49 protein-coding genes, 1 pseudogene and 1 riboswitch (1 of these 51 only partly in view) are annotated in these 57671 nt (G+C 63.8%); of the genes and pseudogenes, 35 read left to right on the top strand and 15 right to left on the bottom strand.

What is annotated here, in order from left to right:
- The first annotated feature begins 368 nt into the window (after positions 1-368).
- The 5 genes from ACVJ19_RS31275 (at position 369) to ACVJ19_RS31255 (ending at position 7611) form a co-directional block, all read left to right on the top strand.
- Positions 369-590, top strand: coding sequence for a hypothetical protein (locus ACVJ19_RS31275; RefSeq protein WP_453952987.1), 222 nt, complete (start codon positions 369-371; stop codon positions 588-590).
- Between the two features lie 64 nt (positions 591-654).
- A riboswitch (cobalamin riboswitch) is annotated at positions 655-852 on the top strand.
- A gap of 113 nt (positions 853-965) precedes the next feature.
- Positions 966-3185: a TonB-dependent receptor gene (locus ACVJ19_RS31270; protein ID WP_453952986.1), complete on the top strand. Its 2220-nt coding sequence runs from the start codon at positions 966-968 to the stop codon at positions 3183-3185.
- A gap of 62 nt (positions 3186-3247) precedes the next feature.
- Positions 3248-3826, top strand: coding sequence for a hypothetical protein (locus tag ACVJ19_RS31265; RefSeq protein WP_453952985.1), 579 nt, complete (start codon positions 3248-3250; stop codon positions 3824-3826).
- A gap of 1252 nt (positions 3827-5078) precedes the next feature.
- Positions 5079-6803, top strand: coding sequence for a dihydroxy-acid dehydratase (gene ilvD / locus ACVJ19_RS31260; RefSeq protein WP_453952984.1), 1725 nt, complete (start codon positions 5079-5081; stop codon positions 6801-6803).
- Complete coding sequence (locus ACVJ19_RS31255) at positions 6790-7611, top strand: tetratricopeptide repeat protein (RefSeq protein WP_453952983.1); 822 nt, start codon at positions 6790-6792, stop codon at positions 7609-7611. Before ilvD ends, ACVJ19_RS31255 begins: the two co-directional genes overlap by 14 nt.
- Positions 7612-7700: 89 nt before the next feature.
- On the opposite strand, the gene xth is transcribed toward ACVJ19_RS31255, so the two are convergent.
- On the bottom strand, positions 7701-8498 hold the full coding sequence (gene xth / locus ACVJ19_RS31250; protein WP_453952982.1) for an exodeoxyribonuclease III: 798 nt from the start codon (positions 8496-8498) through the stop codon (positions 7701-7703).
- A gap of 135 nt (positions 8499-8633) precedes the next feature.
- On the opposite strand from xth, the gene ACVJ19_RS31245 reads away from it, so the two are divergent.
- Positions 8634-10964, top strand: coding sequence for an ATP-binding protein (locus ACVJ19_RS31245; protein WP_453952981.1), 2331 nt, complete (start codon positions 8634-8636; stop codon positions 10962-10964).
- A 4-nt stretch (positions 10965-10968) separates the two neighbouring features.
- Here the strand turns inward: ACVJ19_RS31245 and erpA are convergent, their stop codons facing one another.
- Positions 10969-11298 carry an iron-sulfur cluster insertion protein ErpA gene (gene erpA, locus ACVJ19_RS31240; protein ID WP_212084647.1) on the bottom strand — a complete coding sequence of 110 codons (330 nt, stop codon included), beginning with the start codon at positions 11296-11298 and terminating at the stop codon, positions 10969-10971.
- Positions 11299-11421: 123 nt separating this feature from the next.
- On the opposite strand from erpA, the gene ACVJ19_RS31235 reads away from it, so the two are divergent.
- The 12 genes from ACVJ19_RS31235 to surE all read left to right on the top strand — a co-directional run bounded on the left by ACVJ19_RS31235 (position 11422) and on the right by surE (position 23547).
- Entirely contained in the window at positions 11422-12630 is a 1209-nt protein-coding gene (locus ACVJ19_RS31235; RefSeq protein ID WP_453952980.1) for a deoxyguanosinetriphosphate triphosphohydrolase, read from the top strand.
- A gap of 9 nt (positions 12631-12639) precedes the next feature.
- A complete protein-coding gene (gene argS, locus ACVJ19_RS31230) occupies positions 12640-14430 on the top strand; it encodes an arginine--tRNA ligase (protein ID WP_453952978.1) in 1791 nt (596 codons plus the stop codon).
- Between the two features lie 140 nt (positions 14431-14570).
- Positions 14571-16124, top strand: coding sequence for an SPOR domain-containing protein (locus tag ACVJ19_RS31225; protein WP_456739532.1), 1554 nt, complete (start codon positions 14571-14573; stop codon positions 16122-16124).
- 52 nt (positions 16125-16176) lie between these two features.
- On the top strand, positions 16177-17205 hold the full coding sequence (gene nagZ, locus ACVJ19_RS31220) for a beta-N-acetylhexosaminidase (RefSeq protein WP_453952977.1): 1029 nt from the start codon (positions 16177-16179) through the stop codon (positions 17203-17205).
- A complete protein-coding gene (locus tag ACVJ19_RS31215) occupies positions 17202-18041 on the top strand; it encodes a segregation and condensation protein A (protein WP_025036467.1) in 840 nt (279 codons plus the stop codon). The genes nagZ and ACVJ19_RS31215 overlap by 4 nt, the downstream gene beginning before the upstream one ends.
- Positions 18042-18062: 21 nt before the next feature.
- Positions 18063-18827: an SMC-Scp complex subunit ScpB gene (gene scpB, locus ACVJ19_RS31210; RefSeq protein ID WP_453952975.1), complete on the top strand. Its 765-nt coding sequence runs from the start codon at positions 18063-18065 to the stop codon at positions 18825-18827.
- Between the two features lie 166 nt (positions 18828-18993).
- A complete protein-coding gene (locus ACVJ19_RS31205) occupies positions 18994-19230 on the top strand; it encodes a twin-arginine translocase TatA/TatE family subunit (RefSeq protein WP_453952974.1) in 237 nt (78 codons plus the stop codon).
- 88 nt (positions 19231-19318) lie between these two features.
- A complete protein-coding gene (gene tatB, locus ACVJ19_RS31200; RefSeq protein WP_453952973.1) occupies positions 19319-19855 on the top strand; it encodes a Sec-independent protein translocase protein TatB in 537 nt (178 codons plus the stop codon).
- Positions 19852-20664, top strand: coding sequence for a twin-arginine translocase subunit TatC (gene tatC, locus ACVJ19_RS31195; protein ID WP_453952971.1), 813 nt, complete (start codon positions 19852-19854; stop codon positions 20662-20664). Before tatB ends, tatC begins: the two co-directional genes overlap by 4 nt.
- Positions 20665-20880: 216 nt before the next feature.
- On the top strand, positions 20881-22212 hold the full coding sequence (gene serS / locus ACVJ19_RS31190; protein WP_453952969.1) for a serine--tRNA ligase: 1332 nt from the start codon (positions 20881-20883) through the stop codon (positions 22210-22212).
- Between the two features lie 94 nt (positions 22213-22306).
- Entirely contained in the window at positions 22307-22669 is a 363-nt protein-coding gene (locus tag ACVJ19_RS31185) for a hypothetical protein (protein WP_453952968.1), read from the top strand.
- A 110-nt stretch (positions 22670-22779) separates the two neighbouring features.
- Entirely contained in the window at positions 22780-23547 is a 768-nt protein-coding gene (gene surE / locus ACVJ19_RS31180) for a 5'/3'-nucleotidase SurE (protein WP_453952967.1), read from the top strand.
- Between the two features lie 19 nt (positions 23548-23566).
- Here the strand turns inward: surE and ACVJ19_RS31175 are convergent, their stop codons facing one another.
- Complete coding sequence (locus ACVJ19_RS31175) at positions 23567-23938, bottom strand: response regulator (RefSeq protein WP_258766807.1); 372 nt, start codon at positions 23936-23938, stop codon at positions 23567-23569.
- A 239-nt stretch (positions 23939-24177) separates the two neighbouring features.
- Between ACVJ19_RS31175 and ACVJ19_RS31170 the strand changes: the two genes are divergently transcribed.
- Positions 24178-24828 (top strand): protein-L-isoaspartate(D-aspartate) O-methyltransferase, encoded by a 651-nt coding sequence (locus ACVJ19_RS31170; protein ID WP_453952966.1) that lies wholly within the window; start codon positions 24178-24180, stop codon positions 24826-24828.
- 109 nt (positions 24829-24937) lie between these two features.
- Positions 24938-26332 carry a peptidoglycan DD-metalloendopeptidase family protein gene (locus tag ACVJ19_RS31165; protein WP_453952965.1) on the top strand — a complete coding sequence of 465 codons (1395 nt, stop codon included), beginning with the start codon at positions 24938-24940 and terminating at the stop codon, positions 26330-26332.
- 344 nt (positions 26333-26676) lie between these two features.
- Here the strand turns inward: ACVJ19_RS31165 and ACVJ19_RS31160 are convergent, their stop codons facing one another.
- On the bottom strand, positions 26677-29109 hold the full coding sequence (locus ACVJ19_RS31160; RefSeq protein WP_453955254.1) for an arylsulfatase: 2433 nt from the start codon (positions 29107-29109) through the stop codon (positions 26677-26679).
- A 194-nt stretch (positions 29110-29303) separates the two neighbouring features.
- Here ACVJ19_RS31160 and ACVJ19_RS31155 point away from each other — a divergent pair.
- A pseudogene (locus ACVJ19_RS31155) lies at positions 29304-29378 on the top strand (IS5/IS1182 family transposase); the annotation flags it as partial.
- Between the two features lie 30 nt (positions 29379-29408).
- On the opposite strand, the gene ACVJ19_RS31150 reads toward ACVJ19_RS31155, so the two are convergent.
- Complete coding sequence (locus tag ACVJ19_RS31150) at positions 29409-30677, bottom strand: IS256 family transposase (RefSeq protein WP_014497957.1); 1269 nt, start codon at positions 30675-30677, stop codon at positions 29409-29411.
- Between the two features lie 379 nt (positions 30678-31056).
- Between ACVJ19_RS31150 and ACVJ19_RS31145 the strand changes: the two genes are divergently transcribed.
- The 5 genes from ACVJ19_RS31145 to ACVJ19_RS31125 all read left to right on the top strand — a co-directional run bounded on the left by ACVJ19_RS31145 (position 31057) and on the right by ACVJ19_RS31125 (position 38013).
- Positions 31057-32052, top strand: a complete 996-nt coding sequence (locus ACVJ19_RS31145; protein ID WP_453952964.1) for a formylglycine-generating enzyme family protein — start codon at positions 31057-31059, stop codon at positions 32050-32052.
- A gap of 15 nt (positions 32053-32067) precedes the next feature.
- The gene (locus tag ACVJ19_RS31140; protein WP_453952963.1) at positions 32068-33846 is read left to right on the top strand and encodes an arylsulfatase; all 1779 of its coding nucleotides are present in this window, start codon (positions 32068-32070) and stop codon (positions 33844-33846) included.
- A 178-nt stretch (positions 33847-34024) separates the two neighbouring features.
- Positions 34025-35062, top strand: a complete 1038-nt coding sequence (locus ACVJ19_RS31135) for an HAD family hydrolase (RefSeq protein ID WP_453952962.1) — start codon at positions 34025-34027, stop codon at positions 35060-35062.
- 287 nt (positions 35063-35349) lie between these two features.
- Positions 35350-36417, top strand: a complete 1068-nt coding sequence (locus ACVJ19_RS31130; protein WP_453952961.1) for a SphA family protein — start codon at positions 35350-35352, stop codon at positions 36415-36417.
- Positions 36418-36522: 105 nt separating this feature from the next.
- Complete coding sequence (locus tag ACVJ19_RS31125) at positions 36523-38013, top strand: arylsulfatase (protein ID WP_453952960.1); 1491 nt, start codon at positions 36523-36525, stop codon at positions 38011-38013.
- Between the two features lie 49 nt (positions 38014-38062).
- Here ACVJ19_RS31125 and ACVJ19_RS31120 read toward each other — a convergent pair whose 3' ends face one another.
- Positions 38063-39043 (bottom strand): ATP-binding protein, encoded by a 981-nt coding sequence (locus ACVJ19_RS31120; RefSeq protein ID WP_453952959.1) that lies wholly within the window; start codon positions 39041-39043, stop codon positions 38063-38065.
- Positions 39044-39224: 181 nt separating this feature from the next.
- Here ACVJ19_RS31120 and yajC point away from each other — a divergent pair, with 181 nt between their 5' ends.
- The 6 genes from yajC (at position 39225) to ACVJ19_RS31090 (ending at position 44876) form a co-directional block, all read left to right on the top strand.
- Positions 39225-39602, top strand: a complete 378-nt coding sequence (gene yajC, locus ACVJ19_RS31115) for a preprotein translocase subunit YajC (protein ID WP_028171851.1) — start codon at positions 39225-39227, stop codon at positions 39600-39602.
- Positions 39603-39649: 47 nt separating this feature from the next.
- On the top strand, positions 39650-41254 hold the full coding sequence (gene secD, locus ACVJ19_RS31110) for a protein translocase subunit SecD (RefSeq protein WP_453952957.1): 1605 nt from the start codon (positions 39650-39652) through the stop codon (positions 41252-41254).
- A gap of 10 nt (positions 41255-41264) precedes the next feature.
- Positions 41265-42284 carry a protein translocase subunit SecF gene (secF, locus tag ACVJ19_RS31105; protein WP_453952956.1) on the top strand — a complete coding sequence of 340 codons (1020 nt, stop codon included), beginning with the start codon at positions 41265-41267 and terminating at the stop codon, positions 42282-42284.
- Positions 42285-42345: 61 nt separating this feature from the next.
- Entirely contained in the window at positions 42346-42729 is a 384-nt protein-coding gene (locus tag ACVJ19_RS31100) for an Mth938-like domain-containing protein (protein ID WP_018642181.1), read from the top strand.
- The gene (locus ACVJ19_RS31095; RefSeq protein WP_453952954.1) at positions 42726-43586 is read left to right on the top strand and encodes a phytoene/squalene synthase family protein; all 861 of its coding nucleotides are present in this window, start codon (positions 42726-42728) and stop codon (positions 43584-43586) included. The genes ACVJ19_RS31100 and ACVJ19_RS31095 overlap by 4 nt, the downstream gene beginning before the upstream one ends.
- A gap of 45 nt (positions 43587-43631) precedes the next feature.
- Complete coding sequence (locus ACVJ19_RS31090) at positions 43632-44876, top strand: threonine ammonia-lyase (protein WP_453952953.1); 1245 nt, start codon at positions 43632-43634, stop codon at positions 44874-44876.
- A 7-nt stretch (positions 44877-44883) separates the two neighbouring features.
- Here ACVJ19_RS31090 and ACVJ19_RS31085 read toward each other — a convergent pair whose 3' ends face one another.
- Positions 44884-46062 (bottom strand): aminotransferase class V-fold PLP-dependent enzyme, encoded by a 1179-nt coding sequence (locus ACVJ19_RS31085; RefSeq protein ID WP_453952952.1) that lies wholly within the window; start codon positions 46060-46062, stop codon positions 44884-44886.
- 153 nt (positions 46063-46215) lie between these two features.
- Between ACVJ19_RS31085 and ACVJ19_RS31080 the strand changes: the two genes are divergently transcribed.
- A complete protein-coding gene (locus tag ACVJ19_RS31080; protein WP_453952951.1) occupies positions 46216-46701 on the top strand; it encodes a VOC family protein in 486 nt (161 codons plus the stop codon).
- Between the two features lie 40 nt (positions 46702-46741).
- Here the strand turns inward: ACVJ19_RS31080 and ACVJ19_RS31075 are convergent, their stop codons facing one another.
- The 6 genes from ACVJ19_RS31075 to ACVJ19_RS31050 all read right to left on the bottom strand — a co-directional run bounded on the left by ACVJ19_RS31075 (position 46742) and on the right by ACVJ19_RS31050 (position 54392).
- The gene (locus ACVJ19_RS31075) at positions 46742-47131 is read right to left on the bottom strand and encodes a response regulator (RefSeq protein ID WP_453952950.1); all 390 of its coding nucleotides are present in this window, start codon (positions 47129-47131) and stop codon (positions 46742-46744) included.
- A complete protein-coding gene (locus tag ACVJ19_RS31070; RefSeq protein WP_453952949.1) occupies positions 47128-50727 on the bottom strand; it encodes a GAF domain-containing protein in 3600 nt (1199 codons plus the stop codon). Before ACVJ19_RS31070 ends, ACVJ19_RS31075 begins: the two co-directional genes overlap by 4 nt.
- Positions 50728-50922: 195 nt before the next feature.
- A complete protein-coding gene (locus ACVJ19_RS31065; RefSeq protein ID WP_453955253.1) occupies positions 50923-51489 on the bottom strand; it encodes a CAP domain-containing protein in 567 nt (188 codons plus the stop codon).
- Positions 51490-51582: 93 nt separating this feature from the next.
- Positions 51583-52677, bottom strand: a complete 1095-nt coding sequence (locus tag ACVJ19_RS31060) for an AMP-binding enzyme (protein ID WP_453952948.1) — start codon at positions 52675-52677, stop codon at positions 51583-51585.
- Positions 52678-52684: 7 nt separating this feature from the next.
- Entirely contained in the window at positions 52685-54112 is a 1428-nt protein-coding gene (gene trmFO / locus ACVJ19_RS31055) for a methylenetetrahydrofolate--tRNA-(uracil(54)-C(5))-methyltransferase (FADH(2)-oxidizing) TrmFO (RefSeq protein WP_453952947.1), read from the bottom strand.
- Positions 54113-54239: 127 nt separating this feature from the next.
- Positions 54240-54392, bottom strand: a complete 153-nt coding sequence (locus tag ACVJ19_RS31050; protein ID WP_007590701.1) for a DUF1127 domain-containing protein — start codon at positions 54390-54392, stop codon at positions 54240-54242.
- A gap of 640 nt (positions 54393-55032) precedes the next feature.
- On the opposite strand from ACVJ19_RS31050, the gene ACVJ19_RS31045 reads away from it, so the two are divergent.
- The gene (locus tag ACVJ19_RS31045) at positions 55033-55359 is read left to right on the top strand and encodes a hypothetical protein (protein WP_453952946.1); all 327 of its coding nucleotides are present in this window, start codon (positions 55033-55035) and stop codon (positions 55357-55359) included.
- Between the two features lie 74 nt (positions 55360-55433).
- Here ACVJ19_RS31045 and ACVJ19_RS31040 read toward each other — a convergent pair whose 3' ends face one another.
- Entirely contained in the window at positions 55434-56258 is an 825-nt protein-coding gene (locus ACVJ19_RS31040) for a lytic murein transglycosylase (protein WP_453952945.1), read from the bottom strand.
- A 127-nt stretch (positions 56259-56385) separates the two neighbouring features.
- The gene (locus tag ACVJ19_RS31035) at positions 56386-57294 is read right to left on the bottom strand and encodes a DUF2189 domain-containing protein (protein WP_453952944.1); all 909 of its coding nucleotides are present in this window, start codon (positions 57292-57294) and stop codon (positions 56386-56388) included.
- 335 nt (positions 57295-57629) lie between these two features.
- On the opposite strand from ACVJ19_RS31035, the gene ACVJ19_RS31030 reads away from it, so the two are divergent.
- Positions 57630-57671 carry the 5' portion of a DUF3597 domain-containing protein gene (locus ACVJ19_RS31030; protein WP_211401963.1) on the top strand. It continues 360 nt past the right edge of the window, so the window shows 42 of its 402 coding nt (coding positions 1-42); it begins with the start codon at positions 57630-57632; the stop codon falls past the right edge of the window.

Here is a 57671-nt window from a genome sequence, read left to right as displayed (position 1 = left end):
GGACGCGGAGTCCGATGGAATGGGTATGCTCGATCCCGGGCGGTTTCTGGTGTCTTGCTCGCAATGCGAGGCCTGGCCGATGGCCGCCAATGTGAAACGTTCGAGCTGGTCGGCGTCCCCGCATGAGGTTCGCTTCGTGTGCCCGCGCTGTCGCCGCGAGGAGACCGCGATCGTTTCTGCCTCCGGCGAGTTGACGCCAATCCGGCGCGTCGACGTTCCGCCGCGCGACGTGGCTGCGGCCTGGGCTCAGGCGCAGCGTCCGAGAGGCCGGACCTAGACGGCCGACACATCGCTCGCTTGCGTTTTGGAACCCGGCCGGTCACCGAAGCGTTTCCGCCTCCGACATCAACGCGATCGAGGCTGTGCGAATGATCAGCGAGCATTTCGACACCCGCACCCGCATCAACATGAAGCTGGCACTGGACCGGGTCTGCCGCAATCGCCCCGACGGCGAGGACCACGACTTCCGCAGATCGGTCGCTGAAAACATCATCCGCTGTGCGCTGGCAGGCCGCACCGGCATCGGCCAGCTCGTCGACGCCGGCGAGCGGGCGATGATCAGGACGCAGGCGGAGCGGGAGCCGGTGTGATCGTGTTCGCCTGACGTTCGGGCTCATCGTTCGACCGGTCGATTGACTCAACCTGCGAACGCCCCGTAGATTGATCGGTGACGGTTCTCCTCATGGAGATCAAAAGGGAACGTGGTGCGGGATTTTCCCAAAACCACGGCTGCCCCCGCAACTGTAAGCGGTGAATCTTTCGTCATATGCCACTGGGAATCTCGGTCCTGGGAAGGCGACGTAGAGGTAACGACCCGCGAGCCAGGAGACCTGCCGTCAGCCGTGGTCACACGCGAAGATGTCGGTCGGGGAGTACAGACATTAGCTTCACACGAGCAATCCATCGCTCCGCGTGAAACCTCGTTCGCTGTGACGTGCCACTGACGTCATACCGAGGTTACAACTGTGTCCCGCATTGTCTCTGCCGCCAGGCGCCTCAGCGCCGGCCTTGTCGCATCCATTTACCTCCATTCGCTCGATCTCTCCGTCGCCCGGGCGCAGCAGGCTGCCAACGAGCAGCTGCCGCCGGTCGAGGTGACCAACTCCGACGATCAGAACCGCACCCGCGCCAGGGCGACGGGCGATGGCGACGTGGTGAGGAGGCGTGCGCCGTCGAGCGGCGCCGGCTCATCCGGCTCCGGCAATGCGGCTGCCGCCAGCAACGGGGGTATCGTCGGGGCCGCTACGACCGTCATCACGGCCACGGACATCGCGCATTCGCCGTCGCAGACCCTTGCCGAGATCATCGCAACGCAAGTAGCGGGCGCCCAGATCACGACGCTCTATGGCGGCCCGATCGGCGCCAGGACCAGCGTCGACCTGCGCGGCTTCGGCGCTTTTGCGACCGCCAACACGCTGGTGCTGGTCAACGGCCGGCGGCTGAACGACATCGACATGGCGCAGGTGGACCTCTCCACCATCCCGCTCAATTCCGTCGAGCGCATCGAAATCACGCGCGGCAATTCGGGCGCGGTGCTTTACGGCGACAACGCAGTCGGTGGCGTGATCAACATCGTCACCAAGAACGGCATCGGCGGACCGCCCGTGACCGCGCGCATCGAGGCCGGCTTTGGCTTGTTCAATACGAAGCTTGGCAACATCTCGACCTCGCTCAATTCCGGTCCATGGTCGACCTCGTTTTACGGCAACACCGTCAAGACCGACGGCTACCGCGACAACAATCGCTATTCCCAGGAGAACGGCGTCGGCAATCTGAACTATACGACACCTGGCCTCTCCGCGTTCCTGACCGTGACAGGCGACAATCAGGAGCTGCGACTGCCGGGTGGCCGCACCGTCGATCCCTCGATCGGCGTCGACGAGCTCGCAACCAATCGGAAGGGGACCAGCACGCCCTTCAACTACGCCAACCAGCAGGGGTTTAGCGCGACAGCGGGCTTCACCAAGACTTTGGTCAACGGCGTCGATCTCATCGTCGATGGCGGCGTACGCGACAAGAAGCAGCAGAGCGCGTTCTTCTCCAGCCCAACGCCGGTTCCTGCACTCTTCACGTCAACCTATGTCGATGCCGGTCTGACGACATGGTCGATCACGCCGCGCCTCAGCGTGAAGAGCCTGCTGCTGGGGATGCCGTCGCAGCTCTTGACCGGCATCGATTATTACGATGCGAACTTTCAGCAGAACCGCGGCGCCGGGCAGGGGCTCGCGCCCTGGCACAATTACGCGCTGAGACAGCAGACGGTTGCGGGCTATTTTCAGCACACATTGAGTGTGCTGCCCACGACCGACATCTCCTACGGCGCGCGGATGCAGAATGTCAGTCTCTCCGCACGCGACAATTTCGACCCGGCGGCACCCTTCAACACCGATATCGGCGCGCTCCCGCTGCGGAGCGATGAGACCCAATACGCGCTGCATCTCGGCGCGGAGCATCGCCTCAACGACATGGTCTCGCTGTTCGGCCGTGCGGCGCGCGCATTCCGCACGCCTGACGTGGACGAGCGCGTGTCGTCGGGCCCGTCGTTCGATCCCTTCACCTTCGCTCCGATCCCGCAAACCTTCCAGCTCAAGACCCAGACCTCGCAAGACATCGAGGGCGGGCTGCGCATCAAAGGGGGCGGGCTGCAGTTGCAGAGCAGCCTCTATCTGATGGACCTCGCCAACGAGATCCATTTCAGCCCGATTCTGTTCTACAACACCAATCTCGATCCGACCCGCCGCTACGGCTCGGAAACCAGTCTGTCCTATCGCGTCAACGACGAGCTGCTGCTGCGCTCCGGCATGGCCTATACGCGGGCCGTCTTCCGCGGAGGCGTCTGGGCCGGCAACGACGTGCCGCTGGTGTCGCGCTACACCGCGAGTGCGGGTCTCACATGGAACATCTGGCAGAACTACGTGGTGCTCGACGCCACCGCACGCTTCTGGAGCGAGCGGCGCATGGACAACGACCAGGCGGGAACCCAGAAGCCGATCCCTGCCAACGCCACGATCGACCTCAAGCTCAGCGGTCAATATGAGCGCTATTTCTGGTCCCTCAGCGTCAACAATGTGCTGAACGCGCTCTACTACGACTATGCGATCGCCAGCACCTTCACCGGCGGCCGCTTTAGCGCGTACCCGCTGCCCGGCCGCACCTATCTGCTCAAGGCCGGTGCCACGTTCTGATCCCCGGTGGGGCTGTCACATGCTCCCGAATGTACTAGAATTCGAAACGAAGGAGATTACCAATGGCTCTCGACATCCTGCCGTCTCAAGGCGACCGTTTCCGGCTTTATCCGGTCACGCCGCGCCTCGCGCCGATGTTCTGCTTTGCGCTGCTGTCGGGAGCATGCGCGCTGGCAAGCTTCGCGCTGGCCTGCGCAACACCGTTTGCCGCGTTCGCCGTCGTGGCGGCGGCGATGCTGCCGATGCGACCGGCGCTGCTCGTCGTCTCCAGTGCTTGGCTGGTGAACCAGGGCATCGGCTTCGGTCTGCTGCACTATCCGGTCGATGGCAGCACTCTCGCCTGGGGTTTTGTGATCGGTGCCGCTGCGCTGGTTGCGACCGCGGTCTCGTCCGCCGTGCTCCGTGCGCTGCCGCAGGGGCGCGTGCCGCTGATGCTGGCGATAACGCTCGTCGCCGCCTATGCGGCCTATGAGCTGGCGCTGTTTTCCGCGACACCGTTGCTTGGCGGAGAGGGTGCCTTCACCACGGCCATCGTCACGCGGATCGGGCTGACCAGCGCCCTCTGGCTCGCCGGCCTCGTTGCCGCCTGCGAGGTCGTCCGCCTGGTCGATCCGTTCCGCCGCAAGGCGATGTCGGCCTGAGCGGGCACGCATCCGGGCTACGGGACTCTCGTTGACCCGACGGGCAAAACACCCCGCGAGCTTGTCAACCCGCCGCTGCAGAAATATTCCACTTTACCGAAATTCGGATTTGTCGTATGTGTCGCCCATCCCGGCTCATCGGGAGGGGCGATCATGTTGTCGTCACGATATGCGAGCCGGGTTTGCGGTGGACGCGGCAGCGTCGGCACGAACAGGTAGCGGGCAGGGCGGGTAGTCCCTGTGAGCTCGTAACCGCGTGCGGACGAGCGGCGCTGTGAGTTCGTCGCGCCAGCATTTCGATGGCAACGTGCACAACGTCATCGAACCCTGTGGCGCCAACGAACGCGCGTACGGCAAAACCGTGTGGTCCTGGCCGTCGTTGCTACGGTCAAGCCTTTCGCGAAGATGCGCGCGAGCCCAACCGGGTAGACGGCATCGTCAATTCGCGGGGTGAGGGAGGCCAGAACGAACTCGGCTCCCAGGAGAGCACGGCATAAGCCGTCCAACCATCGCGCAGGGAAGGCCGTGTGTTGGGCTTCACCTGTATGCTGCTGTGCGGTTTCTCTGCGTGTGCTTTTCGCGCAGCGGACCGCGGGTGCCGCCGGCACCCGGCCTTCCCTGCGCCCTCTTGGCTTTGAGGGTGGAGAGACGAAGCAAAGCTCGGGCGAAATCGGCCGCGAGGCTGCGAAGGCGTGTCTGCGACACACACTCACTGTCATCGCCCGCCTTGGAGAGAGCGTGCGCCACACTCCGCTCTCGTGCCCCGGTGCGCTGCAGAGCCGGGGCCCATCCAACCGCGCTGTGCCATGCTGCCCCGGGTCCCGGCTCTGCGCCGCAACGCCTTACGCGTTGCGGCTTGTCCGGGACACGAGCAATGCACCTCGCTCCGCGAGGGGCGCCAGCGACTCACTTCGTGGGTGTGCCCGTCAGTCGTTCCAAGCGGGGTGCGCCGTGCCTGCTACGAAATCTCAGATTGTGGACTGTCATCTTCGCGGCGGTATCCAAGTAGCCATCTCCGTGTCTTCCCGGTAACGATTGTGCTGTCTACGCAACACCCATTCCGGATTAAGCCCTCATCGCCAGCAGTTCGCATCACCGCCGCTTTTTGGCCACACCCGAACATGAATAAAATCGCTCTAAGTTTTTCAGCGGGAGCGGCGGTCCGCGAAGGCGACGGGAAATCCCAAGGTCGATTCAAATCTTGGCTCTGATTTTTCGGGTCTGAAAGGGTTGATCGGGGAAACTGGTTGCGATGGACGCGAAGACCAACATCAAGCAGAGGCTGCCGAGCCGTCACGTGACGGAAGGCCCTGCGCGCGCGCCGCACCGGTCCTACTTCTACGCCATGGGTCTGACCACCGAGCAGATCCACCAGCCCTTCGTCGGTGTCGCCTCGTGCTGGAATGAAGCCGCTCCCTGCAACATCGCCCTGATGCGCCAGGCGCAGGCGGTGAAGAAGGGCGTCGCGTCGGCCGGCGGCACGCCGCGCGAGTTCTGCACCATCACCGTGACCGACGGCATCGCCATGGGCCATGACGGCATGCGCTCCTCGCTGCCGTCGCGCGAATGCATCGCCGATTCCGTTGAGCTGACCGTGCGCGGTCACGCCTACGACGCACTCGTGGGCCTTGCCGGCTGCGACAAGTCGCTGCCCGGCATGATGATGGCGATGGTCCGCCTCAACGTGCCCTCGATCTTCATCTATGGCGGCTCGATCCTGCCCGGCAATTTCCGCGGACAGCAGGTCACCGTGCAGGACATGTTCGAGGCCGTCGGCAAGCACTCGGTCGGCGCCATGTCGGACGAGGACCTCGACGAGATCGAGCGCGTGGCGTGCCCCTCGGCGGGTGCCTGCGGCGCGCAGTTCACCGCCAACACCATGGCGACCGTCTCCGAGGCGATCGGCCTTGCGCTGCCTTACTCGGCCGGCGCCCCGGCACCCTACGAGATCCGCGACGCCTTCTGCATGACCGCAGGCGAGAAGGTCATGGACCTGATCGCCGAAAACCTCCGGCCGCGCGACATCGTCACCCGCAAGGCGCTGGAGAATGCCGCCGCCGTCGTCGCTGCCTCCGGCGGCTCGACCAATGCTGCGCTGCACCTACCGGCGATCGCCCATGAGGCGGGCATTAAGTTTGACTTATTCGACGTCGCCGAAATCTTCAAAAAGACACCATATGTCGCGGATTTGAAGCCGGGCGGCCGTTATGTCGCCAAAGACATGTTTGAAGTAGGTGGCATACCGCTTCTGATGAAGACGCTGCTCGACAACGGATTTCTCCACGGCGACTGCATTACGGTCACCGGTCGAACGATCGCCGAAAACCTCAAAAGCGTGAAATGGAATCCGCACCAGGACGTGGTGCACCCGGCAGACAAACCCATCACCGTCACGGGCGGTGTGGTCGGTCTGAAGGGCAATTTGGCGCCAGAAGGTGCGATCGTGAAAGTCGCGGGAATGTCCAACCTCAAGTTTACCGGTCCGGCCAGGTGCTTTGACCGGGAGGAGGACGCGTTCGAGGCTGTTCAGAACCGCACCTACAAGGAAGGCGAAGTCATCGTGATCCGCTACGAGGGCCCCAAGGGCGGCCCCGGCATGCGGGAAATGCTCCAGACCACCGCAGCGCTGACCGGGCAGGGCATGGGCGGCAAGATTGCGCTCATCACCGATGGCCGCTTCTCCGGCGCCACCCGCGGCTTCTGCATCGGCCATGTCGGGCCTGAGGCCGCCATCGGCGGCCCGATCGGGCTGCTCGAGGATGGCGACATCATCGAGATCGACGCGGACGCCGGTACCCTTAACGTAAAATTGAGCGACCAGGAGCTCGCCCAGCGCAAAACCAAATGGAGCGCTCGCGCGACTAACCACACGTCGGGTGCGCTCTGGAAATATGCTCAGCAGGTTGGACCAGCGGTCGGGGGGGCTGTGACCCATCCGGGCGGCGCGCACGAGAAACAGTGCTATGCGGACATCTAGGCGTGCCATAGTTGCGTTTGTGTTGGGGGCCAGTGCGCTGGTCGCGCCTGCGCTCGCCTTTGACGGCGCGCCGGTCAACCAGAAGGACGCGACCATCCCCGTCGTGACGACGCTGCCGGGCGCCGCGGGTGCGGTGCGCGGCAAGGTGGCGCCGGCGACCCAGGAAACCTCGCTCAGCGCCCTGCAATATGCCGCCGAGGGCGGTCATCCCATCGCGCAGTGGAAGCTCGGCCGCATGTATGCCAATGGCGACGGCGTTGCCCAGGACGACGTGCGGGCCTTTGAATATTTCAGCCGGATTGCCAACGCCCACGCCGAGGACAGCCCGTCGGCGCCGCAGGCACAGGTCGTGGCCAACGCCTTCGTCGCGCTCGGCCGCTACTACCTCAGCGGCATCCCGAACTCGAAGATCAAGGCCGACCCGGAGCGGGCGCGGGAGATGTTCTCCTATGCGGCCTCCTATTTCGGCAACGCCGACGCCCAGTACGATCTCGCCCGGCTGTACCTGAAGACGCCGGACGCCTCGCGCGAGGACTTCCGCTATGGCGCCCGCTGGCTCGGCCTTGCCGCCCAGAAGGGCCAGCATGAGGCGCAGGCGCTGCTCGGCCAGATGCTGTTCAACGGCGACCGCCTGCCGCGGCAGGCCGCGCGCGGCCTGATGTGGCTGACGCTGGCGCGCGACAGCGCAGGTAGCGACGAGACCTGGATCAAGGAAAGCTACAACCGCGCCTTCGCCAAGGCCTCCGACGACGACCGCGCCATGTGCCTGCAAATGCTGGAACAATGGGTGCAGGGGCGGCGGGAGTAAGGCAATCTTGTAGGGTGGGTTAGCGACTACGTGCTGGCTGTCTCAACGCGGCAAGACGGAAGCGTAACCCACCACCTCCGGGCGCCGGCTCAGGCCGCCTCCAGATCCAGATCCGCCCACACCGGCACGTGGTCCGACGGCTTCTCCCAGCCGCGCACATAGCTGTCGATCCCGACATTGGCGAGCTTGTCGCTGGCCTGTGGCGACAGCAGCAGATGGTCGATGCGCAGCCCCTGGTTCTTCTGCCAGGCGCCGGCCTGGTAGTCCCAGAAGGTGTAGAGGCCCGGCTCATCGGTGACAGCGCGCAAGGCGTCGGTCAGGCCGAGGCCGAGCAGGGACTGAAAGCTCTCCCGCGTCTCGGTCTTGAACAGGGCATCCTCGGTCCAGGCGGCCGGATTGTGCACGTCGCGGGCATGCGGGATGACGTTGAAGTCGCCTGCGAGGATCAGCGGCTCCTCGGTCTTGAGGCGCTCCTTCGAATACTCAAGAAGCCGCGACATCCATTTGAGCTTGTAGGGATATTTTTCGGTCCCGACCGGATTGCCGTTAGGGAGATAGAGGCAGGCGATGCGCAGCACGCCGGACTTGAGCGTCACCACGCCTTCGAGGAAACGGGCATGGGCGTCCTCGTCGTCGCCGGCGAGCCCCGACTTGGTCTCGTCGAAGCGGAGCTTCGAGAGCAGGGCGACGCCGTTGAACGTCTTCTGCCCATGCGTGACGACATTGTAGCCCAGCGCCTCGATCTCAAGCCGCGGGAAGGCCTCGTCAACGCATTTGATCTCCTGCAGGCAGACGATGTCCGGCTGGCACTCCCTCAGCCAGGTCAGGAGGAGATCGATCCGCTGCCGGACCGAATTCACGTTCCAGGTGGCAACTCTGATGGGCATTGGGGGAGGGCTCCAGGCAGGGGTGATGGTTAGAACAAAATGCAAACCTGCCCGTCAAGGATGCCGCAAAGTCTCCCACAAAATTAACCCGGCTTAAGCGGGCCGCAGGCCATTGATACGGAAAAGGTTCCGCGGATGGGATGGCCGGACAAGACTTCACAACGCACTGAGCCGCGCGACGGCCTCGTCGGCGCGTTCCTGTATTGGCTTGGCGGCTTCGAGATCGAGGACGGCCTGACCGCCGATCTCAGCGAACGCCAGATGCGCCGCATCCGCGCGAAGCAGATCGACGCCGTGACGCGGCTGATCCCGGTGACGATGGCCGTCACCATGCTCAACGTCGCCATCGTGCTGATCCTGTTCTGGGGCCGAGGCTGGAACGACTTCCTCGCGATCTGGGGCATGACGCTTGCCGTCACCGCCTCGCTTGCGGTGCGGGCCTGGCGGCGGTCGCATCAGAACCCGCCGCAGGAAGCATCGACCCGCGCCGCGCGGCAGATTATGCGGCAGGCCTTCATCCTCGCCGCGATCTGGGGCACGCTGCCGCTCGCGCTGTTCAGCCGCATCGAGCCGACCAGCCAGCTCCTCCTGGCCTGCCTGATGGTCGGCATGATGTCGGGCGGAGCGTTCACGCTCTCGACCTTCCCGCGTGCGGGGCTCGTCTATCTCGCCACCATGACGGTCGCCTGCACCGGCGCGCTGCTGCTGTGCGGCACCGGGCCCTATCTGGTGACCGCGGTGTTCCTGCTGCTGTTCGCGTTCTTCATGGCGCGCAATATCGTCTCGCAGGGCAATCTGTTCCTCGGCAATCTCAAGGCCCAGCTCGAGCTCGAGCGGCAGACCGAGATCATCTCGCTGCTGCTGAAGGATTTCCAGGAGAACGCCAGCGACTGGCTGTGGCAGACCGATGCCGAGGGGCATCTGGTCGACGTGCCCCAGCGCTTCGCCGACGTTGCGCAGCTGCCGCTTCCGCTGCTGAAGGGCTCGCATTTCGCCGACGTGCTCGACATGCTCAGCCCCGAGGACAAGACCGCGGCCTACAACATCGTCGGCCTGATGGAGCACAATGAGCCGCTGCACGAGATGAACCTCAAGGTCGTTGCCGGCAGCGAGGCGCGGCTGTGGTCGCTGACGGCAAAGCCCGCCTATGACCTCGACGGCCAGTTCCTCGGCTATCGCGGCTTCGGCCGCGATGTCACCGAGCGCTGGCGCGCGGAGAAGGCCGAGGCCGAGAGCCGCGCCAAGTCCGACTTCCTCGCCGTGATGAGCCACGAGATCCGCACGCCCATGAACGGCGTGCTCGGGCTTGCCAGCATGCTGCTGGAAACCAAGCTCGATCCGGAGCAGCGCGAGGCCGTCACCACGATCCGCGAGTCCGGCGATAATCTGCAGCGTATCCTCAACGACATTCTCGACCTGTCCAAGCTGGAGGCCGGCCGCTTCCAGTTCGAGGCGATCGACTTCGCGCCGCAGGCGCTGGCTGAGACGGTTGCGACCGTGGTGCGCGCGAGCGCCAAGAGCAAGGGGCTCACGGTCAAGGTCGAGCTCGATCCGAATCTGCCGCCGACGCTGCGCGGCGACGTCGCCCGCATCCGCCAGGTGCTGCTCAATCTCGCCTCCAACGCGGTGAAGTTCACCGACGAAGGCGAGGTGACGATATCGGCGACCTGCCAGTCGCGCCGCGATCTGCTGGCGACCGTGGAGTGGACCGTCACCGATAGCGGCATCGGTATCGCGCCCGAGAAGCTCGGCCTGCTGTTCAGCGATTTCGCCCAGGCCGACGCCTCGATCAGCCGCCGCTTCGGCGGCACGGGCCTCGGCCTTGCGATCTCCCGGCGCATCATCGAGCAGATGGGCGGCACCATCGGAGTCACCTCGGCGCCGGACGAGGGCTCGACCTTCCGCTTCACGCTGGTGCTGCCCTGGAGCCATGCACAGGCTTCCGATGCGACGGCTGAGCGCGATGAGGCAGAGGAGCTGAAAGCCCGTATCGCCGGCCTCGATCGGCCGCTCAAGGTGCTTGTCGCCGAGGACGATGCCGTCAACCGCATGGTCGTGAGCAAGATGTTAGGGGCCTTCGACGTCGAGCTGCGCGTCGTCACCGACGGCGTCGAGGCCGTCGCGGCGGCCTTCGAAGTCGACTACGACGTGGTGCTGATGGACGTGCGCATGCCCGACATGGACGGCCTCGCCGCGACGCGCGCGATCCGTGCGCAGGGCGGCCGTTCCGAGGCCCTGCCGATCGTCGCGCTCACCGCCAACGCCTTCCCCGAAGACGTCAGGATCTGCCGCGAAGCGGGCATGTCGGATTTCTTGGCCAAGCCGCTGCGCAAGCCCGCGCTGGTCGCAGCCTTGCTGCGCGCGCTGGACGGCCACCTGGTGTCGGAGGACGCACCGCTTCAGCCGGCGCTGATGCCGGGCGAGGTGGAGTGGACGGACGAGGAAAGGCAGATGACCGGCGTCTGACCGGTCAGATCGAGAAGCTGGTGCCGCAGCCGCAGGACGCCGTCGCGTTGGGATTGTTGACGCGGAACGAGGCCCCGATCAGGTCGTCCACGAAATCGACCTGCGATCCCTCCAGGAACGGCTGCGAGGCGGAATCGACCAGCACCACCGCGTTGTCCTGCTCGATCACGAGATCGTCGTCGGTGCGGGCGCGATCGATGTCGAACTTGTACTGGAAGCCGGAGCAGCCGCCGCCCTCGACCGAGATGCGCAGCATCGCGCCAGAGCCTTCGCCCTTGAGGATCTCCCCAATCCGGCGTGCGGCCCGGTCACTGATGGTCACGGCAGTGGTCATTGCTGGTCTCCGATAGTCCCGCGGTCATACCAAGTTCACTTGCCCAATTCATTTGGTATCCCGCGCCTGACATAGTTAAGTGCCACCATACGCAGAATCAAATGGATAGGGACTAAATTCGCCGTGTCCGTCGGAATGGCAGCCCCCCGCGCGCCCTATGCCTGCGACCCCGATCGCAGCCGCGGCCGGCTGGTCGCCGAGCCCCCGAGCCGGACCCGCAGCCCGTTCCGGCGGGATTGCGACCGGGTGATCCATTCCACCGCGTTCCGCCGCCTCAAATACAAGACCCAGGTGTTCGTGTTCCACGAGGGCGACCATTACCGCACCCGGCTGACCCATTCGCTGGAGGTGGCGCAGATCGCCCGCGCGCTGGCCCGTCAGCTCGGGCTGGACGAGGACCTCACCGAAACCCTGGCGCTCGCCCACGATCTCGGTCATCCGCCGTTCGGCCATGCCGGCGAGCGGGCGCTGGATGCCTGCCTGAAGGAGTTCGGCGGCTTCGACCACAATGCCCAGGCCTTGCGCGTCGTCGCGGCGCTGGAGCATCGCTACCCCGAATTTGACGGGCTCAACCTGACCTGGGAGTCGCTGGAAGGCATCGTCAAGCACAACGGCCCGCTGACCGATCGCAGCGGCGCTCCGGTCGGCCGCTATCGCGAGCACGGCATTCCTGTCGGCATTGCCGACTACATCAAGGTCTACGATCTCGAATTGTGGAGCTTCGCCTCGCTCGAAGCCCAGGTCGCCGCGATCGCCGACGACATCGCCTATGACGCCCACGACATCGACGACGGCCTGCGCGCCGGCCTGTTCGATCTCGACGATCTCAAGGTGATGCCGCTGACCGCGGAGATCATCGCCGGCATCGCCGCCCATTATCCCGATCTCGAAGATGTCCGGCGCGGGGCCGAGCTGGTGCGCGAGCTGATCTCGCACCTGATCGGCGCGGTTTTCGCCGAGGCGCAGAAAAACCTCGCCGCGACCAGGCCGCAATCGGCCCAGGACGTACGCCAGCAGAGCCGGGCGCTGATCGCCTTTCCCGTGGAGGTCGCCGAGGAGGAGGCCGCCATCAAGGGCTTCCTGTATCAGCACATGTACCGCCACAAGCGGGTGATGCGCGTGATGGGGGAGGCCGAGCAGATCCTGTTCGATCTGTTCGCAAAGTACCTGAAATCCCCGGCCGAGCTGCCGCCGGAATGGCTGCTCGGGGCGGAGGCGGATGACGAGGGCGACCGGGCCCGCCGGATCGGCAATTTCATTGCCGGAATGACCGACCGTTTCGCCCTGACCGAGCACCAGCGGCTTTTTGACTCGACCCCGGATTTGCGTTAGGCGGCGGCCATGCCCCAGACATCCTCATCCCTGCATCTGTTCGCTGACGTGCTCGCACGCGTGCACGCCGCCTGCCGCGCGCTTGCGGCGGATTCCGGCTGGCCCGAGGGTATCGATTTCTCGCGCGTGGTGGTCGAGCCGCCGCGCGACGCCTCCCATGGCGACATGGCGACCAATGCCGCGATGGTGCTTGCGAAAGAGGCAAAGGCAAAGCCGCGCGATCTCGCCGAGCGGATCGCCGAGCGGCTGCGCACTGATGCGCTGATCGCCAAGGTCGATGTCGCCGGCCCCGGCTTCATCAACCTGACGCTGAAGCCGGCCGCCTGGGCCGAGGCGCTGCGCACCGTGCTGCGCGAGGGCCCCGATTACGGCCGCGTCCACGGCGGCTCCAAGGTCAATGTCGAGTACGTCTCGGCCAATCCGACCGGACCGATGCATGTCGGCCATTGCCGCGGCGCCGTGTTCGGCGATGCGCTGGCGAGCCTGCTCCAGTTCGGCGGCCATGATGTCACGCGCGAATATTACATCAACGATGCCGGCGCCCAGGTCGACGTGCTCGCACGCTCTGCCTTCCTCAGGTATCGCGAGGCGCTCGGCGAGGACATCGGCGCGATCCCGGAAGGCCTCTATCCCGGCGACTATCTGAAGCCGGTCGGACAGGCTCTCGCGACGGAGCACGGCGACAAGCTGCTCGCCAAGAGCGAGACCGAATGGCTGCCGACCGTGCGCGCCAAGGCGATCGCGATGATGATGGACGAGATCAAGGACGATCTCGCCGCCCTCAACATCCGCCACGACGTGTTCTTCTCCGAGCGCTCGCTGATCGAGACCGGCAACAACAAGGTCGCCGAGACCATCGATTTCCTGAAGGCCAAGGGCGACATCTATGAGGGCCGCCTGCCGCCGCCGAAGGGCGCGCCGGTCGAGGACTGGGAAGACCGCGAGCAGTTGCTGTTCAAGGCCACCGCCTACGGCGACGACGTCGATCGTCCACTGATCAAGTCGGACAATTCCTATACCTACTTCGCCTCCGACATCGCCTACCACAAGAACAAGTTCGACCGTGGTTTTGCGGAGATGATCGACGTCTGGGGCGCCGACCATGGCGGCTACATCAAGCGCATGCAGGCGGCGGTGAAGGCGACGACCTCGGGCAAGGGCTCGCTCGACGTCAAGATCGTCCAGCTCGTGAAGCTGCTGCGCAATGGCGAGCCAGTGAAAATGTCGAAGCGGAGCGGGGACTTCGTCACCCTGCGTGAGGTGGTGGATGAAGTCGGCCAGGACGCCGTCCGCTTCATGATGCTTTACCGCAAGAACGACGCGGTGCTCGACTTCGACCTCGCCAAGGTCATGGAACAGTCGCGCGACAACCCGGTGTTCTACGTCCAGTACGGCCATGCCCGGGGTCACTCGATCTTCCGCAACGCGCGAGCCGAGGTGTTCCCGGAACTGCCGGAGGACGCCGGCAAGCGCATCGCCTGGCTCGCTGAGTCGGCTGTGGAGCGGCTGTCGGACCCAGTGGAACTCGATCTTCTTAAGCGCCTCGCAATTTATCCGCGCATGCTGGAAGCCGCCGCCGCGGCCCATGAGCCGCACCGAATTGCCTTCTATCTCTATGATTTAGCCAGCGAATTTCATGCACTTTGGACGAAGGGGCGCGATTTGCCCTATTTACGCTTCATTATCAATAATGATGCAGATCTTACACAGGCGCGACTGGCAATGGTCCAGGGCGTCGTCTCTGTCCTGGCATCGGGCCTCGCCATCCTCGGCGTCCATGCCCCGGACGAGATGCGGTAGTTTGGGGCGAACTACTTAATGGGAATTCGGGGGTAACCGGCAGAAGCCGGATCGCTTAGACTTGGTTGAATGCCTTGTGGGTCGAAAGCCGTGCCTTGGTCGAGGGGCGCGCGGCTTTCCCGAAGGGACGCATCATCACGATGGCCGAACGATATCACGACAGACCGTTTCCTTCCGATGACTATGGTCGCGGCGGCGATCAGCATGGGAAGGCGGACAACGATCCGTTGGCCGAGCTCGCCCGCCTGATCGGACAGACCGATCCTTTCGCTGCGCAGGGCCGGCCCGCAGCGGGCCCGCCGGCAGCACCCGCGCAGAGCTATCAGGACGAGGCCTATCGTCAGGACGATTATCAGCAGGACTATACCGAGCCGGCCCCGCCGTCTCCGCCCGGGCCGCCATCATGGATGCGCCGCGCCAACGTGCAGCCGCAGCCGGCGCCCGCGCCGGAGCCCGACTATCCCGTTTCTGTAAGCCCGGTCCATCCGTTGCATCGCTATTCGGCCCAGCCGGCCGCGCCCGAGCCTGATTTTCATCAGCCGCAGGCCTATCAGGATCACGCTCACCGGGATCAGGCCTATCAGGCCCAAGCCTATCAGGCCCAAGCCTATCAGCAGGACCAGACCTACCAGGAGCCGCATCAGCAGCCCGATCCGTCGCGTTACGACGATGCGCTGTACGGACGGCTGGAGACGGGTGAGCAGGACTTTCAGCGCGATCCGTCCTATCCGGACGACCCTTACGCGTTCCAGAGCGACTATCCCGAGGCCGACCTCGACGAGCCGAAGAAGCAGCGCGGCGGCATGATGACGGTCGCGGCGATCCTTGCGCTTGCGGTGGTCGGCACCGGCGCGGCCTTCGCCTACAAGACCTACGTCGGCTCGCCCCGCAGCGGCGAGCCGCCGATCATCAAGGCCGACAACACCCCGACCAAGATCGTGCCGGCGCCGACGGATCCCTCGGCCAAGGTGCCGGATCGCATGGTCACTGGTGACGGCACCGAGAAGATCGTGCCGCGCGAGGAGGCGCCTGTCGACGTCAACGCCAGGGCGGGCGGTCCCCGCGTGGTGTTCCCGCCACTGAACCCGAATGCCAATCCACCATCGGTGGCGAGCGTGTCGCCGTCTACGGTGCCGCCGCCGAGCGCCGGGCCAACCCCGAGCAACGGCACACTGCCGAACAACTCACCGCGCCCGATCAGGACCGTGGCCGTGAAGGGTGATCAGACCGACAGCGCCACGCCGCAATCGGCTGCGGCCGCCAAGCCTGCAACGCCGCCGAAGCCGGCTGCAGCAGCACCGGTCGCGTCGCGCAATCCGCCGACCTCGGCCAATGCCAGCGCCAACCAGCCGCTGTCGCTGGCGCCGCAATCGGCGCCCGCTGCCGAACCGCCGCAGCGCATGGCTGCCACCAATCCCACCCAGATCGCGCCAAGCGCACCACCCGAGAGCCAGGGCGTCATGGTGTCGGTTTCGTCCCAGGACACCGAAGCGGCGGCCAGGGAGTCGTACCGCGTGACGCAGGGCAAGTATCCGTCGGTTCTTGGCTCCCGCTCGGCCGTGATCAGGCGGACCGAATTGTCCGATGGCAAGGTCAAGTACCGTGCGTTGGTTGGCCCCTACCGGACACGCCAGGAAGCCTCGCAGTTCTGCAAGGAGTTGATGGCCGCCGGCGGGCAGTGCTTTATCCCGTAGTATTATCGGCCGTTTCCTTGACCCCCTGACGGGGCAGGGTTAATCGGCCGTTATGAGCACGCGGGCCTTCATTACCGGCGTATCCGGAACGGAACTGACCGCCGCCGAGCGGGAGTTTATCCGCGACCAGCGTCCGTGGGGCTTCATCCTGTTCAAGCGCAATGTTGCGACGCCGGCTCAAGTTGCTGCGCTGGTTGCGGAATTGCGGGCGGCTGCAGGCGCCCCTGACGCGCCCATCCTGATCGACCAGGAGGGCGGGAGGGTGCAGCGGCTGGGGCCGCCGCACTGGCCGGTCTATCCGCCGGGCGCCGTGTTCGCGACCTTGTACGACACTGATTCGGCGCTCGGGCTCGCTGCGGCGCGCCTCAGCGCCCGGCTGATCGCGGCCGATCTCGCCGATCTCGGTATTACCGTGGATTGCCTGCCGCTGGCTGACGTGCCGGTGCCGGGCGCCGACGCCGTGATCGGGAACCGGGCCTATGGCACCTCACCGGGCAAGGTCGCAGCGATCGCCCGCGCGGTCACCGAGGGCCTGGAGCAGGGCGGCGTGCTGCCGGTGCTCAAGCACATCCCCGGCCACGGCCGCGCCACCGCCGACACCCATTTCAAGCTGCCGACCGTCGACACGCCCAGGGACGAGCTCGAACGGACCGATTTCGCGGCGTTCCAGCCGCTCGCGGATCTGCCGATGGCCATGACTGCACATGTTGTGTTTAGCGCGGTCGACCCCGCCCATCCGGCGACGACATCTGCGACAATGATTGCTCAGGTGATTCGCGGCGCAATCGGGTTCCAAGGTTTGTTAATGAGTGATGACGTGTCGATGAACGCGCTGTCGGGGAATATCGCCGAACGGACTCGCGCCATCTTCGCGGCCGGTTGCGACGTGGCCCTGCATTGCAACGGCAACATCGAGGAGATGCGCGAGGTCGCCGGCCAGACACCGGAATTGTCGGGCGGGGCACTTGAGCGCGCAAACGCCGCGCTCGCCGCACGCAAGGCACCGCAGCCGTTCGACCGCGTGGCCGCGCGCACTGAGCTGGACGCATTGATCGCACGGGCAAACACGGCATCCGCATGACCGCAGAAATCCTATCGTTTGAAACCGGGCGGCCCGCAGAGCTCGCCGAGGGTGAGCCGGCGCTGGTGGTGGACGTCGAGGGCTATGAAGGCCCGCTCGATTTGCTGCTCGCGCTGGCCCGGCAGCAGAAGGTCGATCTCGCCAAGATCTCGATCCTGGCGCTGGCAGACCAGTATCTCCACTTCATCGAAGCCGCGCGAAAGATCCGGCTGGAGCTCGCCGCCGACTATCTGGTCATGGCGGCCTGGCTCGCCTTCCTGAAATCGCGCCTGCTGCTGCCGGAGCCGCCGAGCGCGGAAGGGCCGAGCGCCGAACAGATGGCGACTGCGCTCGCCAATCGCCTGCGGCGTCTCGAAGCCATTCGCGAAGCCGCCAATCGGCTGATGAACAGGCCGCAATTGCAGCGCGACATCTTCCCGCGCGGCGAGCCCGAGCAGATCGCCGAGATCAAGCATCCGAAATACACCGCAACGCTCTACGACCTGCTCACCGCCTATGCGGCGCAGCGCCAGTCGCGCGTGCTCGCCAGTGTGCATCTGGCCAAGCGCACGGTGTGGTCGCTTGCGGAGGCGCGCGCCACGCTGGAGCGGCTGGTCGGCAGCATCACCGAACAGGACGACTGGGGCGTTCTCGACGACTTCCTGATCCGGCACGTCGCCGATCCCACGCAGCGCGCGACGGTCTTCGCCTCGAGCTTTGCTGCCGCGCTGGAACTGGTTCGCGAAGGGCAACTGGAGCTGAACCAGAAAGAGGCATTCGCGCCCATCTATTTCCGGAAGGGGCGTCCTAAACCGGTCCCGGACGCAGCTCCTGCGCCCGACGCGCCGGTCGCTTAAGTGCAAGAAGGAGAATCCGCCATGGCAAGCCTGGCTGAAGTCCGCGTAGAAGAGGCCGAGCCGATGGAGAATGAGTCCCAGGCACGTCCCGAAGAGTTGCGGCTGCTGGAAGCGCTGCTGTTCGCCTCGAGTGAGCCGCTGGATACCGCGACGCTGGCCAAGCGCATGCCTGACGGCGTGGACGTCAAGGCCGCGCTCGAGCAGCTCCAGGCCGACTACGCCTCGCGCGGTGTCAATCTCGTGCGGGTCGCCAACAAATGGACGTTCCGCACCGCCGGCGATCTCGCCTGGCTGATGACCCGCGAGAGCACCGAGACTCGCCGCCTGTCGCGCGCCGCGATCGAGGTGCTGGCGATCATCGCCTATCACCAGCCGGTGACGCGCGCCGAGATCGAGGAGATCCGCGGCGTCGTCACCTCGAAGGGCACGCTCGACGTGCTGCTGGAGACCGGCTGGATCAAGCCGCGAGGCCGTCGCAAGACGCCCGGCCGTCCGCTCACCTTCGGAACCACCGAGGACTTTCTGTCGCAGTTCACCCTGGAACAGCTCGGCGACTTGCCGGGCCTGGAGGAGCTGAAGGGCACGGGCCTGCTGGATTCGCGCCTGCCGACCGGCTTCAGCGTGCCGACGCCGTCGGACGATCCGGCGCTGCGTGAGGACGAGGACCCGCTGGAACCGGGCGAGGACCTCGATCTCGCGCTCGCGCCGGCGGTCGAGCCCGAAGCGCCGGAAGGTGGCAATGAGGGGGGCGGCGAGGGTGGCAGCGAAGGCGGCGCCGAGGACTGACGTACGGTCCATTTTCGGGCCCCTGCGACCGGTTAACACTAGCAAGATTACGTAGCGCCAACAGCGAATTGGCGCTGCCTTGGTCCTTGTTTTTGACACCCGCCAAGCCTACGTTCCGGTGAAGATCGGCCGGGTCCCCGGCCATGCGCGTTTGGAGGGTTGCAGGATGGGTTCACTCAGCATTTGGCACTGGATCTTGGTGATCGCAGTGGTCCTGCTGCTGTTCGGCCGCGGCAAGATTTCGGATCTGATGGGCGACGTGGCGCAGGGTATCAAGGCGTTCAAGAAGGGCATGCAGGACGACGACAAACCTGCCGAGAAGCCCGCCGAGCCGGCCAAGTCCATCGAGCACAACGCCGCGCCGACCGCGGCACGGTCCGACGTCGGCAGCAAGGCCGTCTGAGCCAGAGAGCACGCGAGACGCGGGTAGCGGCCCGATCCTGCGCGCAAGGGATTGGGCCGGTTGCGGCTTCGCGTGAACGGAAGACCTCATGTTCGACATCGGGTGGAGTGAACTGGTCCTCATCGGGGTCGTGGCCCTGATCGCCATCGGCCCGAAAGAGCTGCCGGGCGTGCTGCGCATGGTCGGACAGTGGATGGGCAAGGCCCGCAAGATGGCCGCCGAATTCCAGGGCCAGTTCCAGGAGGCGATGCGCGAGGCCGAGATGGCCGACCTCAAGAAGAGCTTTGACGAGGTCAAGGAAGCCGCCACGGGATTCAATCCCCTGACCTCGCTCCAGAAGGACGTCAGCGACGCGCTTCGCGTCGATGCGCTGGACAAGCCGGCCGAGACGTCGGCCGCACCTGCCGTCGAACCGCCGGCGATTTCAAGTGAAACGCCGGCGACTTCAATCGAAGCGCCGGTCACACCAACGACTCCGGAAGCGCCGACGCCGGCGACCTTCGTGGAAGCCGAGGTCCATGCGGCCGTGAACGAGCCGCTTGCCATCACCCGTGAGGTCGAGCCGGCAAAGGTCGCGCAGGACACTGCGCCATCCGAAGCGATCAAGGACGCCAAAGCGTCATGACCGACGCCGATATCGAGGCCAGCAAAGCCCCTCTGATGGACCATCTGATCGAGCTGCGCTCGCGGCTGATCAAGGCGTTGCTCGGCTTTGGCGTGGCCTTCATCTTCTGCTTCTTCTTCGCCAAGCAGATCTACAACGTGCTGGTCTGGCCGTTCGTGTGGGTCGCAGGGCCCGAGAACTCGAAATTCATCTACACGGCGCTGCTGGAATATTTCATCACGCAGCTCAAGCTCGCGCTGTTCGGCGCCGGCTTCATCTCGTTCCCGATCGTCGCGACCCAGATCTACAAGTTCGTTGCGCCCGGGCTCTACAAGCACGAGAAGCAGGCCTTCCTGCCGTATCTGGTCGCGACCCCGTTCTTCTTCGTGCTCGGCGCGGCGCTGGTCTATTTCGTCGTGCTGCCGATGCTGGTGCGCTTCTCGCTCGGCATGCAGCAGGCCGGCAGCGACGAGACCGCGCAGATCCAGCTCCTGCCCAAGGTCGGCGAATATCTGTCGCTGATGATGTCGCTGATCTTCGCCTTCGGCATTGCCTTCCAGCTCCCGGTGATCCTGACGCTGCTCGGCCGCATCGGCATCGTCACGTCGAAAATGCTGCGCGAGAAGCGGCGGTATTTCATCGTCATCGCCTTCGTGATTGCGGCCGTGCTGACACCGCCCGACGTGCTCAGCCAGTGCTCGCTGGCGATCCCCTTGCTGGCACTCTATGAGGGCTCGATCATCGCGGTAGGAATGGTGGAGAAGAAGGCGGCGGCCTCGCAGGCTGCCACCGGCACCGACGTGTCGACGCCGGCCAATCCGGCGGAGTAGGGCGCCGCACCCTCCACCGTCATGCCCCGCCTTGTGCGCAATTGCGCACTGGAGCGGGGCATCCAGTACGCCGCGGCCTATCAAGGAATCACGGCCGTCTCTGGAATACTGGATCATCCGCCTTCGCGGATGATGACAGCCGTGCTAGGAGACGCGCCAATGCAAACCTGCAACGTTCGCCGTTGTATGTTTATGCGCTGATCCAGGACCACGGCCATGCACGACATCAAATCGATCCGCGACAATCCGCAAGCCTTCGACGCCGGCCTCGCCCGGCGTGGCCTGAAGCCGCTGTCGGCGTCGCTGCTGGCGATCGACGAGAAGCGGCGGGCGGCGATCCTGGCCTCGGAGCAGGCGCAGGCGCGGCGCAATGCGGCCTCCAAGGAAATCGGCGATGCCAAGAAGGCCAAGGACGAGGTGCGCGCGGCCAAGCTGATGGCCGAGGTGGCCGAGCTGAAGACCACGATGCCGGAGCTCGAAGCGGCCGCGAAGGCCGCCGACGAGGAGCTGACCAGAGAGCTGTCCGCGATCCCGAACATTCCGTTCGACGAAGTGCCCGACGGTGTCGACGAGCACGGCAACGTGCAGCACCATTTGTTCGGCAACAAGCGCAACTACAGCTTCGCGCCGAAGCTGCATGACGATCTCGGCACCGCGCTCGGCTACATGGATTTCGAGGCGGCGGCAAAGCTCTCCGGCGCGCGTTTCGTCGTGCTGAAGAAGGGGCTGGCACGGCTCGAACGCGCCATCGGCCAGTTCATGCTCGATTTGCACACGACCGAGCACGGCTACACCGAGATCAACCCGCCGCTGCTGGTGCGCAACGAGGTGATGTTCGGCACGGGACAATTGCCGAAATTCGAGGACGATCAGTTCTGGGCGATCAAGGGCGAGCTGCTCGCATCGCCAGACCACGAGCGGCTGAAGACCGAGCGCCTCGGCCTTATCCCGACCGCCGAGGTGTCGCTCACCAACCTCGCGCGCGAATCCATCCTCGACGAGAAGCAATTGCCGATGCGGCTTACCGCGCTGACGCCGTGCTTCCGTGCGGAAGCGGGCGCTGCGGGCCGCGATACGCGCGGCATGATCCGGCAGCACCAGTTCACCAAGGTCGAGCTGGTCTCGATCACGACGCCTGAGACCAGCAAGGACGAGCTGGAGCGGATGCTGTCCTGCGCCGAGCAGGTGTTGCAGAAGCTCGACCTGCATTATCGCGTGATGACGCTCTGCGCAGGAGATATGGGATTTTCGTCGCAGAAAACCTATGACATCGAGGTCTGGATGCCAGGGCAGGGCGATGGCGGCATGTTCCGCGAGATCTCGAGCTGCTCGGTCTGCGGTGACTTCCAGGCACGCCGCATGGATGCGCGCTCGCGCGGGCCCGACGGCAAGCCGCGCTTTGTGCACACGCTGAACGGCTCCGGCACCGCGGTCGGCCGCGCGCTGATCGCCGTGATGGAGACCTATCAGCAGGAGGACGGCTCGATCGCGGTCCCCAGCGTGCTCCAGCCCTATATGGGCGGGCTCAAGGTGGTCGCGCGCGACTAATCGTATTGCCCGCTTGAAACGCAGAAACGTTTGGTTGCGAAGATCGGGCGGCCGGTTATCCTGCCGGCCACCCGTCAATGCGAACTGACCGTCCATGGCCTTGCATCGCGATATATTCTGGGTCGGCAGACAATGGGCGGTGACAGGCGCCGGCATCCAGGCCGTCGACCAGCGTTTGCGCGGTGTGCTCGACATCGAGATCGCGCGGCTCTGGGACGACGATCTCGTGCAGAGCCGGCGGGCCAAGCCCGGCGTGAATGCCGCTGACTTCGACAAGGCGCTGACAGTCGCGCGCGAACGTTTTCCGCAGGCACAGCCGCCGGACCCGATCGTTGCCCAGTTGGCGGCGCTCGGCGTGGTCGAGACGCCCGTCGTAAGCCCGGTCCTGCCGGCGATGCAGCTGCGTGTCGAAGGCCGGCTGGCGCGCTTCCTGCCGCAATGGCGCGTTCGCCGGTAACGGGACCTTGGCCTGGGAACCTGGCCGGCCCCGAAATTGGCCCGGTTTGCCTGATCGGCCATAGCCGGTTAAGACGGCTCGGACCCCGCTTTCTGGAATCGACCTCTCGCATGCGCATCCTCTGCACCAATGACGACGGCATCCACGCTCCCGGCCTCAAGGTCGTGGAGGAGATCGCGCTTGCCTTGTCCGACGACGTCTGGGTGGTAGCGCCCGAGCTCGATCAGTCCGGCGTGTCGCATTCGCTGTCGCTGAACGACCCCCTGCGCCTGCGCGAGGTCGGTCCGCGGCACTTTGCCGTGCGCGGCACTCCGACCGACTGCGTGATCATGGGGGCGCGGCATATCCTCGGCACCAAGCCGCCCGATGTCGTGCTGTCGGGCGTCAACAAGGGCCGCAACGTCGCCGAGGACGTGGTCTATTCCGGCACCATCGCCGGCGCGCTGGAAGGCACCATCCTCGGGCTGCCGTCGTTCGCGCTGTCGCAGGAGTTCAGCGTCGAGACCCGCGAACGGCCGCCGTGGGACACCGCGCGGAAGTTCGGTCCCGACATCCTGCGCAAGGTGATCGCCGCAGGCATCCCGAAAGACACCGTGATCAACGTCAACTTCCCGTCCTGCGCGCCCGATGACGTGCTCGGCATTCGCGTCACGCGGCAGGGCAAGCGCAATCTCGGCTTCCTCAGGATCGACGAGCGCAGGGACGGGCGCAACAACCCCTATTTCTGGATCGGCTTCGAGCGTGCGGCGATGATGGATACGCCCGCCGACGGCACCGATCTCGCCGCGCTGCGCGATCGCTATGTCTCGGTCACCCCGCTCAGGCTCGATCGCACCAACGAAGCGTTCTCGGAAGCGCTGAGCGCGACGCTGAAATAAGAAGATTTGGAAATAGCGGCTAGCCGCCGCGAAGGGCGGCTTCGATGGTCTTGCCGAGCGCGTCGAGCTGGAACGGCTTCTGCAACGCCGGCCGGTCGCGATACTGCTCGGGCAGGCCCGAGGAGCCGTAGCCGGTGGCGAAGATGAACGGGCAGCCCTTCGCCCTGATCACATCGGCGACCGGTGAGATGACCTTGCCGTTGACGTTGACGTCGAGGATGGCGATGTCGAATTCGGTGGCCTGGGCAAGCCGCATGGCCTCGGTGATATCGCCGGCTTCGGCCGCGACCTTGTAGCCGAGCTCTTCGAGCATGTCCGCGACCATCATCCTGATCATCACCTCGTCTTCGACGAGGAATACAGAGCGGCCCGAAAGCCCTGTCGCAGTCATTGTCGGTGAGTCCTTGCCCATTTGCGAAAACGTTCGCAGATAACGCGAATCGACGCAATGCGCGTTTCGGCGAACGAGCGCCCGAAAATGGCCTTTGCGGCTTGGCCGCTGCAAGCCAATTTGTGGTCAAATACTTCAGCAAAAGGCTATCATGGGTTCCGGGGCAGGAACAAGATTCCCGCCCGGGCCTTGAGTTGTGCAAGCGCCGATCCGGACCTGACGAGACGATACAAGCAGCGATGACTCCCAATCAGCATCCGCCGGAAAAAATGATGTTTCAGCTCACGCTGAGGCGTCGGGGCATCAGCGATCAGGCGGTGCTGAGGACCATGGAGGAGGTGCCGCGCGAGCTTTTCGTCGATGAGGCCGATCGCGAGGGGGCCTATCGCGATAGCGCGCTGCCGATCGCGTGCGGGCAGACCATCAGCCAGCCCTTCGTCGTCGCCTACATGACCGAGCAGCTCCAACTCCGGAAGCAGCACCGCGTGCTCGAGATCGGCGCGGGCTCCGGCTATCAGGCGGCGGTGCTGTCGCGGCTCGCGGGCCAGGTGCTGACCGTCGAGCGCTATCGCAAGCTGGCCGATGCCGCACGCGCCAGGCTTGAAAAGCTCGATTGTCACAATGTCGAGGTGATGCTCGGCGATGGCCTCAACCTGCCGCCCAATATCGGGCCGTTCGACCGCATCATCGTGACCGCCGCGATGGAGCAGATTCCGGAGAACCTGATTGAGCGGCTCGATGTCGGCGGCATCCTGATCGCCCCGGTCGGGCCGCATCAGGGCGTGCAGACGCTGATCCGCCTGACCCGGACCGAAGCCGGGATCGAGCGCAAGGAACTCGTCGAGGTCCGCTTCGTGCCGGCACTGCCCGGCGTGGCGCGGGAGCTGTAGAATTCCGGATTGGCTGTGCCGCCAACATCTTATTGGGAGGGTTAAGCCGTTATTTACTCGGCGCGTGTTTACTTAAAACACCAGTTCTGTTGCGTACGAGTGAGTAACCATGTCTGTCGTCGCCGAGTTGCTTTACTCGCGCCGCGTGCCGCAGGTCGCGGTGCTGGCGCTGATCTCCTTCAGCTTTGCAGGGTGCAGCGCCGACATGTCGTCGCGGCTGTCCCAGTCGAATTTCTCCAATCCCTTCGCCTCTGACCAGACCGGTTCGGTGCAGCAGGCGCCGCCGCCGCAGCAGCCGCGTGAGCTGCCGCAATATGCGCGGCCGCAGACGCAGCCCGGTTACTATCAGTCGCAGCCCTTGCCGCCGCCGGCGGTATCCGCGCCGCAATCCTATCCCGTCACTTCGGGTGGCGGCGTGTCCGGAGGCGGCCGCGGCGTCAGCTCCTACGCGCCCCCGGCACAGCCGCACCTGGAGACCACGGCCACCGTGCTGCCGCGCTCGGTCGCGGCCGCCCAACCGGCCGGCGGGACCAAGATCATCGTCGGCACCAGCGACACGCTCGACGTGCTCGCCAAGCGCTACCATGTCACGCCGCAGGCGATCCTCGCCGCCAACGGCTACAAGGGGCCGCGCGCGCTCTCGCCCGGTCAGCAACTGATCATCCCGCATCCGGCCACGGCCGCTGCACCCGCGCCTGCGATGGCTCCTGTCGCCGCGGCTCCCGCTGCGAAGCCGGTTGCAGCCGTTGCGGCGCCGCCGAGCAGTCATTTCGTCAATCGCGGCGACACGCTCGCGAGCATCGCCCGCAAGAACCATATCTCGGCCGCCGAGCTCGCGCGGGCCAACGGCCTTGATCCGTCGGCCAAGCTCAAGCTCGGCACCAAGCTGACCGTGCCTAGTGCGAAGACGGCTGCGGTTGCGGCCCCGGTTGCCGCGGCGCCCGTCGCAGCGGCACCGGTTGCAGGAACGCTGCAGCCTGTGGCGGCTGCTCCGGCACCGGCTCCCGCCACCAAGATGGCGGCTGTCGCCCCCGTGCAGAGCGCGCGCCTGGCCCAGGCAACAGCGAATGTCGAAGAGAAGCCCGCCGAGACGCCGGCGAAGGCTGCGGAGGCCACCGGTGCGTTGCCGACCTTCCGCTGGCCGGTGCGCGGCAAGGTGGTCACGACCTACGGCGCCAAGACCAATGGCAAGTCCAACGACGGCATCAATCTCGCGGTGCCCGAGGGTACGCCGGTCAAGGCGGCTGAAGACGGCGTCGTCGCCTATTCCGGCAACGAGTTGAAGGGTTACGGCAATCTGGTCCTGGTTCGGCACTCCAACGGCTACGTCACCGCATATGCCCATGCGAGTGAGCTGCTGGTGAAGCGCGGCGATACCATCAAGCGCGGTCAGGTCATTGCCAAGTCGGGTCAATCCGGTGAGGTGGCGTCGCCGCAGCTCCACTTCGAGATCCGCAAGGGATCGAGCCCGGTTGACCCGCTTCAATTCCTGAACGGGGCGTGAGACGCGGGCCCACAAAGTCGGACGCGCAATCACCACGAATATGCTGTCATCGCCCGCCTTGTGCGCATTGCGCACTGGAGCGGGCGATCCAGTATTCCAGAGGCGGCGGTCGCCAAGCCGAGAAGCTGCCTCGAACCATGGCGTACAATCAAATTTGGAAAAACAACCCCATGCAAAGTAGCCGATGGCTGTCGGTGCGATCTTCTAGGCCGTGTACCTATAAACCCGGCGGCGTCATGTGACTGGTGACTACGTCCGCTTTGCTCCTATAGCGACCAAATTCGTGCGGCAGCGCAATATGTCGCGACGGGCAGAAGCGGAAACGCGTGCCCAAGCTTGCCGTCTCAGTCGCGTGCTCTTTCAAGTGCGTGCCGCATGACCTTTTGTTCATCGCTGGTCATCTGGGTCGGCCCGAGGTTGAATGTCAGCTTGTCGATTTTTCCGGTGAACTGGAACGGCAGCTTGTAACTGTCATCCACGCCCGTGCGGCTATCGACGCCAACGTCGAAGGACTCGTCGATGGCCATTAGGAACCCAATCGAGTGCGGGATCGACCGGCGGGCGTACTCCTTGCCATCCACCGACAGCACCCCAGTGCCGCCCTTGGCCGGGCCGGGTCCATCATATCTAAAATCGAATACGATGGTGTGCTTGCCCGGCTTGAGCGCAGAACCCAACCAATCCCGCGCACCCACGCCACCTTCCCAGCGGTATCGTTTCAAATCCAGCATGTTGTAAACGAAGACCGGCTTGCCCTTCAGCAAGTACAGGCCATAGCCGCTGAACCGGCCGCCGAGAGTAACGATCATTCCCTCAGCCCCGCCTGCCGGGACTGTTATCTCGGCGGTGATCTTGTAGTCCTTGTTCATGATGCTGGGCGCATTCTCGGCAGGAATGCCGGGGTTCGGTCCCGTGTAGGTGAAAACAGTTTTTCCTGCGGTCGCGCTCGGCCGCGGCGTGACGAGGCGCGGCAAGACGGAGTTGTCCAGCGGCAAGACCTGGTATTTCGCCGCTTCGCTCAGGAACATCGCCTGCAGCTCCTTGAGCTTGTCGGGGTTTTTGGCCGCGAGATCGTTGTTTTGCGAGAAATCGTCAGCGATGTTGTAGAGTTCCCACTTGTATTCGTTGATGTCGGGCATCTTTGCCGTGCCCATAAGCCAAGGTGCTTCGGGCGGCGTCGTGCAGGCATACCAGCCATCGTGGTAGATGCCGCGATTGGCGAACATCTCGAAATATTGCGTGTCGCGCTTTGACGGTGCGTTGGCGTTGCCCTGATCAAATGTGTAAGCCATGCTCACACCCTCGATCGGCTTTTGCGCGATACCGTTGACCGTCGCTGGCGCCTGAATGCCGGTGGCTTCAAGGATGGTCGGTACGATATCGATGATGTGGTGGAACTGACTGCGAATGCCGCCAACGTCTTTGATGTGGCCGGGCCACGATATAACCATGCCTTGCCGGGTACCACCGAAGTGCGATGCCACCTGCTTGGTCCATTTGAACGGGGTATCGAACGCCCACGACCAAGCGACCGACATATGCGGGTAGGTTTTGTCGGAGCCCCAATTCTCATAGTGGAGCATCAACTCGGCCTCCGGCAGTTTCAGTACGCCGTTGTAGGCGGTCATCTGGTTCGGGGTACCCTCGAGCGTGCCCTCGGCGCTAGTGCCGTTGTCGCCGCTGATGTAGATGATCAGCGTGTTGTCGAGCTTACCCATGTCCTCGACCGCCTGGATGACGCGACCGATCTCGTTGTCGGTGTAGGCTGCGTAACCGGCAAACACCTCGGCCTCGCGCGCGTAAAGTTTCTTCTGGATCGATGAGAGCGAGTCCCACTTCGGCAGGGTATCGGGCCAGGCAGTGAGTTGGGTATTCGCGGGGATCACGCCGAGCTTCTTCTGGTTGGTGAAAATCTGCTCGCGCAGCTTCTCCCAACCCATGTCGAACTTGCCTTTGAACTTATCGATCCATTCCTTCTTTGGCTGGTGCGGCGAGTGGGTGCCGCCGGGCACATAATAAAGGAAGAACGGCTTGTCGGGTGCGGCCGCGTTCAGGCTGTTCATGTAGTTGATGGCTTCGTCCGCCATATCGGTGGTGAGGTTGTAGTCAGACTTGCCGATCCACGGGAAAATCTGGGTCGTGTTCTTATAAAGATACGGCGTCCACTGGTCGGTCTCGCCGCCCATGAACCCGTAAAAATACTGAAATCCCATGCCGACCGGCCATTGGTCGAAGGGCCCGGCCGCGCTGTACAAATAGGTCGGCGTGTTATGGTTCTTGCCGAACCAGGACGTGGCAAAGCCGTTGTCCCGCAGAATGGTGCCGACCGTGGCGCTCTCAGGTCCGATGACGGAATCGTAGCCTGGGTAGCCGGTAGACAATTCTCCGATTACGCCGAACCCAACAGAATGGTGGTTGCGGCCAGTGATAAGCGCTGCTCGGGTCGGCGAACAAAGTGCCGTCGAGTGAAATTGCGTAAAGCGCAAGCCCGCCTTGGCAATGCGATCCATGCTCGGGGTGGGGATGACGCCACCGAAGGTGCCGGACACGCCATAACCCTGGTCGTCGGTCATGATCAACAGCACGTTTGGTGCGCCCTTCGGCGGCGCCACGGACGGTGGCCAGTAAGGCTTGGAGTCTTTCGCATCTTCCTTGATCACACCGTCGAACTTCGGAGGCTCAGGCGGAAGCTGCTTGCCATCAAGGGTTATCGTCGCGCTGGGCGAACCTGGCGTGCCCGTGATTTGCTGGGCCCATGCACCCGGCGCAAGCGACATGCAGAGGAGAATACTTGACGATGATAGGAAACTCGCAATCTTGGTCACGATGCTCTCCTGCGATGGCCGCCACGAATATTCCACGCTAAGTTGAGATTGGCTCACCGCCAGCAATTTATGGGACGCCGCTGTTCGCGATTGATCTAGATCAAGGAATGTCCGTTCGGGGTCATTTTCGACGGTTTCAGCGGTGATGCTTCAGCCCGTACCTTTATCGCGCTCGCAACCAGGTTGAACGGTTCTTCAACGGGATCAAGCAATGTCGTCGGAGCTATGCGGGATTTTGGGTGACGAGGCGATCAGGCGGCGTGGTTTTCCGGCACTTGGATGACCTCGATGCCGTTTTCGAATCTGACACCTGCGCTGACCTTCGGCAACTGATTTGTGCCTTTCAGCCGCCGCCAGGTCTTTGATGCGGCGCAGAGCAGCTTGAACACCATCAACTTGGCAGTCGTTGACGATAACGAACCTTTCGTGCGCACCGTTCTGTGCCGGACCGTCGCGAACACGCTTTCGATGGGATTCGTCGTCCGCAAGTGGTCCCAATGCTCGGCGGGGAATTCGTAGAACGCAAGCATTGCGTCGCGATCTTTCGTCAGGCACTCGACCGCCTTGTCGTACTTCGCTCCGTATTTCTCGGCAAAGACATCGATCGCCACTTCGGCCGAAGCTCGGTTGGACGCCAAATAGACCTCGCGCAGATCCTTCTTCATGCTGGCCTGTACCGACACTGCGACTTTGTTCAAGATATTCGCGGTTTTGTGCACCCAGCACCGCTGATGTCGCGTGGCGGGAAAGACCTCGTCGAGCGCCTTCCAGAAGCCGAGCGCGCCGTCACCGACGGCGATTTCCGGGGCGATCTTCAGCCCACGGGTTTTCGCCTCGACGAGCAGTTCGTGCCAGCTCTGCGTGCTCTCGCGCACGCCGACCTGGAAGCCGATGAGTTCCTTCTTGCCTTCCGGCGTCGCGCCGATCAGCACCAGCATGCATTCGCTGTGGTCTTCCATGCGAGCCTGCAGGAAGACGCCGTCCGCCCACACGTATACGTACCGGCGCGCCGACAGATCGCGCTTCTGCCAACGCTCGTACTCGAGCTGCCACTCCGTCGTCAGTCTGGAAACCACCGCCGGAGAAAGATTCGGCGCATCCTTGCCCAGGAGCGCCGCCAGCGCCTCCTGGAAGTCGCCCGTCGAGATGCCTCGCAGGTACAGAACCGGCAAAAGTGCATCCAAGCTCTTCGTGCGCCGTGCCCACAACGGCAGGATCGCCGAGGTGAAGCGGATCCGCTCGCCATCGCTGGTCACCGCGCGATCGCGAATCTTTACCCGGGCGACTTCGACGGCGCCGATCCCCGTCTGGATCGTCCGCACTGGACCATGGCCGTGCCGCACGAGGCGGTCGCGGCCATCGGGAAGCTTCAAGCCCTTCATCGCGGCGAGAAACGCCTCGGCTTCCATCTCGACAGCCTGCGCAAGCAGCTGCCGAGCACCAGATCGCAAAATATTCGTCAGTGGATCGTCGATCTCATCGGGCTGACGCAGTGGGACAATGTTGCTATGCTCGTTCATGGCGTATCGCTCTCCTTGAGGTTCTGGCAGGCTCGACACCCGCCTCGATACGCCGCCTATCTCATTCCGTCATCACCCAGTTTCCCGCATAGCTCATGTCGTCGTGTGGCGACGCGCTACAACAGGCTTGCGGGAAACTACCTTGCCTTGGTCCAACTCGCATCTATCCGGCTATGGCTGGCCGCGCGTTATAGTCCACGCCCTAGTGTTTTGAGTCTGCTTCGGTTTCGACGGCGCAACGGACATGGCTGAGCTTGCCAGCGACCCAGGGCCGGCGTGAAAGACCCAATCTCGAACCTTTGATCTAGATCAACCTGGAAGAGTGGCGTTCCGTTTTCGTAGCGGCGCAGGCCAATGACGCACGGGTCCGGAGATCGTCATGAAACTGGCTGATACGAAATCACCACCTGACTCCGGACAATCGCTCCAGCATCCAGCAGGTGAGGGGATGCTGTACGTGCCGGGCGGCACGTTTCGCATGGGGTCGGATCGGCACTATCCGGAGGAAGCGCCGGTCCACCGCGTCACCGTGGATGCGTTCTGGATGGATCGCCATCCAGTGACGAACCGGCAATTCAAGGCATTCGCCAGAGCTACCGGCCACGTCACCGTTGCCGAGATCGAGCCCGATCCAAAGGATTATCCCGGAATTCTCCCGCATATGATCTATGCGGGTTCGCTGATGTTCTCTCCGCCCGGGTATCCGGTCAATCTCCGGGACTTCAGCCAATGGTGGACCTTCGCCAAAGGCGCGAACTGGCGGCATCCCTACGGGCCGGGCAGCGACATCCGTGGGCTGGACGATCATCCCGTCGTGCATGTGGCGTTCAGCGACGTGATCGCCTACGCAAAATGGGCCGGCAAAGATTTGCCGACCGAGGCGGAATGGGAATTCGCGGCGCGCGGCGGGCTGGACGGCGCCGAGTTCGCATGGGGAGATGAATTTACGCCCGAGGGCCGTCACATGGCCAACACCTGGCAGGGCGAATTTCCACGCCAGAACACTGGGGACGACGGGTACGAACGGACATCGCCGGTCACCGCATTTCCGCCGAACGGATACGGGCTGCACGATATGATCGGCAACGTCTGGGAGTGGACGTCCGACTGGTACGCGCCTCGGCATGAGGCCGACGCTGCGAAAGCGTGCTGCATTCCAGAGAACCCGCGCGGCGGCCGCGAGGCCGATAGCTACGACCCCAGAACGACCAACGTCAAGATTCCACGCAAGGTCATCAAAGGCGGCTCGCATTTGTGCGCGCCGAACTACTGCCGGCGCTACCGGCCGGCTGCGCGGCATGCGGAGCCGGTCGACACATCCACGAGTCATCTCGGATTTCGGTGCATCAGGCGAGGTGTCTCTAACGCATCATAACGGGAGAGCAATGCCATGTTGAATTGCGTATCCAATGACAAGCTTTCGGTTGCAACGCCGCGCAAGACGCAAAGCTGGATCAAGCGGTCCTGCACAGCGCTGCTCGGTGCTACGATGATGATGCCGTCGTCGGGCTTGATCAGCACTCCGGCAGCCGCCCAGCAGCCGGCGCAAAAGCCCAACATCCTCTTCATCATGGGTGACGACATCGGCCTGTACCAGCCGAGCATCTACCATCGCGGCCTGATGGTCGGTGAGACGCCCAACATCGATCGCATCGGCAACGAAGGAGCGATCTTCACGCATTACTATGCCGAGCAGAGCTGCACCGCCGGCCGCAATGCCTTCTTCACCGGCATGCATCCGCTGCGAACGGGAATGATTCCTCCGCAACTGCCCGGCAGCCCGTCCTATTTGCGGCCCGGCACCCCGGCGCTCGCCAAGTTCCTGCTCGATCTCGGCTACAACACCGGCGAGTTCGGCAAGAACCATCTCGGCGATCACACCGACGCGCTGCCGACCGCTCACGGCTTCCAGGAATACTGGGGCTATCTGTATCACCTCGATGCGATGCAGGGCGTGAGCTTCCCGGACATCAATAAGTCCCCCACCCAGCAGACAGTTGCCCCGCCATGCAAGAATACGCCGATCCCCGGCATCCCGGAGGTACCGGGCGCGGTCGATCCGAAAACGACGGTTTGCCTGACGCCTCCGCGCAACGTCCTGTCGTGCAAGTCGGACGGTACATCCAGGACTCAGCAGTGCATCGACCAGGGCCCGCTGACACTCGACCGATCGAAGGGTGTTGACGAAGAAATCTCGGCCAAGGTCATCGACTTCATCGATCGCAACGATCCGAAGACGACGGGCAGGCCTTTCTTCGTCTGGTACAACCCTGCGCGTATGCACATCACGACCGTGCTGAATGACAAATACCTGGGCATGGTCGGCGAGGCGGGCGGCAAGGACTGGGGCCTCAACGAAGCCGGCATGAAGCAGATGGACGATAACATCGGCGTGGTGCTCAAGAAGCTCGAAGACATGGGCCAACTCGACAACACGATCGTCGTGTTCACCACCGACAACGGTGCCGAAACCATCACCTTTCCGGACGGCGGCACCACTCCGTTCAAGGGTGGCAAGCTGAGCACCTGGGAAGGCGGCATGCGCGCGCCGGCCCTCGTTCGCTGGCCGGGCGTCATCAAGCCCGGTACCGTCAAGAACGAAATGTTCGCAGCCCTCGACTGGCTGCCGACGTTCGTCAACGTCGGCGGCGGCGCAAAGGGCGACCAACTGAAGAGGCGCATCGAGACCGGCCAATATCCCGGCATCGTGAAAACCACGCTCGATGGCGTCGATCAGACCGAGTACCTTTCCGGGCGTTCGGAAAAGTCGGCGCGCGATACCTTCTTCTACTATTCGGGCAAGGATCCGTCGGCGGTCCGCTACAAGAACTGGAAGATCTACTTCACGATGGTGTCCGACAACCCGCAAGGCTTCATCGCGGGAGCGCTTCCCTATCACTGGGCCCAGGTCGTCAATATCAAGCGAGACCCGTTCGAGACCTCGATCGGTTCACAATACAAGACTCTCATGGGCCTGGGCGGCGTCATCGGCTCCCCTTCTACAGCCTACGTCTATGACTGGAATATGCTGCCCATCGGTCAGGCGCTCTGGCTGAAGGAACTCGAGAGCTATATCGCGTACCCGCCGCTGCAGGACCCGGCGAGCTATAACCTCGAACAGGTGATACAGCAGATCAAGCAGGCCAAAACGGCCGGCCGCAGCGACTAATGGCTCGATAGTGAATTGGCGGGCGCCACTTCGGCACCCGCCAATTCACTGCGGTCAGAATCCAGCTGCTCACGAAGCAGCATATCGGCAAGCGCGCGAAGAACAGCAGCGATATGCCAGCCTCGCACCCACTTTCAATGTTGACCGGTAGGGACCGCACAATCGATGCGGATTGACCATGAAACAGCTCATGCGATTTCCTCGCCTTGACCGTCGCTCACTGCTCTCGTCTCTGGCGATGCTTCCGTTTCTGTCTGCCGCTCTACGTTCCACGTCGGCCATGGCCCAGACGCAAGCCGGTCCTCTGCCATCCTGGAATGAGGGCCCGACGAAAGCTTCGATCGTCGACTTTGTCGCACGGATCACGGAGAGTGGCGGGCCCTATTTCGTACCGCCCGATCAACGCGTCGCGACCTTCGACAACGACGGGACGCTTTGGATCGAGCAGCCGATGTATGGGCAGCTCGCTTTTGTGCTGGATCGCGTGAAGGTTCTTGCGCCAATGCATCCGGAATGGAAGGACAAGCAGCCCTTCGCGGCAGTGCTGAACGGGGACCTGAAGGCGCTCGCAGCTTTCGGAGAAAAGGGCGTGGCCGAGCTGGTGGCGGTGACGCACGCCGGCATGACGACAGCGGAGTTTGAGAAGATCGTCACAGACTGGCTTGCGACCGCGCGTGATGCTCGCTTCAAACGCCCCTACACCGAACTCGTGTATCAGCCTATGCTCGAATTGCTCGCTTACCTCCGCGCCAACGGCTTCAAGACCTTCATCGTGTCGGGTGGCGGCATCGAATTCATGCGGCCATGGGCCGAGACGATTTATGGAGTGCCTCCCGAGCAGGTCGTCGGATCGTCAATCAAGACCCGCTATGAAATGCGCGACAGCACGCCGGTTCTATTTCGGTTGCCCGAGGTCGATTTCATCGACGACAAGGCCGGCAAGCCGATCGGGATCAATAGCCACATTGGCCGGCGTCCGATCGCCGCCTTCGGGAACTCCGATGGCGACCTCGAAATGCTGCAATGGGCGACGCTCGGTGCCAGCGGCGCGCGGTTCGGCCTGATCGTCCACCATACCGACGCGGAACGCGAATATGCCTACGATCGCCAATCACATTTCGGCAAGCTCGATGTCGCTCTCGATGCTGCAGCGCTGAACAGGTGGACCGTTGTGGACATGAAGAAGGACTGGAAGAGGATCTTTTCGTTTGATTAGAGGCGAGATCGTAAGGCTCCTGGCCGCGCGAATGCGGTGCGAATCAACCATCAAGCCAAATGCACGCTATTGAGCAGAGCGCGCCAATTAAATTTCAGGTTGTGGCCAATTCACAACGGACATCGGACCTGGAACATGGCTTACTTGCAGACCGGAGACGTAATTCGGATTCGTTCTGCCTCGAAATGGGCTTGGGCCTCATGACGGGACCAGGTCTCGGAACGGAAGGTGTGACCGCGACCGCCAAAGCCTGATGCACATCACCTCTAGCGCTTGGAGATTTGCAGATGAAGCCCACGTTGGAATTTGCGGGTACCTCTAAACCGACTCTGCTCAGCGCGATTGTGGTTGCAGCTCTCGCGTTTTCCCCGCAAATCGCCAGCGCCGACGAGAGCGGCATCTCATTCTGGGTCCCGGGGCTGTTCGGCAGTCTGGCAGCGGCACCCACCGCCCCCGGCTGGTCCCTCGGGACCATCTACTACCACACCAGTGTGTCCGCTTCCGGTGCTGCCGCAGCGGCCCGAGAAGTCCAGGTCGGCCGCTTCTCTCCGAACGTCAATGTCAGCCTGGACGTCCGTCTGAACGCGCCGCCAGACCTGCTGTTCCTGGCTCCGACGTATACGTTCGCGACACCGGTCCTCGGCGGGCAATTGTCCGTCGGCGTCATGGGCGTGTACGGCCGAAACAGCACGACCCTCGATGGCACGCTGACGACCGGGTTCGGTCCGATTTCGGCGACCCGCACGGGAAGCATATCGGACTCGCTCACCGGGTTCGGCGACCTCTACCCGATGGTCACGATGAAGTGGCACGACGGCGTCCACAACTACATGGCCTACGTGACCGGCGACATTCCAGTCGGTGCCTATGAACCCAGCCGCCTCTCCAACATCGGCATCGGTCATGGCGCCATCGACGCAGGCGGGGGTTACACTTACCTCAACCCGATGACGGGATATGAATTCTCCGGCGTCGCTGGCTTCACCTACAACTTCAAGAACCCGGACACGCAGGTTCAAAGCGGCGTCGATTTCCACTTCGATTGGGGCGCGTCGAAATTTCTCTCGAAGCAGGCCTTCATAGGTCTGGTCGGCTATGCCTATCAGCAAATCTCCGACGATACCGGCGGACTGCCAGCCCTCGGTGGCTTCAGGTCACGGGTTCTCGGCATCGGTCCGCAGTTCGGCTATCTTTTCCCGGTTGGCGGCATGCAGGGATATCTGAACATAAAGGGATATGGCGAATTCGATGCGGCGAACCGGCCGTCGGGCTGGAATACCTGGCTGACCTTTGCGATCTCGCCCGCCGCGCCTGAAAGCACCGTTGCGCCGACCCGGCACAGGGTGACGAAGTAAGGGGATCAACTGGCGGCACAAACCGGCAACCGGCTCTATCGGCACGTAGGGAAATTGGTGCCGAGCTTGGTCGGAGAGGGGCCCTATTGATCTGAGGGGCAAAAAATGCCGAAGAGCAAAACCATCTGGCTCGGTTCGTTGGCCTCAATCGCCGCCGTAGCGATTACGATCGCACCTACCGCAGCGCAGCAACCTGGGAATCCCAACATTGTCGTCATGCTCGCGGACAATTTGGGCTACGGCGAGCTGGGCGTATATGGCGGCGGTATCCTTCGCGGCGCGCCCACGCCACGTATTGACGCACTCGCCAGTGAGGGCACGCGCCTGCTCAACTTCAATGTTGAAGCGCAGTGTACGCCGTCCCGCTCGGCCTTGCTCACGGGGCGCTTTGCCATCCGCTCCGGCACGTACGAAGTTCCGATCGGCGGCGTCCCCGACGGATTAACACAGTGGGAGATCACGACCGCGGAGCTGTTGTCCGGGCGGGGCTATGCAACCGGGATGTGGGGCAAATGGCATCTCGGCAGCGCCGAAGACCGGATGCCCACCAATCAGGGCTTCGACGAGTGGTATGGCATCCCGCGCACATATGACGAGGCGATGTGGCCATCCCTCGACGAGACAAAAAGCATGTGGCCGTCGGTCGGAAACAGGCAGGGCTGGAATGCGAAAGTCGTTCACCCCCAACATATCTATGAAGCACGCAAGGGCGATAAGCCTCGACAGGTCGCTGTGCTGGATGTGGATCACCGCCGCACCATGGACGCGGAGATCACCAGCCGTGCAGTGGAGTTCATCAAGCGCAACGCGAGCTCAGGCAAGCCGTTCTATGCCTACGTTCCGTTCGCGCACGTTCACATGCCGACGCTCCCAAATCTTGAGTTCGCGGGCAGAACCGGCAACGGCGATTGGGCCGATTGCCTGGCCGAACTGGACTACCGCACCGGCCAAATCCTCGATGCGATCAAGCAAGCAGGCATCGAAAACGACACACTTGTGATATTCGCCAGCGACAATGGCCCGGAGGCAACCAACCCCTGGGAAGGTGACAACGGGCCCTGGCGCGGAACTTACTTCACGGCGATGGAAGGTTCACTGCGGGCACCGTTCATCATTCGCTGGCCCGGCAAGGTGCCGGCGGGCCGCATCAGCAACGAAATCGTTCACATCGTCGACCTCTTCACGACGCTTGCGCGGGTCGGGGGCGCAGAGGTCCCTACGGATCGCGCGATTGACGGCGTGGATCAGCTGGATTTCTTCTTGGGCAAGCAGGAGGCCTCAAACCGCGAAGGGTTTCCCGCCTACGTGGCCGACCGGCTTTCAGCCGTCAAATGGCGAAACTGGAAAGTCCATTTGATCTGGCAGGAAACCATGTACGCCACGCCGCAGAAATTGCCCTTGCCGAGAATCATCAATCTTCTGACCGACCGGAAGGAGGAACGCGATGTTGCCGCGCAAAACTCCTGGGTCGCCGATCCCGCAGTAAGAATCATCGGAGAACTGGAAGCGAGCTTCAAGAGGTACCCTCCGATCAAACTTGGCACTCCAGATCCCTACACGCCGCCAGAGCCGGGTTTGATGCGCACGCGCCCGTGATTCCCCGCCTTCGGGGAAAGACAGCCGTAACCGGGTTGCGATCCGACCGCTACGTCGCCGCCAGCTTCACACCCAGCCGTCCTGCCAGCTCCTGCACGAACTGCCAGGCGACGCGGCCCGAGCGGGAGCCGCGCGTGGTCGACCATTCCAGCGCTTCGCGCTCCAGGGCCTCGTCCTCGATCTTGATGTCGAAATGGCTGCAATAGCCGCGCACCATGGCGAGATATTCGTCCTGGCTGCAACGGTGGAAGCCGAGCCAGAGACCGAAGCGATCCGACAGCGAGACTTTCTCCTCGACCGCTTCGCCGGGATTGATCGCGGTCGAGCGCTCGTTCTCGATCATGTCGCGCGCCAGCAGATGGCGGCGGTTGGAGGTGGCGTACAGGATGACGTTCTCGGGCCGGCCCTCGATACCGCCTTCCAGCACGGCCTTGAGTGATTTGTAGGACGCGTCATTGCCGTCGAAGGATAGGTCGTCGATGAATACGATGAAGCGGAAGCTGGCGTCGCGGAGCTTCTCCATCAGCATCGGCAGCGTTTCGATGTCCTCGCGGTGGATCTCGATCAGCTTCAGCCTGTCGGCGGACTTGCGGTCGGCATTGATGCTGGCATGTGCCGCCTTCACCAGCGATGATTTGCCCATGCCGCGCGCGCCCCAGAGCAGGGCGTTGTTGGCGGGCAGGCCGCCTGCGAAACGCTCGGTGTTCTCCATCAGGATGTCGCGCATCCGATCGACGCCCTTGAGCAGGAACAGCTCGACGCGGCTGACCCGCGGCACGGCCGAGAGGCGGCCGTCGGGGTGCCAGACATAGGCATCGGCCCGCCCGAACGACTCGGGCTCGACGGCCGGACTGCCCTGGGCGGCGAGCTGCGCCGCAATGGTCTCCAGTGCGCGGACGAGGCGCTCCTGGGAGAGGTCGGGGGCCGTCTTGACGGCCCCCGTGGGGCGTTTTGCCGCGAGGCGGGCGGGCTTGCCGGCAGGGGTACGGGGGCCTTTGCCGGCCGGGCTTTTGCTTGGTTTTTTGGGCATGTCCGAAGTTCCTGAGAATGCAGCCTTATCGGGCCTGACGGCGCGCCGCAAGGTGGCCAAATCGACGGTCTGGCAGCGTTGCAATTGGGGCGGTGGCCGCTATAGTCCGCGCGAATTTGACCGAACCGGTCGCCCCTGAGGGCCTGACCGGCTTTCCCCCGTTCTCACGAGGATCGTCCGAATGTTGATTACCCCTGCGTATGCCCAGGCTGCGGGCGCCGGTGACACCAACAGCATGTTGATGTCGCTGCTGCCGTTCGCCCTGATCTTCGTGATCATGTACTTCCTGATTCTGCGGCCGCAGCAGAAGAAGGTCCGGGACCATGCCGACCTCGTGAAGAACATCCGCCGCGGCGACACCGTCGTGACTTCGGGGGGCCTCGTCGGCAAGGTCACCAAGGTCGTCGATGACGACCAGATCGAGTTCGAGATTTCCGACGGCGTGCGCGTGCGGCAGATGCGCCAGATGATCTCCGGTGTGCGCGCCAAGGGCGAGCCGGCGAAGGAATCCAAGGATAGTGCGAAGGAAACCGCCAAGGACGACGCCGCGTCGAAGTGAGCGCTTCCGCGAGTCTCCCGAGTCTCCTGATCTGACAGGTCCAGTCGATGTTGTATTTCACGCGGTGGAGGGTGCTGGGGATTATCCTTACAGCGCTGATCGTGTGCCTCTGCGCGGTCCCGAACTTCTTCCCCGAGGCGACGGTCAAGACCTGGCCCGCCTGGGCGCAGCGCCGGATCGTGCTTGGCCTCGACCTTCAGGGCGGCTCCTATCTGCTGCTCGAGGTCGATTCCAACTATGTGAAGAAGGAGCGGCTGGACCAGATCCGCGACGACGTTCGCCGGACGCTGCGCGATGCCAAGATCGGCTTCACCGGTGGCGTGACCGTGCGCAACGACGCGGCCGAGGTTCGCATCACCAAGGAGACCGACGTGCAGCCGGCACTCGCCAAGCTGCGCGAATTGTCCCAGCCGCTGGGCGGTCTGATGGGATCCAGCGGTCAGCGCGACCTCGAAGTGACTGACGCCGGCGGCGGCGTGATCCGCCTGAACATCCCGCAGGCTGCGATGCTCGACCGCATGCGCAAGACCATCGAGCAATCGATCCAGATCGTCGAACGCCGCGTCAACGAGCTCGGCACCGTCGAGCCCGTCATCCAGCGCCAGGGCAACGACCGCATCCTGGTGCAGGTCCCCGGTCTCCAGGACCCGACCCGCCTGAAGGAGCTGCTGGGCAAGACCGCGAAGATGGAATTCCGCATGGTCGACACCTCCGTGCCGCCTGATCAGGCGCAGCAGGGACGGTTGCCGCCGGAATCCGAGCTTCTGATGAGCGCCTCGCCGCCGCCAACGCCCTACGTGGTCAAGAAGCAGGTGCTGGTCGCCGGCGGCGATCTGACCGACGCCCAGGCGAGCTTCGACCAGCGCACGGGCGAGCCGGTCGTCAGCTTCAAGTTCAACACCTCGGGCGCGCGCAAATTCTCGCAGGCCACCACCGAGAATGTGGGGCTGCCGTTCGCGATCGTGCTCGACAACAAGGTGATCTCGGCGCCCGTGATCCGCGAGCCGATTACCGGCGGCCAGGGCCAGATCTCCGGCAATTTCACGGTGCAATCGGCCAACGATCTCGCCATCCTGCTGCGTGCCGGCGCGCTGCCGGCGCCGCTCACGGTGGTCGAGGAACGCACCGTCGGTCCGGGCCTCGGCCAGGACTCGATCGAGAAGGGCGAGCTCGCGGCCTATGTCGGCTCGATCCTCGTCATCGTGTTCATGCTCGTGACCTACCGGCTGTTCGGCGTGTTCGCGAACGTCGCGGTGACCATCAACGTCGCCATGATCTTCGGCCTGTTGTCGCTGCTCAATGCCACGCTGACGCTGCCCGGCATCGCCGGCATCGTGCTCACCGTCGGCATCGCGGTGGACTCCAACGTGCTGATCTACGAGCGCATCCGTGAGGAGTTGCGCGGCGGCCGCAACGCGATCTCGGCGATCGACGCCGGCTTCAAGCGGGCGCTCGCCACCATCCTCGATTCCAACATCACCACCTTCATTGCCGCCGCCGTGCTGTTCTACATCGGCACCGGCCCGGTGCGCGGCTTCGCCGTGACGCTCGGCATCGGCATCATCACCACGGTGTTCACCGCCTTCACCCTGACCCGGCTGATCGTCGCCGGGTGGGTGCGGTGGAAGCGGCCGCAGAGCGTGCCGATCTAGGAGCCTGATCGTGACTCACACCGTTCTCATCGGGCTCGGCGTCCTCATTGCCATTCTCACCGTGGTCGCGGCGCTCGGCCTGTTGCCGTCGCTGCGCATCGTTCCGGACAACACGCATTTCGACTTCACGCGCTTCCGCCGCATCAGCTTCCCGATCTCGGCCGCGCTGTCGATCGTCGCGATCACGCTGTTCTTCACCCACGGCCTGAACCTCGGTATCGACTTCAAGGGCGGCACGCTGCTGGAGGTGAAGGCGAAGTCCGGCATCGCCGACATCGCGGCGATGCGCACCAAGCTCGACGCCCTGGGTCTCGGCGAAGTCCAGTTGCAGCAGTTCGGCGGCCCCGAGAACGTCCTGATCCGTGTTGCGGAACAGCCGGGTGGCGACGCCGCACAGCAGGCAGCCCTGCAGAAGCTTCGTGGCGCGCTCGGCGACAGCGTCGACATTCAGCGCACCGAGGTGCTCGGCCCGCGCGTCGCCGGTGAGCTCCTGGCCTACGGCATGCTCGGCCTGATGCTCGCGATCATCGCGATCCTGATCTATCTCTGGTTCCGGTTCGAATGGCAGTTCGCGCTGGGCGCCATGATCGCCAACGTGCACGATATCGTGCTGACGATCGGCTTCATGTCGATCAGCCAGGTCGATTTCGACCTGACCAGCATCGCGGCGCTGCTGACCATTCTCGGCTATTCGCTCAACGACACCGTCGTCATCTACGACCGCATCCGCGAAATGCTGCGGCGCTACAAGAAGATGCCGATGCCGCAGCTGCTCAACGAGTCCATCAACTCGACGCTGTCGCGCTCGATCATCACCCACGTCACGGTGACGCTGGCACTGCTCGCGCTGCTGCTGTTCGGCGGCCACGCTATCCACAGCTTCACGGCGGTGATGATGTTCGGCGTGGTGCTGGTCGGTACCTACACCTCGATCTTCATTGCGGCGCCGATCCTGATCTATCTCGGCGTCGGCGAGCATCGCGAGGATGCGCCGGAAACGGCTACGCCGGCGAAGAAAAACAAGGCATGATCCGAACTGCAGGCCCTCGCTAGGCGTTTGCGAGGGCAGTAAGCTCATTCGGACGAACCAGATGGCCGGCGATCCCAACGCACCGCATTTCCCGCGCTCGGCGCCGATCGACGCCTATGGCAAGGGCGGCTTCGCCTTTGCCGGCATGTCGCATCGGGGATCGCTGCTGTGCCTGCCCGACGCGATCTGGGCCTGGGACGTGACTGACCCCGCGAAGATCGACCGCTACTCGCTGGACCGCGTGTTCGCGGCCGCAAACAGCATCGACACGCTCCTGGTCGGCACCGGAACCGGCCACTGGCTGCCGCCGCCGGAGCTGCGCCAGGCGCTCAAGGCGGTGAGGGTGGTGCTGGACACGATGCAGACCGGCCCCGCGGTGCGCACCTACAACATCATGATCGGCGAACGGCGGCGCGTCGCCGCCGCCCTGATCGCCGTGCCATGAGCAGCGCTACGCCGCCCGATTCTGCTGCCTTCTGCGCCGATCTCGTGCGCAGCCACGACTTTCCGCGCTACGTCGCGACCCTGTTCGCGCCCGCTGCCGAGCGCCGAGCGCTGCTGGCGCTCTATGCCTTCAATGTCGAGATCGTCCGCGTCCGCGATCAGGTGAGCCAGCCCTTGCCCGGCGAAATCCGCCTGCAATGGTGGACCGACATGCTGTCGGGCCATGTCCATGGCAGCGCCGAGGGCAATCCGGTCGCGGCCGAGCTGCTGCGCACGATTCGCGATTTCGACCTGCCGGTCGAGCCGCTCTCGCTGCTCGCCGACGAGCACCAGTTCGATCTCTACAACGATCCCATGCCGACCATGGCGGCGCTGGAGGGCTATCTGGCCGCGACTTCATCGGCGCTGTTCGGTCTGGCGGCCCAGGTTCTTGGGCCGCCGTCGGAGGCGGCCGAGCATCTCGCGAGGCACGCCGGGCTGGCGCAGGGCATCGCGCAAATCATCGCCAATCTGCCGCGCGATGCAGCGCACCGGCAATTGTTCCTGCCGCAGCAGGTGCTGGCGAGCCAAGGCTGCAGCATGGAAGACGTGTTCGCCGGCAAGGAGACGCCGAGCCTGCGCGCCGTGCTGGACCAGCTCGCGGGCGAGGCGCAGCAGCATGTGACCACGGCCTTGTCGCTGCTGGCGCAGCTGCCGCCGTCGGTGCGGCCGGCGTTTCTGCCGCTGAGCCAGGCGCAGGCCGACCTCAAGCGCCTGTCACGGCGCGGGCGCAATCCGTTTGCGCTGCAGCCTTCGTCACGGCTGCGGACGCTGTGGACGCTATGGCGGGCATCACGTTCCCGGGAGTTTACCAAATAGCGGTTGGCTTATCGCCCGAGGCGGCCAAATGCTCTATGCTGTCCCATGGCTGAGTTGTCCCAAACCACGTCCTCCGAAGTCAGCGGCCTTCCGGTCGCACCGGAAGACATTCACGCCGCCGCCGAGACCATCAGGGGCGCCGTCGTTGAGACGCCCTGCAGCTACAGCCGCACGCTCAGCAGCATCTGCGGCTGCGACATCTGGCTCAAATTCGAGAATCTCCAGTTCACCTCCTCGTTCAAGGAACGCGGCGCGCTGAACCGGCTCACGGCGCTGACGCCGGAGGAGCGCGCGCGGGGCGTGATCGCGATGTCCGCGGGCAATCACGCGCAGGGCGTCGCCTATCACGCCAGACGACTCGGCATTCCCGCCACCATCGTGATGCCGATCGGCACGCCTATGGTGAAGGTCGAGAACACCCGGCATCACGGCGCCGAGGTGGTGGTGACAGGCGCGACGCTGGAAGAGGCGGCCGCCTTTGCGCGCAGCCATGGCGAAGCGCGCGGTATGATCTTCGTCCATCCTTACGACGACCCGCTCGTCATCGCGGGGCAGGGCACGGTCGCACTGGAGATGCTCAAGGCTGTCCCTGAGCTCGACACGCTGGTCGTCCCGATCGGCGGCGGCGGGCTGATCAGCGGCATGGCCATTGCCGCGAAGTCGATCAAGCCGTCGCTGCGCATGCTGGGCGTGGAGGCCTGGCTCTATCCGTCGATGTACAATGCCATCCATGACGGCAATCTTCCGGCGCGCGGCGACACGCTGGCCGAAGGCATCGCCGTGAAATCGCCCGGCAAGATCACGACCGAAATCGTCCGCCGCCTCGTCGACGACATAGCGCTCGTCAACGAAGCCGAGCTTGAGCGCGCGGTCGCGACCCTGATCTCGATCGAGAAGACGGTTGTCGAGGGCGCCGGCGCCGCCGGCCTTGCCGCGCTGATGTCCGATCCGTCCCGCTTCGCCGGCCAGAAGGTCGGCCTCGTGCTGAGCGGCGGCAACATCGACACAAGGCTGATCGCTTCCGTCCTCACGCGCGAGCTTGCGCGCGAGGGACGGCTGACCCAGCTCTCGCTCGACATTCCCGACAGGCCCGGTCAATTGGCCGCCGTGGCGGCGCTGCTGGCCGAAGCCGGCGCCAACATCATCGAGGTCTCGCACCAGCGGACCTTCTCCGACCTGCCGGCCAAGGCGACGCTGCTGCAGCTGGTCATCGAGACCCGCGACAGTGCGCATCTCGACGAGGTCATGGCGAGGCTCAGCGCATCCGGACTGAGCGCGCGCTGCACGTGAATGGCCGTTATCGCGGTGCCAAGCTCGCGAGGCGGTCGATGAGCCGGTCGATCTCGGCTTCCGTGTTGTAGTAATGCGGCGATGCCCGCACGAGCGACGGCAGCGCGCGGAGTTCTGCGTCGATGCGGGTGCTCGCCGGATCCGAAGCGCCGATGGTGATGCCCGCCGCAGCGGCGCTGCGAACAATGGCGTCCGCCTCATGCCCTTCCATCGTGAAGCTGACGATGGCGCCCGGCGTGCGGCCGAGGTCGCGAATGGTGATGCCGCGAATGGCGGCGAGGCCGCTGCGAAGACGGCCCGCAAGCAGGCGACAGCGCTGCTCGATCGGGCCGAGGCCGATATCGAGCGCATAATCGACAGCGGCACCCAACCCAAGCCGGGCGGCATAGTTGTTCTCCCAGGTCTCGAACCGGCGCGCATCGTCGCGGAGCCGATATTCGTCGCGCGCGACCCAGGGCGCCGCGAAATGGTCGATCATCGGCGGCTCGAGCTGCTGCAGCAGCGCGCGGCGGACATAGAGAAAACCGGTGCCGCGCGGGCCGCGCAGGAATTTGCGCCCCGTCGCCGACAGCATGTCACAGTCGATGGCTTCGACGTCGACCGCCATCTGGCCGACCGCCTGGCAGGCGTCGAGCAGATAGGGAATGCCGTGCGCCCGCGCGATCTTGCCGATCGCCGCCGCGGGATTGACCAGCCCGCCATTGGTCGGAACCCAGGTGATGGCGATCAGCTTCACACGCGCGTCGATCATGCGTTCGAGTGCCTGGATGTCGAGCTCGCCCGTTGCGTTGCTCGGCACGACGTCGATGATCGCGCCTGTTCGTTTCGCGACCTGAAGAAATGCGACATAGTTGGCCGCGTATTCCGCCTCGGCGGTCAGGATGCGGTCGCCCTTACGGAACGGCAACGCGTAGAAGGCCATCTGCCAGGCAACCGTCGCGTTCTCCACGAGAGCGATCTCATCGGGCGCGGCATTCAGCAGACGTGCCACCGAGCCGTAGACTGCATCAAGCCGGAGCGCCTCCCGGTCGGCGGCGGCATAGCCCCCGATCTCGCTCTCGAGATCGATATGCTGTTTCATCGCCGCGGCAACCGCCGTTGGCATGAGAGCCGCGCCGGCGTTATGGAGGTAGGCGAGCCGGGCGGCGGCCGGTGTGTCGGCTCGTATTTGGTCGATGTCGATCACGTGACAACCTCTGCCATCGGGTTCCCTGAGTTAGACACAATGACGCATGCGAGCAAGATCGGGCAAACGGATGTTGCGGCTGGAGGATGCAGGGCCGGATGCCTATGCTGACAGGGTGCGTGATTTGGTGCGGAACGACTGAAGGGGATTCTGATGGCCAAGAATACGACCAAGAACACGATTTGCCTCTGGTACGACAAGGATGCTGAAGCGGCTGCCCGGTTCTATACGGAGACGTTTCCCGACAGCGCGGTGACCGCCGTCCACCGCGCGCCCAGCGATTACCCGTCCGGCAAGGCGGGCGATGTGCTCACCGTCGAGTTCACGGTGGCGGGCGTCGCCTGTCTCGGTCTCAACGGCGGTCCCATTTTCAGGCACAATGAGGCCTTCTCGTTCCAGATCGCCACCGACGACCAGGCGGAGACCGACCTCTATTGGAACGCCATCGTCGGCAATGGCGGACAGGCGAGTGCGTGCGGCTGGTGCAAGGACCGATGGGGCGTGTCGTGGCAGATCACGCCTCGCGTGCTGACGGAGGCGCTGGCGGCCGGCGGCGCTGAGGCCAAACGCGCGTTCGAAGCGATGATGGGGATGACCAAAATAGACGTCGCCGCGATCGAGGCCGCGCGGCGGGGCTGACGTGGACCTTCAGGCGCACCGAGCTGCGCCCGCATGTCGATCATGCGGCGTGACCGAGCCTCGCCTCGATCTCCTGGCGCAGCGCCGCAAAGTCAATCGGTTTGGTCAACAGATCGGTAGCGCCGCTGTCCAGCGCTTTGCGCTTGGTTTCGGTATCACCATAAGCCGTGATCATGATAACGGGCACGTCGGGCCGGGCCGCACGTACAATCGGCAACATCTCGAGCCCGCTCATGCCGGGCATGTTGATGTCTGAAAGGATCAGAATGAGCGTTGCATCCCGGAACTCCATGGCGCGCTGCAGCGCCATCGGCGCCGACGATGCAAATTCCATCAGAAAGCGGCCGGCGCGCAGATCGCGTCGGAATTGCTGGCGAAACAGCACCTCGACGTCCGGCTCGTCGTCAACCACCAAAATGTACACGCTCACCCCTTGTCTCCGGTCTGCATTGCGCTGGCCGCAGTGCGTGGCAGCGTGATGATGAACTCCGTAAAGGCGCCTGGCTCGGTCTCGAAATCGATGCTGCCGCCATGTTGTTTAACGATAATGTCGTGACATATCGACAGGCCGAGCCCGGTTCCTTCGCCGACCGGCTTGGTCGTGAAGAACGGATTGAATATCTTCTCCCTCACCTCAGCCGGAATTCCGGCGCCATTGTCGCGAATGCGGATTTCAACGGCGCGGTCGAGACCCCTTGTTGTCGCGCTAAGAACGGGCTCGAACCCATCGCCGGCGACTTCCTTGCGTTTCATGGCCGCATAGAAGCCGTTTGAGATCAGATTGAGAAAGACCCGCGTGATTTCCTGCGGGTACACGCCGACGGTCCCCGCAGAGGGATCGAGCTTTCGCTCGAGCGTAATGTGAAAATCCGGCTTTTCCGCGCGCGCGCCGTGATAGGCGAGATTGAGGCCTTCCTCGACGATCCCATTGATGTCGGCGGCGCGGCGCTCGCCAGAACCCTGTCGCGAATGCAGCAGCATGTTCTTCACGATGGAATCGGCGCGTGCGCCGTGTTGTACGATCCTTGCGAGGTTGGCCTCGAGCACCTGCGTAAGTTCGTCGATTTCTTGCCTGACGGCCTCGTCCAACTCGGTCGCACGCAGCTTTTCGTTCAGCTCGCCGATCAATTCCGACGAGAGCGATGAGAAATTGTTGACGAAATTGAGCGGGTTCTTGATTTCATGGGCAATGCCTGCGGTCAGCTGGCCAAGCGAGGCGAGCTTTTCGGTCTGGATCAGTCGATCCTGCGTCGCGCGCAGCTCTTCGAGAGACTGCGAGAGCTCCGTTGTGCGCTTGCGCAATTCATTCAACAGACGAGCGTTCTCGATTGCGATGACGGCCTGATTCGCAAAATTGGAAACCAGCGCGATCTGCTTCGAGGTGAATGGCTTCACTTCCTGGCGGAAGATCGTGATCGTCCCGATGAGCTCGTCGTCCTTGAGCATGGGCACGATGACGAGGGTTCTTGCTCCGGCAAGGTCGGCGAGCGCGCGGACGTTGAGATTGCCTTCGATGTAAGGCGGCTGGCTCCGGATGTCCTCGATGTGGACGGGCTGATGAGTCTTCTCCACAGTGCCGAGACCGCTGCCGGGATGCGGGCGGATGCTCTGATACAGGCGGGTCTCAACATAGGCCTGCGGCGCGTTGTAGAGCGCAACCGTGCGGAAGCCGCCTTCCTCATAGAGATTCATGGTACCAAATCGGGCTCCGCAGACGCGGGTCGCGTTCTCCAGCATCTTGTCAAAGACCGGCTCCAGCTCGCCGGCGGACGAGCTGATCGTCGCCAAAACTTCCGCTGTCGCGGTCTGCTGCTCGAGGGAGTCCGTAAGTTCGCGCGTGCGCTCCCGTACCTCCTCGAACAGTCGGACATTGCCGATCGCGATCACCGCCTGATCAGCGAAGGTCTGAAGCAGAGCAATCTGCTTGGCGTTGAACGGATTGACCTCGGTGCGTCGAAGTGTGATGGCGCCAATTCCTTCGCCTTCGTACAAAAGCGGTACACTGAGGATGGTCCGCACGCCGTCATCGCGCCTGAGTTCTCGCCCATCGGGAAATTCATCGCCTTCGGGCGAGGTGATGTCCCCAACCTGGACTGGACTCCGGTCGAGAATCGAGCGGCCGGCTGTCCATTTGCGATTGATGGGCCACGTTGCGCGGGAGGGCACTATCGGGCCGTGATGTGCAACCAGTTGAAGATGGTCGTCCCTTCTCAGGCGAAGCACCGCATCAGAGCTTTCGCAGAGCTCACAGGCGCTTTCGACAATCGCGTTCAGGACGGGATCGATCTCGGTCGGGGAGGACGCGATGACCTTCAAAATGCTGGCGCTGCCGGTTTGGTATGTCAGCGCGTCCTGGAGGTCACGGCTCGTGGTTTGCACTTCCTCGAACAGACGCACGTTCTCGATGGCAATCACCGCCTGATCGGCAAACGTCGAAACCAGCTCGACCTGTTTCTCAGAAAAGGATTGTACCGTCGTGTGGCCCAGGAACAGCACGCCGATCGGTTCTCCTTCGCGCATCATCGGCACGCCGAGCAGGGTGCGATAGCCTGCGGCCTTCTGCATGTCCAGGTATTCATATTCGGGATCAGCCAGTACATCGAGGATTTGAACGGACCTCTGTTCGACGAGAACCCGGCCGATCAAACTGCCCCTGCCGGGCTGAAGCCGGTGAACGTCGGCGAGCTTGACCCAGTCCACGCGAAAATTGTAGCCGGTGGCATGATAGAAACCGCGCTCGTCCTTGCGCGCAATGGCCGCCATATCCGCATTGCAAAGGCGCGCTGCAGATTCCGTCAGCGTATCGAGCACTTTCTGAAGGTCGAAGGCGGAACGGCTGATGACCTTCAGCACGTCCGCAGTCGCCGTCTGCTGCTGCAATGACTCGCTCAGGTCATTGGTCCGTTGACGAAGTTGATCGAACAGACGCACATTTTCGATCGCGATGACGGCTTGGTCGGCGAAGGTGGTGACGAGTTCGATTTGCTTCTCGGTGAAGAGCTCCGTGCGTTGGCGCGCGAGCACGATTGTCCCGATCGGTTCGTTCTCGCGCAACAGCGGTACACAAAGCGCTGTATGTTGGCCGCCGAGGGTCGTCGCCTCCTGCAGCGTATATTCCGGGTCGGAGGCTACATCGAAGATCTGGACTGGACGCTTTTCCTTCACCGCCCGCCCCGTGATCGTGCCGCGCCCCGGGGCGATGGGGTGGTCCTTGAGGAACTCGATATACTCTGCGGTGTAACCGACCGCTGCTCCGGCGCGGTAGAGATCGCCTTCGCGCCGCATGATGAAAGCCATCTCGGCGTTGCACAGGCGCGCTGCGGTCTGAACGAGCGTATCGAGCACCGGCTGCAGATCGAAGGTCGAGCGGCTGATCGTTTTGAGAACGTCTCCGACCGCGGTCTGCTGCTGAAGCGATTCAGTCAAGTCGTTTGTGCGCTGCTGTACTTCGCTGAACAGCTTCGCATTGTCGATGGCGATGACGGCCTGCTCCGCAAAGGTCCGCAGGAGTTGCTTGTCGTGCTCGGCAAAGTTGCCCGGCTGGGGACGTGTGACGCTGATCATGCCGATTGCATTTCCGCCCTTCATGATCGGTACGAAGAGCATCGCGCGGAAGCCGCGCAATCGGGCGACGTCTCGGATCTGCAGTTCCGAGGTGGCCTCGGTGTCGGGGACGGGGACAACCTTTCCGAACGAGGCGAGTTGAAAGCTTGGAAAGTCTTCAATAGGCCGCGGAAACATCTGCGTTAGATGTGCATCTGCGACAGCATTCGTGCGGGTGAACGCGGCAAGGTGCGCAATTCCGTCGACGAAACGGAACACTGCGGTGGAAAAGCCCCCGATCAACCGGTTGGCGCTGGTGGCGATTGCGTCGAATACCGGCTGCACGTCGGAGGACGACGTCGCGATCACTCTTAGGACGTCGGCAGTCGCATTCTCCCGATCGTGCGCGGCGCGCAACTCGGCCAATAGCCGGGCGTTCTCCTGCTTCAAATCTGCCACCACGTCCTGGGAGAGCGCGGGCATCGGAAACCAAATCCATATCGCCGAATGCGTTGCAGCATCGGGCCAAAATATGCGGCAGTTTCGATTGGATTATTTCACTTTGGAACGCTTTCGGCCAGCCTTATCGCAAGTTGCGCCGACAGGCTCTGCACGCTTCGGCGGCGATTACGGGGGGCTGGCCCGCGATCAAGACGGTACGCGAGCACGGAGCTCACCTCAGATGCAGAGGCTGAGCAGCTTGATGTGACAGTTGCTCGGCTTCGGCTTGCTGGCCGGCGCCGCCTCGCGCTTCACGGCAACCAGCGGCTCACCGTCGTTCTTCTTGCCTTTGCCTTTACCTTTGCCCTTGGGCTCGTAGTCGCCGGCAATGACCATCGCCCAATAAGTGCGCTTGCCGCTGGTGTTCCTGGCGCTCGCGATGCCGACGCGGGAGGCGTTGTGCAGCAAGAGGTTCTTGCGGTGCCCGGAGGAGTCGATCCACTGTCCCAGCGTCTTTTCGAAATTGTCGTAGCCATAGGCGATGTTCTCGGCGGCGCGGCCTGCGCCGGCCGGGGCGACGCGGCGGTTGAACGGGCCGAGCGCGTCGTGACTGAGATCGTCCTTCGCCGCCATCGCGCGGGCCTGGTCCATGGCGATGCGGTCGAGCGTGGCATCGCGGACGACCCGGACTTCGCCGTGCTTGAGGCGGAAGCTCGAGATCAGCTCGGCCGGGGATTCGGCCATTGCGGGGGCGGGCGCAAGCAGCAGCACGCCGGCGATCAGGCCGCCAACCGCACACTGCATCATCGTCCCCCCAGTGCCCATGACCCCCAAGCCCGAATTCTCCGACTGCTTCTCTATCGCCAATGTGGACGCTTCAAGGCACCGGCCGCCACACTAGCCGGCCGGCAGGTCGGCTTCGAAATTGAAGCGGTCGCGCAGGTTCTTGCGCTGTTCCAGAATGTCCTTGAGGAAGGCGCGGTCCTGGTCGTTCTTCATCATCGGCTCGATCAGGTCGAGCTGGTTCATGGCGACCAGTTGCAAGATCTCGGTACGCGGCTTGCCGCTGGTGTCGCGCGGCAGCGCGTGCACCACCTGGATGTGTTCCGGCGGCTTGGGACCCTTGGCGGCCGAAAGCTCGCTCCGGAGCTGGCCTTCGAGCGTGGCTTGATCCGCCTCGACGAAGGCATAAAGCCCGACGCCGGTCCGCCGATCGGCAAAGGCGACGATGGCGGTGTCGCGCACCGCCGGATTCTTGCGGATCAGCTCGGCCAGCACCGGCGCATCGTTGACAAGCCGGCGGCCGCCGCCCTCGCGGTCGGTGAAATTGAACAGGCCGCGGGTGATGGCACGGTAGACCTTCTTGCCGGTGACAAGCCACAGGCTCGCGGCAAACGACTTCTTCGCCAGGATTTTTCGCTCGCGCGGCGTCAGCGCCTCCGGTGCATAGGAGCGCTTGTGCTTGAGCAGGTGCCGCAGGTCTTCATAGGCGAGGATGCGATAGAGCCGGCCGCGCCGCGCAAAGCATGCGGCGAGCTGGAAGTCGGTGACATAGGCGCGGCCGTCGCGGCCGACCAGCCAGTTCTGCTCCTTGGCGAGATCGTTGTGGCAGATGCCGGCGCGGCGCAGCCGGCGCAGCGCCGCCTTCGCCGAGCGGAAATAGGCGAGGTCACCATGCGGCTTTGCCAGATGCAGCGCGACACCGTCGACGAAGCCGCGCACCAGTGCACGGCGTCCGGCCCACAGCAGTTCGGGGCCGACGTTCAGGCCCTTTGCGAGCGCGAGCGCATGCTTCTCGCGTGCGAAAAGATGCCGCGCCAGCAGGAACGACCACCACGGCACCTCGTCCAGCCGGCGCAGCACCGCGTCGACCTCGCAATTGTCACCGCGGAAGCGGCCGCGCTCGACGGTCGAGAACACGTCGCGCTTGAGCAAAACGCCCTCGGTCCAGCGCGCCGAGAGCTCTGCGGCGTCGTCTTTGGGGAGGCTCATCGGAAACTCACGCCGCGGCGGCTATGCGCAGGTGATCGGCGATCCAGCGATCGAGATCGGAGAGCGCCCGCGCACTCATCGCCTGCTTCTTGGCCACCGTCTTCTCGTTGCCGCGCAGCCGTGTGCCGTCAGGCTTCTTGGTCGGCACACTCGCGAGCGGCGGGAACAGGCCGAAGTTGATGTTCATCGGCTGGAACGAGCGCGTGCCCGGTTCGATGGTCTCGATGTGGCCGCCGGTGATGTGGCCGAGCAGCGATCCCAGCGCGGTCGTGCCCGGCGGGCTCTCGAGCGTCTCGCCGCGCGCATTTGCAGCCGCATAGAGACCGGCGATCAGGCCGACGCTGGCCGATTCCACATAGCCCTCGCAGCCGGTCATCTGGCCGGCAAAGCGCAGCCGCGGCTGCGCACGCAGGCGCAACTGGCTGTCGAGCAGCTTTGGCGAGTTGAGGAAGGTGTTGCGATGCAGGCCGCCGAGGCGGGCGAATTCGGCCTTCTCAAGCCCGGGAATGGTGCGGAAGATGCGCTGCTGCTCGCCATATTTCAGCTTCGTCTGGAAGCCGACGATGTTGTAGAGCGTGCCGAGCTTGTTGTCCTGGCGCAGCTGCACGATGGCGTAGGCTTTCGTCGCGGGATCGTGCGGATTGGTGAGGCCGACCGGCTTCATCGGGCCGTGGCGCAGCGTCTCTGGCCCGCGCTCCGCCATCACCTCGATCGGCAGGCAGCCGTCGAAATAGGGCGTGTTGGTCTCCCACTCCTTGAACTCGGTCTTCTCGCCGGCGATCAGCGTGCCGACGAAGCCGTCATACTGCTCCTTGGTCATCGGGCAGTTGATGTAATCGGCGCCGTTGCCGCCGGGGCCGACCTTGTCGTAGCGCGACTGGAACCAGGCCACCGACATGTCGATGGATTCGCGGTGCACGATCGGCGCGATCGCATCGAAGAAGGCGAGCGCGCTCTCGTCGGTGAGCTCGCGGATGGCGTCGGCCAGCGGGGCGGAGGTGAGGGGGCCAGTCGCGACGATCACGTTGCCCCAGTCGGCCGGCGGCAGGCCTGCGACCTCGCCGCGGGCGATCTCGATCAGGGGATGGTCGTTCAGCGCCTTGGTGACGGCTGCGGAGAAGCCCTCGCGGTCGACTGCGAGCGCGCCGCCCGCGGGCACCTGGTTGGCATCGGCTGCGCGCATGATCAGCGAGTCGAGGCGGCGCATCTCTGCATGCAGCAGGCCGACCGCGTTGTTGGCGGCGTCGTCCGAGCGGAACGAGTTGGAGCAGACGAGCTCGGCGAGCCCGTCGGTGCGATGCGCCTCGGTCATGCGGTCCGGCCGCATCTCGTGCAGCACCACGGGCACGCCTGATTTGGCGACCTGCCAGGCAGCCTCGGAGCCAGCGAGGCCGGCGCCGATCACGTGCACACTATTGGAATGGGGTCCTGTCATGGGGCGGACAGGTAGCGCTTTTCGGCGAAGAGTGGAATCGCCGAGATCGAGTTTTCTGCCTCCGGAAACGACAACGCCCGCACGAGGCGGGCGCTATCGGTCCGTTCCGGTGAAGGGCTGAACGATATCAGCCCTGATACTGGCCGGCGGCAACGCGCGGGATGTCCGAGCGATCGAGGCCGATGTCGGCCAGTTCGCGATCGCTGAGCTGGGACAGCTCGGCAACATTGCGCTGATAGTCCCGGAAGGCCTGGATCATGCGGATGAGCGAGAGCAGCATTGGTAGTCTCCTGTAGTTCGATTCAGCCTTTGCCTAAGGCCCCATCGTTGAAATGAATATAGGTGAGAGTGGTGCAGTGCGAAAGTTCCGATGTTGCGATGCAGCTAAGCGAAGAGCGCATAGCATCGGTAAGGGGCGATTAACCTCTTGGCACTCCCGCCCAAGAGCTGGGCGGAAGTCACCGCATCCTGCAATAAAATACCGTGAAATCACGGGCTTATGGCGGGAAATGCGGTTCCGATGAGGGTTGAAATAGGTCGCGTCTTCGTGATCTGCAACAGGAGGGGCCAGCTTGTAGGCCCAAGTTTCGCATGCGCGAATCGCATGAATCGCAATGCGTAAAAATGAATTATTATTCAAATATTGAGCGCGTTCCGTCGCGCTCCCAACTGCGGTTCATTGGCGCTGCCCGGAAGAATTACCATCTCATGGCTTTCGGCGAGCCCGGATGCACTCGTCGCCAGTGGTCTTTGGGCTGACCACTACCCCGTTGGTGCGGTGCACACGCCAAGCGTGCCGCTCTCATTACCAAGTTGTAATGAAAATCAGAATTTTCGCATGCGGCTCTGCGCGGCGCGCAACATCACGCAATTCTCGCGGGGAATTTATTGCGGCAAGTTGCCGCAACCGGAGGAAAGTCGTGCCGCAGATTCCGGCAATGTCGCTGGTTCTGGCCCAAGAACAAGAGAAGGAAAGTAACATCATGACGAAGTTACTCGGGGTTATCGCAATTGCCGCTGTCGCATTCGCCGTCGCACCGGCCCAGGCCGCCAAGCACGCCATGGGCGGCTGCAGCGGGGCCAATCTGGAGAAGACGGAGACCGCGATCGAGAACATGGCTGACGGCGACAGCAAGTTCGTCGCGCAGAAGGAGATCGCTGCGGCTCAGGACTCGCTGCTCAACGGGAAAATGGGTGCGTGCGGCGCGCATCTGAACAAGGCGATGCAAGCCACCATGGGCAAGTAACGGGTAGGCACAAACGTACCCAAGAGAGGGCCGGTCGCCGGGCGATCGGCCCTATGCGTTTTATCGGGCGTTGTTTAAGGGGCGCGCGCGAGCTGGGCGGCGAAATAGGCCACGGTCTTGGAATAGACCTCGCTCTTGTTCCACTGCTGCAGCACCGCGAAGTTCGGGCTGCCCGGCTGCCAATCCTTCCCCCTCTGCCAGCCATAGCCGGCGAGATAATTGGCGGTGGAAGCGAGCACGTCGGGCGCGTTGTGCAAGAGATCGCGCTTGCCATTGCCGTCGAAGTCGACGGCATATTTCATCCAGGACGACGGCATGAACTGGGTCTGGCCGAGCTCGCCGGCCCAGGCCCCCTTCATGTCGCCGGGGGCCAGATCGCCGCGCTGGACGATGCGCAGCGCATCCAGCAGCTCGCTGCGAAACTGCTCGGCGCGCCGGCAGTCATAGGCCAGCGTCGCCAGCGAGCGGATGGTGGCGAACTTGCCGGTGTTGACGCCGAAATCGGTCTCCAGACCCCAGATCGCGACCAGCACCTCGCCCGGCACGCCGTAGGTTTGCTCGATGCGCGACAGCACCGAGCCGTATTGCTTCATCATGTTGGAGCCGCGCGTCATGCGCGGCGGCACCATGCGGCCGGAAAACTCTTCAAAGGTCTGGGTAAAGACCTTTTGCGACTTGTCACGGTTCAGCACGCTCGGGTCGAGCGTCACGCCGGCGAGCCCGGCGGTGATGGCCTGTTGCGAGATGCCCTTGGCCGCGGCGTCGGTTTTGAAGTCCGCAAGCCAGGCGTCGAAATTGCCCGAGCCGCAGGCAACGGCGGCGCGCGCTGGCTGAGCGGACAGGATCGAGGCGGAGAGGGCGAGGGCTGCGAGAGCGAGACGAGAAATCGTCGGGGTCATCAGATGAAATGGATTCCGTGATGTGATCTGTCCGGCGGCGCAATTTTGATTGTAACCGCGGCCAAAGCAAGGCGCATGACAAGCCGATCCTGCCCGCAGCCGGGCAGGATCGGATGTCACGAGATCGTTAAGCGTCCGTTCGATTCCGCCACGGGAAGAGATTGGCCGGGAAATCAGCGGCCGGTTTGCGCGGACGATGCGGCGGAGGCGGTACGGGCCGCGCGCCGGGTTCGGACACGATCACCTTGCGGTAGAGATGCCAGGTGGCGTGACCGAGCAGGGGGATCACGACGGCAAGGCCAAGGAAGGCTGGGAGCGTGCCAAGCGCGAGCAGCACCGCGACGATCAGGCCCCAGGCCGCCATCGGCACCGGGTTCCTGGCGACGACGCGCAGCGAGGTCACCATGGCCTCGAACGCGCCGGCATGGCGGTCGAGCATGAGCGGGAACGACACGGCGCTGATGCAGAGCGCGGCAAGCGCGAACAGGAATCCGGTGCCGCAGCCGACCACGATCAGCCACCAGCCTTGTTGGGTCGTCAGCACGCGCGTCAGGAAATCCGAGATCCCGGTGACGCCCTCATAGCCGAACGCCGCGATATAGATCGCCTGCGCGGTCGCAACCCAGGTCACGAACAGCGCGAGCAGCAGCGTGCCGAGACCGAGCATCGCGCCGAACGAAGGCGAGCGCAGCACCTCCATGGCATCCCAGGCGCTGGCCTCCTCATAGCGTTCGCGTCGGCTGGAGAGTTCGTAGAGGCCGAGGGCTGCGAACGGGCCGATCAGGGCGAAGCCCGCGGCCAGTGGAAACAGCAGCGGAAGCACCGAATAGCCCATCACCACGCGGGCGAGCACGAGGCCCAGCACGGGATAGATGACGCACAGGATGATGGCGTGGCTCGGAACCGCCTTGAAATCCTCCCAGCCGCGCCGGAGCGCCTCGTGCAGGTCGGACAGTTGGATGGTTCTAATGACAGGTCCAGCCGCATCAGTGGGCTGGGCCGTCGCGGGTACATTGCCCTGGTAGAGTGTCGCCATGGTCGCTAGCTCCCTTGCCGGGCAGCCGCACTCGGCGCCGGCAAACGGCGCAGGCGGCCGCTCTTCTCTGAGTTTCGCGATTCCAACCAGACGCGAATTCCGGACGGGCTCGCGAGTTGAACGTAAAGGCTACTCCCAATTCCGAGTCCTGTCCCTCACGCCTGGGTGAAATTCGATGCCGCAGTGCAACCTCGATGATGTCATTCGGTCGTCATTTCGCCGCAGATAAGCTCATGCTGTTTGTGGTTCGCAGAACTCCGCGGGCGCAACGCAGTGACTTCGTCTATAAGTGGCCATCAAGGCCCTTCCAATGGATCCTTTTCGGGGAAGCAGACATGAGCATTTTCGGGAAAATCATGAGCGCGATCTTCGGCAGC

The organism is Bradyrhizobium sp. USDA 376 (genome assembly GCF_054063675.1).
The sequence above is the reverse complement of the archived record's forward strand: the minus strand, read 5'-3'. Positions and strand labels throughout refer to the sequence as shown.

Excerpts from the sequence above, each read along its gene's own strand:
- ACVJ19_RS31050 (WP_007590701.1), bottom strand. The coding sequence starts at position 54,392 with ATGCTGCTCTCGCTCATCCGCATGATCCAGGCCTTCCGGGACTATCAG.
- argS (WP_453952978.1), top strand. The coding sequence starts at position 12,640 with ATGCCCCAGACATCCTCATCCCTGCATCTGTTCGCTGACGTGCTCGCA.
- ACVJ19_RS31245 (WP_453952981.1), top strand. The coding sequence starts at position 8,634 with ATGGGATGGCCGGACAAGACTTCACAACGCACTGAGCCGCGCGACGGC.
- ACVJ19_RS31145 (WP_453952964.1), top strand. The coding sequence starts at position 31,057 with ATGAAACTGGCTGATACGAAATCACCACCTGACTCCGGACAATCGCTC.
- nagZ (WP_453952977.1), top strand. The coding sequence starts at position 16,177 with ATGAGCACGCGGGCCTTCATTACCGGCGTATCCGGAACGGAACTGACC.
- ACVJ19_RS31275 (WP_453952987.1), top strand. The coding sequence starts at position 369 with ATGATCAGCGAGCATTTCGACACCCGCACCCGCATCAACATGAAGCTG.
- tatC (WP_453952971.1), top strand. The coding sequence starts at position 19,852 with ATGACCGACGCCGATATCGAGGCCAGCAAAGCCCCTCTGATGGACCAT.
- ACVJ19_RS31255 (WP_453952983.1), top strand. The coding sequence starts at position 6,790 with ATGCGGACATCTAGGCGTGCCATAGTTGCGTTTGTGTTGGGGGCCAGT.
- ACVJ19_RS31170 (WP_453952966.1), top strand. The coding sequence starts at position 24,178 with ATGACTCCCAATCAGCATCCGCCGGAAAAAATGATGTTTCAGCTCACG.
- ACVJ19_RS31070 (WP_453952949.1), bottom strand. The coding sequence starts at position 50,727 with ATGCCCGCGCTCTCCCAGGACGTGGTGGCAGATTTGAAGCAGGAGAAC.
- ACVJ19_RS31160 (WP_453955254.1), bottom strand. The coding sequence starts at position 29,109 with ATGTCGCTTGCGCCGGGTGCATGGGCCCAGCAAATCACGGGCACGCCA.
- ACVJ19_RS31185 (WP_453952968.1), top strand. The coding sequence starts at position 22,307 with ATGGCCTTGCATCGCGATATATTCTGGGTCGGCAGACAATGGGCGGTG.
- ACVJ19_RS31080 (WP_453952951.1), top strand. The coding sequence starts at position 46,216 with ATGGCCAAGAATACGACCAAGAACACGATTTGCCTCTGGTACGACAAG.
- ACVJ19_RS31165 (WP_453952965.1), top strand. The coding sequence starts at position 24,938 with ATGTCTGTCGTCGCCGAGTTGCTTTACTCGCGCCGCGTGCCGCAGGTC.
- ACVJ19_RS31130 (WP_453952961.1), top strand. The coding sequence starts at position 35,350 with ATGAAGCCCACGTTGGAATTTGCGGGTACCTCTAAACCGACTCTGCTC.
- ACVJ19_RS31060 (WP_453952948.1), bottom strand. The coding sequence starts at position 52,677 with ATGAGCCTCCCCAAAGACGACGCCGCAGAGCTCTCGGCGCGCTGGACC.
- surE (WP_453952967.1), top strand. The coding sequence starts at position 22,780 with ATGCGCATCCTCTGCACCAATGACGACGGCATCCACGCTCCCGGCCTC.
- ACVJ19_RS31150 (WP_014497957.1), bottom strand. The coding sequence starts at position 30,677 with ATGAACGAGCATAGCAACATTGTCCCACTGCGTCAGCCCGATGAGATC.
- ACVJ19_RS31205 (WP_453952974.1), top strand. The coding sequence starts at position 18,994 with ATGGGTTCACTCAGCATTTGGCACTGGATCTTGGTGATCGCAGTGGTC.
- ACVJ19_RS31225 (WP_456739532.1), top strand. The coding sequence starts at position 14,571 with ATGGCCGAACGATATCACGACAGACCGTTTCCTTCCGATGACTATGGT.
- ACVJ19_RS31095 (WP_453952954.1), top strand. The coding sequence starts at position 42,726 with ATGAGCAGCGCTACGCCGCCCGATTCTGCTGCCTTCTGCGCCGATCTC.
- ACVJ19_RS31215 (WP_025036467.1), top strand. The coding sequence starts at position 17,202 with ATGACCGCAGAAATCCTATCGTTTGAAACCGGGCGGCCCGCAGAGCTC.
- secD (WP_453952957.1), top strand. The coding sequence starts at position 39,650 with ATGTTGTATTTCACGCGGTGGAGGGTGCTGGGGATTATCCTTACAGCG.
- ACVJ19_RS31140 (WP_453952963.1), top strand. The coding sequence starts at position 32,068 with ATGTTGAATTGCGTATCCAATGACAAGCTTTCGGTTGCAACGCCGCGC.
- ACVJ19_RS31065 (WP_453955253.1), bottom strand. The coding sequence starts at position 51,489 with ATGCAGTGTGCGGTTGGCGGCCTGATCGCCGGCGTGCTGCTGCTTGCG.
- ACVJ19_RS31120 (WP_453952959.1), bottom strand. The coding sequence starts at position 39,043 with ATGCCCAAAAAACCAAGCAAAAGCCCGGCCGGCAAAGGCCCCCGTACC.
- ACVJ19_RS31035 (WP_453952944.1), bottom strand. The coding sequence starts at position 57,294 with ATGGCGACACTCTACCAGGGCAATGTACCCGCGACGGCCCAGCCCACT.
- erpA (WP_212084647.1), bottom strand. The coding sequence starts at position 11,298 with ATGACCACTGCCGTGACCATCAGTGACCGGGCCGCACGCCGGATTGGG.
- trmFO (WP_453952947.1), bottom strand. The coding sequence starts at position 54,112 with ATGACAGGACCCCATTCCAATAGTGTGCACGTGATCGGCGCCGGCCTC.
- ACVJ19_RS31040 (WP_453952945.1), bottom strand. The coding sequence starts at position 56,258 with ATGACCCCGACGATTTCTCGTCTCGCTCTCGCAGCCCTCGCCCTCTCC.
- ilvD (WP_453952984.1), top strand. The coding sequence starts at position 5,079 with ATGGACGCGAAGACCAACATCAAGCAGAGGCTGCCGAGCCGTCACGTG.
- tatB (WP_453952973.1), top strand. The coding sequence starts at position 19,319 with ATGTTCGACATCGGGTGGAGTGAACTGGTCCTCATCGGGGTCGTGGCC.
- ACVJ19_RS31100 (WP_018642181.1), top strand. The coding sequence starts at position 42,346 with ATGGCCGGCGATCCCAACGCACCGCATTTCCCGCGCTCGGCGCCGATC.
- ACVJ19_RS31135 (WP_453952962.1), top strand. The coding sequence starts at position 34,025 with ATGAAACAGCTCATGCGATTTCCTCGCCTTGACCGTCGCTCACTGCTC.
- serS (WP_453952969.1), top strand. The coding sequence starts at position 20,881 with ATGCACGACATCAAATCGATCCGCGACAATCCGCAAGCCTTCGACGCC.
- scpB (WP_453952975.1), top strand. The coding sequence starts at position 18,063 with ATGGCAAGCCTGGCTGAAGTCCGCGTAGAAGAGGCCGAGCCGATGGAG.
- ACVJ19_RS31265 (WP_453952985.1), top strand. The coding sequence starts at position 3,248 with ATGGCTCTCGACATCCTGCCGTCTCAAGGCGACCGTTTCCGGCTTTAT.
- ACVJ19_RS31125 (WP_453952960.1), top strand. The coding sequence starts at position 36,523 with ATGCCGAAGAGCAAAACCATCTGGCTCGGTTCGTTGGCCTCAATCGCC.
- xth (WP_453952982.1), bottom strand. The coding sequence starts at position 8,498 with ATGCCCATCAGAGTTGCCACCTGGAACGTGAATTCGGTCCGGCAGCGG.
- yajC (WP_028171851.1), top strand. The coding sequence starts at position 39,225 with ATGTTGATTACCCCTGCGTATGCCCAGGCTGCGGGCGCCGGTGACACC.
- ACVJ19_RS31090 (WP_453952953.1), top strand. The coding sequence starts at position 43,632 with ATGGCTGAGTTGTCCCAAACCACGTCCTCCGAAGTCAGCGGCCTTCCG.
- ACVJ19_RS31175 (WP_258766807.1), bottom strand. The coding sequence starts at position 23,938 with ATGACTGCGACAGGGCTTTCGGGCCGCTCTGTATTCCTCGTCGAAGAC.